Origin of the sequence: Vibrio splendidus 12E03, from assembly GCF_000272105.2 — a bacterium.
Taxonomy (GTDB): domain Bacteria; phylum Pseudomonadota; class Gammaproteobacteria; order Enterobacterales; family Vibrionaceae; genus Vibrio; species Vibrio splendidus_I.
The window spans coordinates 57,672-115,342 of record NZ_AJZD02000183.1; the positions used below are offsets into that span (position 1 = coordinate 57,672).

Annotated in this window: 48 protein-coding genes, 1 tRNA gene and 1 other annotated feature (1 of these 50 only partly in view); of the genes, 25 read left to right on the top strand and 24 right to left on the bottom strand. The window is 44.1% G+C overall.

Annotated features, from left to right (window positions below; translation table 11 throughout):
* From A142_RS12845 to A142_RS12870, 6 genes are all read left to right on the top strand, one after another.
* A protein-coding gene (locus A142_RS12845) for a hybrid sensor histidine kinase/response regulator (protein WP_019821055.1) crosses the window boundary here: on the top strand, positions 1-15 show its final stretch. Its footprint begins 2,439 nt before the window's first position; 15 of the gene's 2,454 nt are visible here — the last part of the coding sequence; its start codon lies off the left edge, out of view; its stop codon occupies positions 13-15.
* Between the two features lie 249 nt (positions 16-264).
* Complete coding sequence (locus A142_RS12850) at positions 265-714, top strand: L-alanine exporter AlaE (RefSeq protein WP_017062062.1); 450 nt, start codon at positions 265-267, stop codon at positions 712-714.
* A 180-nt stretch (positions 715-894) separates the two neighbouring features.
* Positions 895-985, top strand: a tRNA-Ser gene (locus tag A142_RS12855).
* 254 nt (positions 986-1,239) lie between these two features.
* A complete protein-coding gene (gltS, locus tag A142_RS12860) occupies positions 1,240-2,454 on the top strand; it encodes a sodium/glutamate symporter (protein WP_019821058.1) in 1,215 nt (404 codons plus the stop codon).
* 251 nt (positions 2,455-2,705) lie between these two features.
* On the top strand, positions 2,706-3,632 hold the full coding sequence (locus tag A142_RS12865; protein ID WP_019821060.1) for a LysR family transcriptional regulator: 927 nt from the start codon (positions 2,706-2,708) through the stop codon (positions 3,630-3,632).
* Between the two features lie 225 nt (positions 3,633-3,857).
* Positions 3,858-5,111, top strand: coding sequence for a D-amino acid dehydrogenase (locus A142_RS12870; RefSeq protein ID WP_019821062.1), 1,254 nt, complete (start codon positions 3,858-3,860; stop codon positions 5,109-5,111).
* Between the two features lie 117 nt (positions 5,112-5,228).
* Here A142_RS12870 and A142_RS12875 read toward each other — a convergent pair whose 3' ends face one another.
* Positions 5,229-6,008, bottom strand: a complete 780-nt coding sequence (locus A142_RS12875; RefSeq protein ID WP_019821064.1) for a hypothetical protein — start codon at positions 6,006-6,008, stop codon at positions 5,229-5,231.
* A gap of 499 nt (positions 6,009-6,507) precedes the next feature.
* Here A142_RS12875 and A142_RS12880 point away from each other — a divergent pair, with 499 nt between their 5' ends.
* From A142_RS12880 to A142_RS12905, 6 genes are all read left to right on the top strand, one after another.
* A complete protein-coding gene (locus A142_RS12880) occupies positions 6,508-8,142 on the top strand; it encodes an ABC transporter substrate-binding protein (RefSeq protein ID WP_019821066.1) in 1,635 nt (544 codons plus the stop codon).
* A 55-nt stretch (positions 8,143-8,197) separates the two neighbouring features.
* Positions 8,198-9,172, top strand: coding sequence for an ABC transporter permease (locus tag A142_RS12885; RefSeq protein WP_019821068.1), 975 nt, complete (start codon positions 8,198-8,200; stop codon positions 9,170-9,172).
* 20 nt (positions 9,173-9,192) lie between these two features.
* Entirely contained in the window at positions 9,193-10,170 is a 978-nt protein-coding gene (locus tag A142_RS12890; RefSeq protein WP_019821070.1) for an ABC transporter permease, read from the top strand.
* Positions 10,170-11,123, top strand: a complete 954-nt coding sequence (locus tag A142_RS12895) for an ABC transporter ATP-binding protein (RefSeq protein ID WP_019821072.1) — start codon at positions 10,170-10,172, stop codon at positions 11,121-11,123. Before A142_RS12890 ends, A142_RS12895 begins: the two co-directional genes overlap by 1 nt.
* 10 nt (positions 11,124-11,133) lie before the next feature.
* On the top strand, positions 11,134-12,123 hold the full coding sequence (locus tag A142_RS12900) for an ABC transporter ATP-binding protein (RefSeq protein WP_017071889.1): 990 nt from the start codon (positions 11,134-11,136) through the stop codon (positions 12,121-12,123).
* A 73-nt stretch (positions 12,124-12,196) separates the two neighbouring features.
* Positions 12,197-15,640 (top strand): hypothetical protein, encoded by a 3,444-nt coding sequence (locus tag A142_RS12905; RefSeq protein ID WP_019821075.1) that lies wholly within the window; start codon positions 12,197-12,199, stop codon positions 15,638-15,640.
* A gap of 90 nt (positions 15,641-15,730) precedes the next feature.
* Here the strand turns inward: A142_RS12905 and A142_RS12910 are convergent, their stop codons facing one another.
* Positions 15,731-16,726, bottom strand: coding sequence for a LacI family DNA-binding transcriptional regulator (locus A142_RS12910; protein ID WP_019821076.1), 996 nt, complete (start codon positions 16,724-16,726; stop codon positions 15,731-15,733).
* Positions 16,727-17,273: 547 nt separating this feature from the next.
* On the opposite strand from A142_RS12910, the gene A142_RS12915 reads away from it, so the two are divergent.
* On the top strand, positions 17,274-18,872 hold the full coding sequence (locus tag A142_RS12915) for a glycoside hydrolase family 16 protein (RefSeq protein WP_019821077.1): 1,599 nt from the start codon (positions 17,274-17,276) through the stop codon (positions 18,870-18,872).
* Between the two features lie 456 nt (positions 18,873-19,328).
* The gene (locus A142_RS12920; protein WP_019821079.1) at positions 19,329-20,660 is read left to right on the top strand and encodes a carbohydrate porin; all 1,332 of its coding nucleotides are present in this window, start codon (positions 19,329-19,331) and stop codon (positions 20,658-20,660) included.
* A 280-nt stretch (positions 20,661-20,940) separates the two neighbouring features.
* Here the strand turns inward: A142_RS12920 and A142_RS12925 are convergent, their stop codons facing one another.
* Positions 20,941-21,819, bottom strand: a complete 879-nt coding sequence (locus A142_RS12925) for a helix-turn-helix domain-containing protein (protein WP_019821082.1) — start codon at positions 21,817-21,819, stop codon at positions 20,941-20,943.
* 142 nt (positions 21,820-21,961) lie between these two features.
* Here A142_RS12925 and A142_RS12930 point away from each other — a divergent pair, with 142 nt between their 5' ends.
* Positions 21,962-24,775, top strand: a complete 2,814-nt coding sequence (locus tag A142_RS12930; protein WP_019821084.1) for a glycoside hydrolase family 3 protein — start codon at positions 21,962-21,964, stop codon at positions 24,773-24,775.
* Positions 24,776-24,863: 88 nt separating this feature from the next.
* Here A142_RS12930 and A142_RS12935 read toward each other — a convergent pair whose 3' ends face one another.
* From A142_RS12935 to A142_RS12955, 5 genes are all read right to left on the bottom strand, one after another.
* Positions 24,864-25,769 (bottom strand): MalM family protein, encoded by a 906-nt coding sequence (locus tag A142_RS12935; RefSeq protein ID WP_019821089.1) that lies wholly within the window; start codon positions 25,767-25,769, stop codon positions 24,864-24,866.
* Positions 25,770-25,945: 176 nt separating this feature from the next.
* Positions 25,946-26,683 carry a dienelactone hydrolase family protein gene (locus tag A142_RS12940; protein WP_019821090.1) on the bottom strand — a complete coding sequence of 246 codons (738 nt, stop codon included), beginning with the start codon at positions 26,681-26,683 and terminating at the stop codon, positions 25,946-25,948.
* Positions 26,684-26,907: 224 nt separating this feature from the next.
* A complete protein-coding gene (locus A142_RS12945; protein ID WP_029405343.1) occupies positions 26,908-27,843 on the bottom strand; it encodes a pyridoxal-phosphate dependent enzyme in 936 nt (311 codons plus the stop codon).
* A gap of 138 nt (positions 27,844-27,981) precedes the next feature.
* On the bottom strand, positions 27,982-29,268 hold the full coding sequence (locus tag A142_RS12950; RefSeq protein ID WP_019821094.1) for a sensor histidine kinase: 1,287 nt from the start codon (positions 29,266-29,268) through the stop codon (positions 27,982-27,984).
* Positions 29,265-29,942 (bottom strand): response regulator transcription factor, encoded by a 678-nt coding sequence (locus A142_RS12955; RefSeq protein WP_029405344.1) that lies wholly within the window; start codon positions 29,940-29,942, stop codon positions 29,265-29,267. Before A142_RS12955 ends, A142_RS12950 begins: the two co-directional genes overlap by 4 nt.
* A gap of 126 nt (positions 29,943-30,068) precedes the next feature.
* Between A142_RS12955 and A142_RS12960 the strand changes: the two genes are divergently transcribed.
* Genes A142_RS12960 through A142_RS12970 form a run of 3 tightly spaced genes read left to right on the top strand, consistent with a single transcriptional unit; the run spans position 30,069 to position 33,023 of the window.
* On the top strand, positions 30,069-31,088 hold the full coding sequence (locus A142_RS12960; RefSeq protein WP_019821096.1) for a glycosyltransferase family 2 protein: 1,020 nt from the start codon (positions 30,069-30,071) through the stop codon (positions 31,086-31,088).
* Positions 31,085-32,572 (top strand): ArnT family glycosyltransferase, encoded by a 1,488-nt coding sequence (locus A142_RS12965; RefSeq protein WP_019821098.1) that lies wholly within the window; start codon positions 31,085-31,087, stop codon positions 32,570-32,572. Before A142_RS12960 ends, A142_RS12965 begins: the two co-directional genes overlap by 4 nt.
* Positions 32,559-33,023, top strand: a complete 465-nt coding sequence (locus A142_RS12970) for a GtrA family protein (RefSeq protein ID WP_019821100.1) — start codon at positions 32,559-32,561, stop codon at positions 33,021-33,023. The genes A142_RS12965 and A142_RS12970 overlap by 14 nt, the downstream gene beginning before the upstream one ends.
* An 85-nt stretch (positions 33,024-33,108) precedes the next feature.
* Here the strand turns inward: A142_RS12970 and A142_RS12975 are convergent, their stop codons facing one another.
* On the bottom strand, positions 33,109-35,511 hold the full coding sequence (locus A142_RS12975) for a YgiQ family radical SAM protein (protein ID WP_019821101.1): 2,403 nt from the start codon (positions 35,509-35,511) through the stop codon (positions 33,109-33,111).
* A 237-nt stretch (positions 35,512-35,748) separates the two neighbouring features.
* On the opposite strand from A142_RS12975, the gene A142_RS12980 reads away from it, so the two are divergent.
* Together A142_RS12980 and A142_RS12985 are read left to right on the top strand one after the other, a co-directional pair.
* Positions 35,749-36,429 carry a hypothetical protein gene (locus A142_RS12980; RefSeq protein ID WP_017069996.1) on the top strand — a complete coding sequence of 227 codons (681 nt, stop codon included), beginning with the start codon at positions 35,749-35,751 and terminating at the stop codon, positions 36,427-36,429.
* 132 nt (positions 36,430-36,561) lie between these two features.
* Positions 36,562-36,762 carry a DUF4250 domain-containing protein gene (locus tag A142_RS12985; RefSeq protein ID WP_004736508.1) on the top strand — a complete coding sequence of 67 codons (201 nt, stop codon included), beginning with the start codon at positions 36,562-36,564 and terminating at the stop codon, positions 36,760-36,762.
* Positions 36,763-36,901: 139 nt separating this feature from the next.
* Here the strand turns inward: A142_RS12985 and A142_RS12990 are convergent, their stop codons facing one another.
* Complete coding sequence (locus A142_RS12990) at positions 36,902-37,813, bottom strand: LysR substrate-binding domain-containing protein (RefSeq protein ID WP_019821102.1); 912 nt, start codon at positions 37,811-37,813, stop codon at positions 36,902-36,904.
* 280 nt (positions 37,814-38,093) lie between these two features.
* Here A142_RS12990 and metE point away from each other — a divergent pair, with 280 nt between their 5' ends.
* Positions 38,094-40,439, top strand: coding sequence for a 5-methyltetrahydropteroyltriglutamate--homocysteine S-methyltransferase (metE, locus tag A142_RS12995; protein ID WP_019821103.1), 2,346 nt, complete (start codon positions 38,094-38,096; stop codon positions 40,437-40,439).
* 83 nt (positions 40,440-40,522) lie between these two features.
* Here the strand turns inward: metE and A142_RS13000 are convergent, their stop codons facing one another.
* From A142_RS13000 to A142_RS13025, 6 genes are all read right to left on the bottom strand, one after another.
* Complete coding sequence (locus A142_RS13000) at positions 40,523-40,918, bottom strand: GspS/AspS pilotin family protein (RefSeq protein WP_017062026.1); 396 nt, start codon at positions 40,916-40,918, stop codon at positions 40,523-40,525.
* A gap of 1 nt (position 40,919) precedes the next feature.
* Positions 40,920-41,216, bottom strand: coding sequence for a YciI family protein (locus A142_RS13005; RefSeq protein ID WP_004741234.1), 297 nt, complete (start codon positions 41,214-41,216; stop codon positions 40,920-40,922).
* Between the two features lie 195 nt (positions 41,217-41,411).
* Entirely contained in the window at positions 41,412-41,810 is a 399-nt protein-coding gene (yciA, locus tag A142_RS13010) for an acyl-CoA thioester hydrolase YciA (RefSeq protein WP_017061510.1), read from the bottom strand.
* Positions 41,811-41,998: 188 nt separating this feature from the next.
* Complete coding sequence (locus A142_RS13015; protein ID WP_019821107.1) at positions 41,999-42,565, bottom strand: septation protein A; 567 nt, start codon at positions 42,563-42,565, stop codon at positions 41,999-42,001.
* A 133-nt stretch (positions 42,566-42,698) separates the two neighbouring features.
* Positions 42,699-42,947, bottom strand: a complete 249-nt coding sequence (locus A142_RS13020) for a hypothetical protein (protein ID WP_017069991.1) — start codon at positions 42,945-42,947, stop codon at positions 42,699-42,701.
* Between the two features lie 285 nt (positions 42,948-43,232).
* Positions 43,233-44,120, bottom strand: coding sequence for a LysR substrate-binding domain-containing protein (locus A142_RS13025; protein WP_019821110.1), 888 nt, complete (start codon positions 44,118-44,120; stop codon positions 43,233-43,235).
* Between the two features lie 181 nt (positions 44,121-44,301).
* On the opposite strand from A142_RS13025, the gene hisC reads away from it, so the two are divergent.
* On the top strand, positions 44,302-45,444 hold the full coding sequence (hisC, locus tag A142_RS13030) for a histidinol-phosphate transaminase (protein WP_019821112.1): 1,143 nt from the start codon (positions 44,302-44,304) through the stop codon (positions 45,442-45,444).
* Positions 45,445-45,454: 10 nt separating this feature from the next.
* Positions 45,455-46,228 (top strand): ABC transporter substrate-binding protein, encoded by a 774-nt coding sequence (locus A142_RS13035; RefSeq protein ID WP_019821114.1) that lies wholly within the window; start codon positions 45,455-45,457, stop codon positions 46,226-46,228.
* Positions 46,229-46,349: 121 nt separating this feature from the next.
* Here A142_RS13035 and A142_RS13040 read toward each other — a convergent pair whose 3' ends face one another.
* Positions 46,350-47,669, bottom strand: a complete 1,320-nt coding sequence (locus A142_RS13040) for a dicarboxylate/amino acid:cation symporter (protein WP_019821116.1) — start codon at positions 47,667-47,669, stop codon at positions 46,350-46,352.
* A gap of 410 nt (positions 47,670-48,079) precedes the next feature.
* On the opposite strand from A142_RS13040, the gene A142_RS13045 reads away from it, so the two are divergent.
* Together A142_RS13045 and A142_RS13050 are read left to right on the top strand one after the other, a co-directional pair.
* Positions 48,080-49,486, top strand: coding sequence for an NfeD family protein (locus tag A142_RS13045; protein WP_019821118.1), 1,407 nt, complete (start codon positions 48,080-48,082; stop codon positions 49,484-49,486).
* Between the two features lie 69 nt (positions 49,487-49,555).
* The gene (locus tag A142_RS13050; RefSeq protein WP_019821120.1) at positions 49,556-50,353 is read left to right on the top strand and encodes a slipin family protein; all 798 of its coding nucleotides are present in this window, start codon (positions 49,556-49,558) and stop codon (positions 50,351-50,353) included.
* Between the two features lie 97 nt (positions 50,354-50,450).
* Here A142_RS13050 and trpA read toward each other — a convergent pair whose 3' ends face one another.
* The 7 genes from trpA to A142_RS13085 form a co-directional block, all read right to left on the bottom strand.
* A complete protein-coding gene (trpA, locus tag A142_RS13055) occupies positions 50,451-51,257 on the bottom strand; it encodes a tryptophan synthase subunit alpha (RefSeq protein WP_019821121.1) in 807 nt (268 codons plus the stop codon).
* A complete protein-coding gene (trpB, locus tag A142_RS13060) occupies positions 51,257-52,447 on the bottom strand; it encodes a tryptophan synthase subunit beta (protein WP_019821123.1) in 1,191 nt (396 codons plus the stop codon). Before trpB ends, trpA begins: the two co-directional genes overlap by 1 nt.
* A 131-nt stretch (positions 52,448-52,578) precedes the next feature.
* Positions 52,579-54,018 (bottom strand): bifunctional indole-3-glycerol-phosphate synthase TrpC/phosphoribosylanthranilate isomerase TrpF, encoded by a 1,440-nt coding sequence (gene trpCF / locus A142_RS13065; RefSeq protein ID WP_019821124.1) that lies wholly within the window; start codon positions 54,016-54,018, stop codon positions 52,579-52,581.
* A 25-nt stretch (positions 54,019-54,043) separates the two neighbouring features.
* The gene (gene trpD / locus A142_RS13070; protein ID WP_019821125.1) at positions 54,044-55,039 is read right to left on the bottom strand and encodes an anthranilate phosphoribosyltransferase; all 996 of its coding nucleotides are present in this window, start codon (positions 55,037-55,039) and stop codon (positions 54,044-54,046) included.
* 9 nt (positions 55,040-55,048) lie between these two features.
* Complete coding sequence (locus tag A142_RS13075; RefSeq protein ID WP_019821126.1) at positions 55,049-55,657, bottom strand: aminodeoxychorismate/anthranilate synthase component II; 609 nt, start codon at positions 55,655-55,657, stop codon at positions 55,049-55,051.
* A gap of 2 nt (positions 55,658-55,659) precedes the next feature.
* Complete coding sequence (locus A142_RS13080; protein ID WP_029405347.1) at positions 55,660-57,249, bottom strand: anthranilate synthase component 1; 1,590 nt, start codon at positions 57,247-57,249, stop codon at positions 55,660-55,662.
* A 125-nt stretch (positions 57,250-57,374) separates the two neighbouring features.
* Positions 57,375-57,489, bottom strand: a sequence feature (Trp leader region).
* On the bottom strand, positions 57,436-57,561 hold the full coding sequence (locus tag A142_RS13085) for a hypothetical protein (protein ID WP_004741253.1): 126 nt from the start codon (positions 57,559-57,561) through the stop codon (positions 57,436-57,438). (Overlaps the previous feature by 54 nt.)
* Positions 57,562-57,671 lie beyond the last annotated feature (110 nt).

The window sequence follows — 57,671 nt, forward strand, 5'->3', positions numbered from 1 at the left end:
CTACCGATGGCTTAAATGTTGTTTAATTACGGTAAGTAAACAACGAGTTGTCTAATGTTTGACCTTGGTTTGGATTTTTGGTTGAAGTGACTGCTTTTTAAGTGGTTTTTGGTTGTTAATTTACAACTTGATTTTTAATTTGGAATGTATGACTACTTATCTTGTGATTTAATAGTGCCATTATCTGGTTGGGTGTGAAAGTGCCTTGTTTATATGTTGCTAAATCACTAAATAGGTAGTGATATATTTTAGGTTTAACGCTCAATGAAGTCTCGTGGTCCATTTTGTATTCGTAACGCAGCGGCGGATACATTTGCTATGGTAGTTTTCTGTTTTATCTCTGGCATGATCGTAGAAGTGTTTATTTCTGGTATGACGTTCGAGCAATCTCTTGCTTCTCGAACGTTATCTATTCCGGTAAACATTGCTATCGCTTGGCCTTATGGCGTTTTTCGTGATTGGTTCTTGCGCAACGGTGCAAAGCTTTCAGAAAGCTCATTGATGAAAAACTTGTCTGATTTGATGGCATACGTGTTATTCCAATCTCCTGTGTATGCCGGGATTTTGTTGGCAGTGGGTGCTTCAGGCGACCAGATCGTGACGGCTGTAACCAGTAATGCCGTTATCTCGTGCGGTATGGGTGTACTTTACGGCTACTTCCTAGATATGTGCCGAAAATGGTTTCGAGTCCCGGGCTACTATCAACAAGCTTAAGAAAAGCAACAAGCGTAAGTGCAGCGAAAGAATGAAATTTGGTTTGTTTTTGATCTAATGAGTTAATTTGTAATCGAACAAACCGAAAAAGGCACTTTTTTTGAGAATGCCCCTTGACCAAAGCAAGCAGAATCAATAAAGTAGCGCCTCGTTGAGTGACATGCTCAACACACAATTTGTGGAAGGATGGCTGAGTGGCTTAAGGCGCTCGCCTGGAAAGCGAGTATACGTTTATAGCGTATCTGGGGTTCAAATCCCCATCCTTCCACCACTATTCAAAACCCTAGCAGAAATGCTGGGGTTTTCTCGTTTTAGAGCTCCTATATTCACGTAATCTGCCTCCTTCCATGACGTCGCCTTTTCAAATCCTTTTTGTGATGGCCTTTGCTCTGTTTATGTTGAAACACATTGATCCAGATTAGCGATTGATATCACCGATAAACGCTTGATTTCTTGGTCTGGATCTACAAGATTAAGAGTAAGCAACATTTTGAATAATCTTAACTCTTAGGAATCTATAGCATCATGACAGAAACCCTCGTTTCTCCAATGCTCTCCTTTACTATTGCGATCTCATTACTGTTTATTGGTAAAGGTTTAATCGAGCGCTCTGAAGTATTAAGGAAGTACTCTTTACCAGAGCCAGTTATTGGTGGTTTTGTTTGTGCCGCTACCGTGGCTGCGCTTTATTATCTGTTTGAAATCCAGATCACTTTTAGCCTAGATGTCAGAGACTTTTTGCTACTTTACTTTTTTGCTGGTATTGGGCTTCAAGCGGATATTAAAACACTGATTAAAGGCGGGCGACCGTTGTTCATTCTATTGTTTCTTGCTGCCGTCTTTATCGTTCTGCAAAACGTGGTAGGGATGGCTGTAGCTTCTGGCTTTGGAATGGATCCTAAAGCGGGTTTGTTATCGGGCTCTGTTAGCTTAATCGGTGGCGTAGGTACAACGTTAGCGTGGGCGCCAATGTTTGTGGAAGAGTTTGGTATCGCTAACGCGCTAGAGCTAGGTGTGGCGTCAAATACGGTTGGTTTAATTGCTGCGTGTGTGATTGGTGGCCCGATTGCCAACTATCTACTCAATAAACACAAAGTGAGCCCTTCTAATGAAGAAGAGGTCACGGTTGGTTCATTCCAAGAAAGTGAAACAAAGACAGAGCTAAGCCACTACGGCGTTCTGTGGGCGTGGTTAATCCTAAACTTAACACTGATGCTGGGTTACAGCTTGAGTGAGGTTATCGACTCAATGGGCCTAAAACTGCCGTTATTCGTTAGCTGTTTGATCGCAGGTATCCTAATCGGAAACGTCGGTCGAGCACTGTTTAAGAAGCGTCGTACACAAGAGAAAATCGCTCAAGGCCGCAAAGGTTTAGCGATGATCTCTGACATCTGCTTAGGCATGTTCTTAACTATGGCATTGATGGGGTTGCGTATCTGGGATCTCGATGGACTGTTTGGCTATATCTCTGTTGTCATGAGTATCCAGATCTTGCTTTCGCTGTTGTTTACTGTGTTTGTCGTTTATTACTTGATGGGAAGAAACTACGACTCTGTGGTGATATGTTCAGGCTTCGGTGGTATCACTCTAGGCTCGACCGCAACAGCAATTGTGAACATGACGGCAGTAACTCATCGCTATGGCGCAAGCCCACAAGCATTCATTGTGGTGCCATTAGTGTGTGGTTTCTTTGTTGATTTGATCAACGCGCTAGTGATCAGTTTCTTTGTTGGTCTGTAGTGAAGTGACCGGTTATTAACTGCTTGAGGTTTACATCGGGATAATGATCACAAAGGCGATGACGAAAGTTGTCGCCTTTGTTTTATCGACAGCAAGCTAAAACACGTATATCAGCCTTTGATGTGATGTTTTGAAGTGACTCGGTGCACAAGTTAGTAAGCACAATTCCGATCTCGATAAATTGGGATACGTGTTCGCAGCAAATTTGTGAGACGCTTGATTAAGTGTCAGTTGAATCACAAGGAAGTTGAATGCACCACTTTAATCTCCGTGCGCTTGAGTATCTGAATGCGTTATCAAAATATGGGTCACTGCGTAAGGCATCTAAGATGATGAATGTTGACCCTGCGGCAATGAGTAGAATGCTGACGCAGCTTGAAGCACAAGCAGAAATGAAGGTGTGGGAACGCAACAATCGTCAATCACTGCTGACTGAGGCGGGCAACGAACTGTTGAATTACTACCGCTCCATTGTTCGCAGTGAAACGGCGGTGCTGGCTCGTCTAACTAAGTTGAAAAACCTAAAGGGCGGTAACGTTAGCATTGCGATTGGGGAAGGGTTTATTACTAACTTGGTCTCTAAACCGATGCAAACCTTCATGGCTCGATACCCTGATATCAATTTATCGATTGAGATAGCTGGTGCTTTAGATGCTGTGAAAATGTTGGAAGATCAACAGATCGATTTCGCGATCACCTATGCATCTGCACCGCACCCTAAACTCCATTCACACGTCGAGCGTAGTCACCCTCTAGAGCTTATTGCGCCAAAAGGGCACGTACTGACGACCCAAGAAGTACCAGTGACACTGCAAGATATTAAAGGTGCTTCTCTTGCCTTGATCGATAACTCGACCGGTATGGGGAGGCTCGTAAAGCAGGCCGAACAAATCTCCCACCTTACCTTGCAGCCAAAGCTTCAAACCAATTCGGTGACCGCACTGACTAACTTTGTTTTAGCTGGATTAGGCGTAACTTTTATGCCTAAGCTCACTGTGATCGATGAGATCAAGTCAGGACAGATTGAAGTGGTTGCGACCGAGTTGGAGATGCTATCGAAGGCGACGGTGAAAGTTCAATCTTTGAAAGGTCGCGCCCTCACGCTACAGGCCGAAACCTTGTTAGATTTCTTACTTGAAAATGCTACTTTCTTGAGTCATGACGCTTACAATATCTAGGCTTCATCGATTTATTTAGCGACGCCTCCCAAGTTCCCAAATACCGCCAATATCACAGTTTCAAACTGCCGAATTAGTTTTTAAGTAGAATTGACATTTTATCAACATCATCTCTATTGTTAAGTCAACATGTGCGGAATAAGTTACAAATCATTAACGAAACGAGTTTTAGACTGACAGCTGTGTTCGGCAGATTTTGGCCTTGTCGGACATTAGGGGAAGAGAATGGAAGTAATTGTGATTGGCAGCGGTGTTATTGGCTTGACCAGTGCTTGGTATCTGGCGAAAGAGGGCCACTCGGTGACGGTTATTGATCGTCAAGATAGTAGTGGCAAGGAAACCAGCTTTGCGAATGCTGGGCAGATTTCTTACGGTTATTCTTCACCATGGGCGGCGCCTGGGATTCCGTTGAAAGCAATGAAATGGCTTACCCAAGAGCACGCTCCCTTAAAGGTGACCCCGTCACTTTCTCCGGAATTAGTGGCTTGGGCGACTAAGATGTTGGCCAACTGTAACGAAGCCAAGTACGCCGTGAATAAGTCACGCATGTTAAGAGTGGCGAACTTCAGTCGAGAGTGTCTCACTCATCTAAGAATCAGTGAAGATTTGGCTTATGAGGGCAGGCAGAAAGGCACCTTGCAAGTATTCCGAAGCGAGAAGCAACTCGATGCGATTCAGCAGGATATGAAGCTATTAACAGAGAGTGGAATCAAACACTCGCTGTTTGATGTTGAGCAGTGTCTGTCAGTGGAGTCGGGTTTAGCGGACGTTAAAGACAAGCTGGTGGGCGGCTTATATTTACCTCATGATGAAACCGGTGATTGTCATCAGTTCTGTTTAGCGCTGACTGAGAAGGCCAAGCAACTTGGTGTTAGGTTCGTGTTTGATACTGAAGTGGTAAGTTTGAATCATCAGAATCAAAACATCGAGAGTATTACAACGTCTCAAGGTGTATTCAAAGCGGACGCTTACGTAGTTGCATCAGGCAGTTATTCTCGAGATCTGTTGAGACAAGTCGACTTATCTATCCCGGTTTATCCAGTCAAAGGTTATTCACTAACACTACCGATCGTGAATGTAGATAAGTCACCAACCTCGACTGTTATGGATGAAACCTACAAGGTCGCGATGACGCGATTTGATGATCGTATTCGCATTGCTGGTACGGCAGAGCTTGCTGGCTTCAATTATCTTATTCCTGAAAAACGTAAAGCCACGATTGATATGGTGATAAAAGATCTTTTCCCACTGGCGGGGGATTTCTCTAAGGCAGAATACTGGACTGGATTAAGGCCAATGACGCCGGATGGTACGCCTATAATCGGCGAGACGCCTATCAAGAATCTATTTACCAATACAGGCCATGGAACTCTAGGTTGGACAATGGCGTGTGGCTCAGGAAAGATCTTGGCAAGCGTGGTCAGTGGCTCAGCTAGTGATATTAAAACTGATGACTTGAGTATCCACCGATATATGTAAAAGCAAGCCGTTAGTTATCTTGCCTATGGCTTGATGATACCGACATTAGGAGCATAAAGCGGATGCTCCTAATGTTGTAAATCTAGGTGCATGGTTTTAAGTTTCTTCTATTTATAATCACGAGATGAATTGAGACTTAAATGACCTTAGCTCTGGCGGTAGCTTCTTATTTACGAGGTTAATAGCTTTACGATGTTCTAATCCAATGGATCTCACTACGTCCCCAAAATGTTGGTTAAAAAATAGCTCGAACTGACCAGTGAGTTTGTAGTCTTGCAGTTTGTCATCCAGTAATTGAGCTAGTTGTGTTTTGTCTGGGTGGACATAGAAGACCAGTGGGAGAGGGTAATAAAGCACAATACTTTTTTCTATGACTAACCCATCCAGGGAATAGGTATGTTCTTGGTATATGCTTTTAACTTCATTAGCTCCTAGTGACACATAATCACATTTTTTATCTGAGAGAAGTTTAAGAATCTCTAGTAACGTTCCTTGCTCTAGTACCCGGTATCCATTTGCTCTAAACAGCTCAGCATCAGCCCATGTCGCAGGAATTCCAGCGATAAGTGATTTCAGTTTATTGCTGTTGATATTATGGAATGTGGGTTGATCTTGCTCCCTAATTATTAGGATACGGTGTCCTAATAAGCCTTTACAAATTGGAGAGTTGAGTTTGATTGCAGGCTTATCAGCAAATTTACGGTTTCCCGCCACCGTGACGAGTACATCATAATTCTTGCGGAATATATTTCCTTCATCCTCAGCTCTTGGAAAGTCTGTATTATCGCTGTGAACGACAATAGGTTCGTTCGGATCCCAATTCAACAAGCTATGAATTAGCTCCAACTCATAGTGCTGTCTTTTACCTGATTTATTGCCATTCCAAAAGTTAAACATAGTTGTCCTAAAGGGGAACTTACATTTTATGGCTGGTATGCTGACATAGGTTTAGTGATCAAGAAAGCGCTTTCTTTTGTTTTTGAGGGAATCATACATAGATACAGTCTATGTATGTTGAGAATCGCGACGGAAAGGCTATTTTAAAGAAAGCACATAAGTTCATTGATGGGTGAGAGGTTCGACGATTAGGAAAGACGATGGGGGCACTATTAGTGAGTTTTAACTTATTGTTTTTAAATTATTTTTCGTGTTAGCGAACAATTAATGTGACGAATGGCACTGTTGTGTATTTCTATTCTCAATCTATTCTAAATTTGTGATCTATGGTTCGTTTCACCGAAATGTAAGTTGAAGAATCACTCTATCGGCTTATTATCCATCTAAAGAAAGCGGTTTCTTGATGCGAGTAACCGATAGTGAATCGAAAACACCCCCTTTTTTTAAAGTTAAAAGAAAGCGCTTTCTTTCTGGTTATTATCATTAAAAGGACAACGTGATGCACAAAAAGACATTGATTGCTTCGCTCGCCATTGGAGCTTTATTCGGAGCCTCTGTACAAGCAGATGAAGTTAAGCAGGGTGGTACACTAACGGTGCCAATTATCAATACTGGCTTTGTTGAAAACTTTAACCCTTATACAACTAAAGACTTACTGCATGGGGTAATGTTTGAGCCATTGGTCGTATTCAACAACATGACAGGTGATGTTGATTATCGCCTGGCTGAGTCGGTTGAGTATTCAACTGACCTGAAAACATTGACGCTTAAGTTACGAGAGAATTTGAAGTGGTCTGATGGTTCAAAGTTAACAGCAGACGACGTTGTTTTTAGCTTTATGTTGACTAAAGAGGCACCAGCTTTTGACCAGAAAGGTATTTGGTCTTCAGGTAATTTAAAAGAAATCAAATCTATTGACGCGCGAACCGTCGTGTTTGAGCTGACGGAAGCGGATTCTACATTTGCTTGGAACTTAGAGCGTTACCATATTGTACCAAAGCATGTTTGGTCGAAAGTTGAAGAGCTGACAACGTTTACCAACCTTAACCCGGTAGGTAGTGGTCCAATGACGACGGTTAAATACATTAAACCGCAACAGATGGAGCTGTGCCGAAACCCAAATTACTATTTAGAAAATAGACCTTATTTAGATTGCATCAACTTCCGTTCTTACAATGACAACTCTCAGATCCAACCTGCCTTAATCAAAGGTGAGATTGATTGGGGTTCAAATTTTATTGCTGACGTTGAGTCAACATTTGTCGATATGGATAAAGAAAATAACCATTTTTGGTATCCAGCAAATGATGCGATCCACCTTTACGTAAATACCAAAGAAGCGCCATTTGATGACTTAAGAGTACGCCAAGCACTTTCTATGGCACTTGATCGTGAAACCATCGTTGATATTGCTGCCTACGGTTATCCGACCGCAAACTTCAATGTTGGTGGCATCGGTGAGCTATACGAAACGCACATTGATAAAAATGTATCTAAGAAATATGGCTATCTAACTAATTACGATGTTGAAAGAGCAAACGCTTTACTTGATGAAGCGGGTTTAGTTGACAAAAACGGTGATGGATTCCGCGACAAAGCAAACGGGGAAACGGTTGAGTTTGATATTGAGGTGGTAAACGGTTGGACCGACTGGATCCAAGTGGTTCAGATGGTATCTGAATACTTTGAAGAAGTGGGTGTGAAAGCAAACGTTAAGACCGTGGATTGGGCGGTATATGACAGCAATTTGAAAGAAAGCAAATATACCATGTCAATTAACTGGTCAATGGTAGCGACAAACCCAATCTTGGCGTACCAAGAGTACTTCTCAACGTCTCGAATCGGGAAAACTTGGCATGCTGGTCACGGTGTTAATTCACCAGAAATCGACGCATTGATCGACAGCTTCGGCAAAATTGGTGATGCAGAGCAGCAAGAGAAAGTGTTGAGTGAACTTCAGGAGTTTACCGCTGAAAACCTTCCCTTTATCCCTCTATTTTCTAACCCAACTTGGTTCCAATACAGTACTAAACATATTGTTGGTTGGCCAAGTGAAAAAGACCCATACGTACAGCCAGTATGGTACGACGGTGGTAAGAGAGTAATTATTCTCAACAATCTACACCTTAAGTAAGTTATTTTTGAGAGGGCTACAGCTTAGGTTGTAGCCCCTAGGTTAAAAGATTTTTATGTCGTTTTTAATGCGCCGATTTGGCTTCTATTTTACCGCTTTCTTAATCGCTATATCGTTTAATTTCATGTTGCCTCGCCTAATGCCAGGTGACCCTGTTGATGCTCTTTTCGCTGCAGCTCAAGGTCGAATGGATCCTGCTCAAATGGATGCTGTTCGAGAAATGTACGGTTTTGTTGATGGCAATGTTTTCGAACAGTACTTCGCTTATATGAAAAGCGTATTTACTCTGGATTTGGGGCCATCAGTACTTATGTTTCCTGTAAGTGTCTCAGATGTCCTTGCTATGGCACTGCCGTGGACTATGTTTCTCGCGCTTGGTTCGCTGATTGTCGCTCTCATCATTGGTGTCAGTATTGGTACGTATGCATCGTATCGACGTGAAGGGCTATTTGGACAAATTGTTCCGCCAGTTTTGGCATTTATTAGTAATTTCCCGTACATCGTGACCGCGTTACTGTTGTTCTATTTCTTCGGTTTAAAACTTGAACTATTGCCTTTGGCATACACCTATGACCCATCGTTAGAGCCAGGTTTTACATGGGAGTTTATTTCCAGTGTAGCCAAACACGCTGTGTTGCCTATGGGCTCAATGGTCTTGGTTGGTATCGCAACATGGGTCTTCAATATGCGTAATGCGATGATCAACGTGTTGGGTGAGGATTACGTAACGATGGCAGAGGCCAAAGGCTTGAGTAGTTATCGTGTTATGTATCGCTATGCTGGTCGAAATGCCATCCTTCCTGTTGCGACCGCTATTGCAATGGCAATCGGATTCTCATTCGCAGGTTCAATCATGACCGAAGTGGTTTTTAACTACCAAGGCTTGGGGAACATCCTTCTTAAAGGCATCGTTGCTCGTGATTACCCACTTATCCAAGCCATTCTTCTTATCTTGGTGACAGCGGTACTAACCGCTAACTTTATTGCCGACCTCCTATATGTCTGGCTTGACCCTAGAATCTCGAATTGAGGCGCATGATGGATAATTTAATGGACACTCAAAAAACCGCTAACCAGCCGAATATGCCAGTACGTGAGCCAAAATGGTCGTGGAAAAACGTAAAGAAAACTCTCGGTAAAGCTTACGCATTTTTCTACGGTAACCCCCCGGCCATTATAGGTACTTTTTTACTTACGATTGTCTTAGCCGGGGCGTTATTTGCACCTGTATTATCGACTCATAACCCAGAAAAGCGCGTAGCACGTCCACATGTTGCACCAAGCTCTGAGCATATTATGGGCACGACTCGTAGCGGACGTGATGTATATAGCCAGGTTCTATTTGGAGCAAGAAAGTCGCTTACTGTTGCGATCTCTGCGGGCGTAATAGCCATGACAATAGCAGTGCTAGTTGGGGTTTCATCTGGTTACTTTGGTGGAAAAGTCGATGAACGCTTGAACTTCATTACTAACGTATTTCTTGTGTTTCCACAATTACCCTTGCTGATTGTTCTCGCCGCATTCTTAGGGCAGGTCGGTTCGCTGGTTATTACCGTGTTGTTAGGGATAACCTCCTGGCCTTGGGGGGCTAGGGTGATTCGTGCACAGACCATGGCAATTAGAAGCAAAGAGTTCATCATTTCTGCAGAGGTGATGGGGGAATCAAAAATCCGCATTATTTTAGTCGAGATCTTACCAAACTTAGTTTCGATTGTTTTTGGTGGCTTCCTAGGCACGGTTATCTACGCAATGGGCTCCGAAGCTGGTCTAGGTATTTTAGGTTTAGGTGATGCAACAGAGGTGAGTTGGGGCTCTATGTTGTATTGGGCACAGACCTCTTCATCGTTATATACCGGTGCATGGTGGGAAATGCTGGTGCCTGCACTAGCGTTAGCGATTACTGGTGGTGGACTCGCATTGATTAACATGTCTATTGACCAAGTGAGCAACCCTAAATTACGTACGGGCCCACACATCAAACTGTGGCACAAACTTAAAAAAGAAGCAGATAAACGCCGAGGCCTATAATGAGCAATCTATTAGAAATTAATAACCTGTGTGTTGATTACGTTTCTCCTAATGGCGTAGCAAGAGCCGTTAATGACGTTAGTATTTCCATTGCGCCCGGTGAAACGCTCGGTATTGCCGGTGAATCTGGTTGCGGTAAAAGTACATTGGCTTTTGCTATATCACGCTTACATAAAGCACCAGCGCTTATCTCTGAGGGTGAAATACTCTACAAAGGGCAGGATGTTTTAAAGATGAATAACAAGCAGCTACGTGACTTCCGTTGGAATGACGTTTCTATTGTTTTTCAAAGCGCAATGAATTCACTTAATCCCGTTATTACCATCGGTGAGCAGCTAACGGACGTTATTCTAGCGCACAAAAAAATACCTTATAAACAGGCTCACGATCGTGCGGTCGAGCTGTTAGGAACTGTTGGGATTCATGGCGATAGAATGTCGAGCTTTCCTCATCAACTGAGTGGAGGGATGCGTCAGCGAGTTGTTATTGCTATTGCTTTGGCGCTGGAACCTAAATTGATCATCATGGATGAGCCAACAACGGCACTTGATGTGGTGGTCGAACGTGAAATCTTGAATGAACTGTATGAGCTGAAGAGTAAGTTTGGATTCTCTATTCTGTTTATTAGTCACGACTTAAGCCTAATGGGCGAAATTGCTGATCGAATTGGCGTGATGTATGCGGGTAACCTTATCGAATTAGGTGATGCGAAAACGGTATTTAGTGAACCTAAGCATCCTTATACAAAAGGGCTTATCTCTTCATTTCCGACTATTCATGGGCCAAAAGAACGTCTCTACGGGATCCCTGGGAATCCTGTCAACCTTTTGGATACACCTCAAGGATGTAACTTCCAAGAGCGATGTGGCGAATGCATTTCAATGTGCATTAAAAGTGAGCCTCGTTTGGGCGCTATTGCGACCGGGCATCACGTATCTTGTCACCTAGTTTGAGCGAAAGATTATGAATACTTTAAAGAACGTTGATAAAAGCGAAGTTATCTTATCAGTTAAGAATTTGGTAAAAGATTTCCCACTTGGCCAGTCAGTCAAAAGCAATATGATGCGAGCCGTAAATGATGTTTCATTTGATCTACGTAAAGGAGAAGCATTAGCGATTGTTGGTGAATCTGGCTCAGGGAAAAGCACAGGAGCTCGAATTCTTACCCGAATTTACGATAAGACGGCTGGAGATATCGAATTCAAAGGTGAGCCTCTGTCTGACTATATTGAAAAATATGGTGAGCTTGAATATGCACGCCAAGTGCAAATGATTTTTCAAGACCCGTTTGGCTCGCTGAATCCTGTACACACGATTTACCACCATATTGCGCGACCTTTACTTATCCATAAACGAGCAGAAAAAGAAGCGATTCCGAATCTTGTTTATGAATTGCTTGAAATGGTTGGGCTAACACCAGTTAAAGAGACCGCAGAGAAGTACCCGCATGAACTAAGTGGTGGACAACGACAGCGTGTCGCAATTGCACGTGCAATTGCTGTTAGCCCGGAAGTTATCCTAGCTGATGAACCTATCTCTATGCTTGATGTGTCTGTGCGATTAGGAATCCTAAACCTAATGGCTGACTTGAAAGATAAGCATGGTATTTCGTTCATGTACATCACTCATGACATTGCGACGGCGCGTTATTTTGCTGAGAAAACGGCGGTGATGTATGTAGGACATATGGTCGAATGGGGCAATAGCGACAACGTCACTCAGAACCCGCAACATCCGTATTCTCAGTTGTTGTTGTCAGCTGTGCCAGAAGTCGGTAAATCGGGCAAGCGTGACATGAACGTGAAAAAAGGCGATATCCCTTCTTGGAAGCCAAGTAGCGTAGGTTGCCCGTTCGCAAGCCGTTGTATGAAAGCTGACAAACTTTGCACGCAATCAATACCAGAACCGACTCAAATTGCAGAAGAGCATTTTGCTCGTTGTCATCATTTGTAAACTTTAAATCCTTTTTGAAATGCAAAAGAAAGCGCTTTCAAAACTTAAGTGTAAGAATTTTTGGAATTTTGATATGAAACAAGACTACAACTTAACACCAGAGGTCGATGGCAAGTTCGTTGATTTAGATGGTGAGCGTTACTACCAAATCTCTAATGTTGACCAAATGACGCCATTCTTTATTAGCGTTGTATCGTCGAGCGATCACTGGTTATTTATTTCATCAACAGGCAGCCTTTCAGCTGGACGCATTCGTCCGGAAAATGCGCTTTTTCCTTACAAGTCTGTTGACCATATTCATGAAAATGCGGAAAACACCGGCTCAAAATCCATCTTCCGTATTGAACATGGCGACAAGGTTGTACTTTGGGAACCGTTTAATACATTCCATGATGGTATTTTTGATGTTGAACGCAATCTTTATAAAAATACGATTGGAGACAAAATCGTATTTGAAGAGATAAACCATACTTTGCAACTACAGTTCCAATACAGCTGGAATACGAGTGAAAAATACGGATTTATTCGTCGTTCAAAACTGACCAATCTAGCGAGCTTCGAGCGTAAAGTCGAAGCACTAGATGGCTTACAAAATATACTTCCTTCAGGTGCTCCGTTATCAGCTCTTCAAACAAGAAGTGCATTAGTTGATGCGTACAAGTGGAATGAACAAGTTGATGGTAGTTCATTGGCTCTGTTCAGCATGTACGCGAAATTGAGTGATAGAGCCGACCCTGCTGAATCTTTGCTAGCGACGACAGTCTTCAGCTTAGAAACGGAAAGCAGCCAAATTTTATTGACGAGTGCTCAAGTTAATGCGTTCAGAAAAGGTCGAGCGGTTAAAAGTGAACCTTTAACGAAAGGGATTAGAGGAAGTTATTTAGTTCATAAGTCTCTGACGCTGCGAGCACATCAAACCAAAGTTTGGTCGATTGTCGCTGATATAGACAAGACTCATTCCGATATCTGTCAGCTTCAATCTGAGCTCTCTGTTCCTGCTAACCTAGCACTAGCTTTAGAAAAGAGCATTGCAGATAATCAAAATGAATTAATCACATTAATGTCTGGTGCGGATGCGTGGCAAATAACAGCCGAAGAAAATACCAGCGTTCACCATTATGCCAATGTGTTGTTCAATAACATGCGTGGTGGCGTGTTTGAAAACGGCTATATGTTAGAAAAGGCTGACGTAGTTAAAACTATGGAAAAGGCCAACTCTCAGGTAGCAGGCCGCCATCAAGACTTTTTTGATCAGTTAGGGGATGTTTTCAGCCATTCCGAATTAGTTTCGCGCGCTAAAGCGACAGGAGATTCTCAATTAGTTCGATTGAGCTACGAGTATCTACCGCTTACTTTTGGACGTCGTCATGGTGACCCTAGTCGCCCTTGGAACCACTATGAGATTAAGCTCAAAGATGAAAATGGCGAACGCTTACTTTCTTATCAAGGCAACTGGCGTGATATTTTCCAAAACTGGGAAGCGATGGCTCTTAGTTATCCAGGGTTCATCAAATCATTCATCTCTAAGTTTGTTAATGCTTCAACGGTAGATGGCTACAATCCGTATCGAATTACTAAAGATGGTGTAGATTGGGAGCTGTTAGAGGCGGATGATCCTTGGAGTAACATTGGTTACTGGGGCGATCATCAAATCATTTATCTATTAAAATTCCTTGAGTTGGCAGACAAATTTGAGCAAAGCGATCTTATCGAATTACTAGAAAGTGACATTTTTAGTTATGCCAACGTGCCTTACGAGCTTTGTGGAGTTCAAGGTCTCTTTGATAACCCTAAAGATACCGTAGAGTTCAACCAAGACTTGCAGGAATTGACAGAGCAACGTGTAAAGAGTTTAGGCAGTGACGGTCGTTTGTTGATGACGGGTGACCAAGAAGTTTATATGGTCAACTTAATGGAGAAGATACTCGTCCCTTTATTGGCGAAATTGAGTAACTTAGTGCTTGATGGTGGTATTTGGCTCAATACGCAACGTCCAGAATGGAATGATGCAAACAACGCTATCGTTGGTAACGGTCTGTCAATGGTAACCTTGTACTACATGCGTCGCTATGTTGCCTTTATGCAGCGCCTGTTAGAGAAGTCACCATCTTCATACAGTATTTCCAAAGAAGTGTTTGAGTGGATGTCTTCTGTTACACAGATCGTTTCAGAGGCAAATACAGAGATTCGTCAAGATACGGTCACTCGTCAAACTCGTAAAGCAATGCTGACTAAGCTGGCTAAATCCGCTGCTAATTATCGTGAGCGCGTGTACCGAGTAAATGGATTCTCAGGGAAAACGAAAGTTGAGAAAGAAGCGATTGTTCAATTGATGGGCGCGAGCTTAAAAGTCCTAGATTCTACGATTGCAAACAACTTGCGTGAAGACGGTTTATACAATGCGTATAACATCTTGAGTTGTTCTGGTGAGAGCTTGATGGTTGAAGAGCTTTACCCGATGCTAGAAGGGCAAGTTGCAGTATTAAGTTCGGGTCTATTATCACCTAAACAAGCGGTTGAGTTGTTGGATAAATTGTTTGCCAGTGACATGTATCGTGCTGATCAAAACAGCTTCATGCTTTACCCTGACCGTGAGCTGGCTTCATTTATGGACAAAAACTGTTTAGACGCTAAAGACATTGATCAGAGCAAGTTGTTAAGCATGATGGTTGTTGCCAAAGATAACCGATTAGTAAACCAAGACAGCAAAGGTTCTTACCACTTCAATTCAAGTTTTGAGAACAAAGGTTTCCTTCAGACTGCGATTGATGAAATTAAAGCCGATTACCCGTCAATTAGTGATGATGAATTTTGTCATGTATCTAGTTTGTATGAGCGTGTATTCAACCATAAAGCCTTTACTGGACGTTCGGGAACCATGTTTGGTTATGAAGGTTTAGGTTGTATCTATTGGCATATGGTTTCTAAGTTGCTGCTAGCTGTGCAAGAAAACTATCAGCATGCTTGGAGTATGGATTCTAATAGCCAGGAAACTCTTAAATTAGCGGATTACTATTACAAAGTGAGAGCTGGTATTGGTTTCAACAAAACGCCGGAAAACTACGGTGCGTTTCCGACGGATCCGTATTCTCATACGCCAAAGCACTCTGGAGCACAGCAGCCAGGGATGACAGGGCAAGTTAAGGAAGAAGTGATTACCCGTTTTGGCGAGCTAGGTCTAGAGGTCGTTGATGGAACAATTGTAATTAACCCTTCACTTCTTAGTCCTAAAGAGTTCTTACAAAAAGCGGCGACTTTTGACTGCCAAAATATTGAAGGACAAATGCAGAGCTTTATTGTTCAGGCTGGGCAACTGGCTTTTACTTACTGTCAGGTACCATTTATTTACCAACTCAATGATGAGCCAACACAGGGTATTGAAGTTCAGTTTAAAGACGGAACAAGTGAGGCATTTGCATCGTTAACGCTAAATCATGAAATGGCTTCACAGCTCTTTTCTCGTAGTGGTCTCATTGAGAAAGTCGTTGTCGTGTTCTCAAAGCACCAGTTACTCTAATTCTAATTTGAAGTGAAATAAAAAGGCTCTAAGTGAATACTTAGAGCCTTTCTTTTAAGTGTAAAAAATAGGGTGTTTGATATACAAAAATCAAAGCTTGGCCACGGACTCTCTTACAATCAATGTCGGGGTTAATTTGTGCTTCAATGGGTAGTCGCGTTTATTAATTAACGATAAAACACCTTTTGCAGCTTCTTCTCCCATTTCATGGACAGGAAAATCGACCGTCGATAAGCGAGGACGAATATGCTGGCTGTGAGTATCGTTATCGAAGCCTACGACCGAAAGGTCTCGCCCAATAATGAGGTTTCTCTCTGCTGCTACGTCATATACAGCAAGCGCTATGTTGTCATTTTGACAGAAAATCGCGGTGATCTCAGGGTCTCGGTCTAACAAGCGTCGCGCAGCTTCATGGTTACCTTGATGATCAAAGCGCCCCTCTACAAACAGCCCTGCGTCGTATTCGATACCGAACTCTAGCAAGGCATTTCGATACCCTTGAAAGCGATCTCTACTATCAACTTTACTCAACTGGCCTGTGATACAAGCGACTTTTTTATGGCCGTTCTCAAGTAAGTGCTTCGTTGCAAGGTAGCCACCAAGCTCATTATCAATGTAAATACAGCGATCAGAAATCTCAGGAATAAAACGGTTGAGAACAATCATTGTTTCACTGTCTTTCGCTATTTTGATCAGTTCGTCATCACTGAGCTTGTCTGAGTGAACAATGAGGCCATCCACAAGTTTAGATTGCAAAAACTGGATAGAATCGAGCTCTTTGGTTCGTGATTCCTGGCCACTTGTAACGATTAAGTGAATATTATTTTGGCGAACGGTATCTTCAGCTGTATGCATTAATGGTCCATAGAAAGGCCCATCAAGCGAACCAACTAGCATGCCAATGCTATTTGAACGACTGGAGGCTAGAGCTTGTGCAAACGCATTAGGCTTGTAGCCCAGTTGCTCAATAGCTTTAAATACTTTTTCGCGATTGGCTTCCTTTACCGTAGGGTGACCATTTAATGCTCGTGAGACGGTTGATTGAGAAACTTGAGCAAGTTCAGATACTTCTTTAATGGTGATCAATGGTAGTGGCCTTATCTCTACAAGGAGTGAACTAAGCTATATTACCTTCGTGATCAATAAGAGCCTAGTAATCCAATGATTAATATTTAAAAACTCTGAACTGCTTAACGCTAAATTTGAAGGTTAAGCATGCAAAGTAAGGTCACGAATATTTCCATATACTCGACTAAATATCAAGCAAGCGCTTTCTTTGTGTTGTGGTGAAAGTTAATCTGTTTTTCTGAACTTCGTTGTAAGCTATAAAAAATAGAAGCCTGAGAACAAAGGGGTTCTAGGGTGTTATGCAGATAATCAGGTCATAAAAGCTCTTGGGAATCTACGCAAATCACAACGAATTTTAGCAAAATGTGAAACTCAACAAGAAAGCGCTTTCCTAAGGTGAGCATTGTCTCTTTTTTGAACTATGCACTTTTATATACTCATTTTGAAACGGTCGTGCATGGCATATTGGGTCCATGCTCGCGGAGTTATTCATTTATCGACTTTCTGTTATGGGCTCCGATATTACGTGTCGCCTGCTTAGAAAGTCGTGATACAAGGAGTTGTAATGCAAGATCTAACCAATCAGGTAAAGATATTAACGTCTTTTATTTCTGCCGCTTTGATGTCTGGCTGCACGGCGATAGAGCTGCCGGTATCTGAAAGTGCTGACTTAGCTCAAACTGAAAAACCGATCGTGCTATCCCATGCTCCAGTTACTTTAAGTCCAGACTGGCAATTGGTGTGGGAAGACCAGTTTAAAGGCGAGCAAATAAATAAACGTAATTGGTCATTAGAAGTGAACTGTTGGGGAGGAGGGAACAATGAACAACAGTGCTACACGGATGATCCTAATAACGCATTTGTTAAAGATGGCTTTTTACACATTGTCGCGCTGAAGCAAAGTCATACTGGGCCTGACAATGCCGAAGGTACGATTGGCGGAGCAACTAAAACACTCCCTTATACTTCTGCGAGACTAAGTACAAAAGACAAGCGTGACACCAAATATGGCCGTTATGAAATCAGAGCAAAGTTACCTGGTGGACAAGGTTCATGGCCCGCAATTTGGATGCTGCCAACCGACAATAAATACGGCACATGGGCAGCTTCTGGCGAAATCGATATTATGGAAGCGGTTAACCTAAACACACTTTCAGATGCGGCGGGAGCGAAAAATGATGATCTAGAGAGCCGAGTCTATGGGACGTTACATTACGGACGAAATTGGCCAGACAATGTTTATAAAGGGCAGGCCGCGATATTGCCAAATGGTGTGAACCCAACTGATGGCTTCCATACATACGCGATTGAGTGGGAAGAAGGTGAAATTCGTTGGTATGTAGACAATATTCATTACGCGACTCAAACTCAAGAGGGCTGGTACAGCCAATATGAAGCGGAAGAAGGGAAACTCATTAATGCGAGTGGAGCAGCTCCGTTTGATGAAAAATTTCATTTGTTATTGAACTTGGCTGTCGGTGGGGCGTGGTCAGCGAACGCAAATGATAAAGGCATCGACGAAGGTTTGTTTCCGAAAACAATGCTAGTTGATTCAGTAAAGGTATACCGTTGTAAGGTTGATCGTTGGAAAGGAAAAGGGTGTGCAAGTCGCTCTGAACATGCAATACAAGTGATAGGGCACGAAGCTCCGGAGATCTTAGCAACCGATGATAGTTATGCTGATGGACCAACGTTGGAGATTTTTACCGAAACTCTTAACGCAAGCTTGGCTTATGCAAGTTATGACCCATTGGATATTGTTGACTATCAAGAAGTGACCGAACCAAATCGTGGAACAGTGCTACAAGTGAATAAGAAAGAAGGTTCAGGAAATATCTATTTTCGTTCTCCTGTAACAGATGTGACACATTGGCAAGAAACGGGTGAACTGGTCTTTGATTTGAAAGTTGAGAGTATGGCCGACGGGGTTGAACTATTGGTTAAGATGGACAGTGGCTGGCCGAAAACAAGTGACTATACCGTGCCGCTATCAGCAATGAATGAATGGAAGACGGTACGTATTCCAATCGCTGACATTTTAAAGAGAGACAACCGTTTTGCTGGTGGGAATCAAGCTGATCCAACAATGATCACTAACCTTTTAGTGTTTGAGCCTCAAGGGGAAATGAGTTTTAAACTAGATAATATTCGATTTGAAAAGTAAGCCTGTTAACAAAAGGGCTTGAATAAAAGTCTGAATATAAAGGGAACATACAATGTATGTTCCCTTTTTTATTTCGACGATTATTTGAGGAAGACAACCGACGGTGTATTTCGAAACTGGTTCTGAGTGATTGAACGGAGCAATTCGTTTTTAATATGTAAACAGTGACATTTTACTTGGTTCCATGATTGTTCAAACAAAATACTTAACATCTCTATTTTTGTGACTCACGTATAAGAAAGCGCTTTCTTTGGTGGGGTTGATCACGGTTTATATTCACGAGATCGATTTATACTCTTTCCATACCAACTGAGCGGTTAAAGCCAATAAGGTTAAGAGTGCATAGTGAATGTGGGCTTAGATTTGATCTTCTTTAAATCTGTTCGATTGGTTTTTTTAAGAAAAATAAAGAAAGCGCTTTCTTTGTGAAAGTATAATTTGGAACATGGAGTTATTATGAAACTTTCTAAGCTTACCCTTGCTTGTTTAGTCGCTACAGCTGGCTTGTCTACTGCACCTGCTGTACATGCCGAAAAATCGGATGGATTTGAATTTCACGGTTATTTCCGTGCTGGTGTTCTATTCAGTGAAAATGATGATTTTAAACGAGCAAAGTTCCCAGCATCTAAAGAGCGTTTAGGTCGATTGGGTGTTGAGTCGGATAGCCACTTTGAAGTTGCACTGCAGAAAAATTTTGAGAATGACGGTGGTCAGAAAATTCGAATCAAAACACGAGCAGCAGCCAACAATGCGGAATATGCAACCAACCAACTTGGTGCCAATGCCGATGCAACCAACAGCGAAATTGGTATGGCAGAAACTTTTGTCGAGTTTGAAGGTGTATCTGAAACCGGTGTTGTATGGGGTGGTAAGCGCTTTTATGGTAAAGACAATTACATATTTATGACCGACTTTTTCTACACGGATATGTCAGGTACTGGTGTTGGTATTGAAGGTGTTGAGCTAGGTGGTAATAAGTGGGACTTTGCTTATATTGCAAGCGATGACTCTGGCGATACAAGTTTCTGGGGCGACAGCAACAACATCATGCATGCACTTCATGCTGGCGTGAACTTTGGCAGTGTTGAGCTTCACGCTATGGCTAAGTATATGCCAGACAATATGGTCGATTTAGGTTTTGGTAATGGCCCAGAAGCATTCGCTGAGAATGGCTATGAAATGACGGCAATTGTTCACACTGAGTCTGTCTTTGGGTTGTCAGATAAAGGCTTTACAAAATACATCGCGCAGGCTGGTAAAGGCTTAGGTTCGGGTAACCTTTTAGGCGGTACTCTTACGACTTACAACACGTATAAGCCTGGTAGCGACTATCAAAGTTGGTTAACGACAGGCACGGGCTGTGGTACGTCTTGTTTGAAGGCTGTTGATGAAAACGATGTATCACTACGTGCTTTAGCATGGGGTGGGTACTTTTTTGAAAATGGTGTGAATATTTTCCACTCTCTTCAAACCCAGTACAACGATTTTGACAATGGCGACACAGACGGCTGGGTATCAGCAATGGTGCGACCAACGTTCCCAATTTCAGAAAACTTCTTTATCGCTACCGAAGCTGGTTACATGTACAACTACGAAGACCGTAATGGTGAGTCAAAGAATTCTTATGATTACAAACTAACAGTAGCACCGACTCTTGTTGTGCACTCTGGCTTCGGTCCATCTCCAGAAATTCGCTTCATGGCATCTTACCTTGATGGTGAAATGCAAGACGGCACGGGTAAAGAGGGTGACTTTGTTGTAGGTATTCAAGCTGACATGTGGTGGTAGAATTATTTACCTTCGGGTCTTAAGTGATATCGAGCATACCGGGGGAGTGGTATGACGGCCTTGCCTTTAGGGCGGGCAAGGCTCTCGATATCCCTATTTATTGCAATAGTTGAGCTCTTTCCTAGCAGCGTATAGGGGTTCATTTATATTGCTATGAGTCTTCCATATTTGAGTTTCATTTCAAATGTGTTCTTGCCAAAGATACTCATCGACCGCTTCGAAAGAAGCGGTTTTTTTATGTGTGGTATATCTAATCTTTTAAGGCTTAAGGGGGAAAGGGTTATGAGTTATGGGAAGCATGTTGCTTTCTAAATTCGCGAGGGCTGCATCCATTTTGGGTCTTAAAACATTTGGAGAAATAGTTGCTGTCAGAAAAGCCGCAAGACTCAGCAATGTGTTGGATGCTTTTGTTGTCGTTTAATAATAAGGTTGCCGAGTGTCGAATTTGAAGGTCTTTGACGTATTGGTTTGGGGATGTATTTAAAAACTGCCTGAATAACCTTTCTAGTTGCCGCTTGCTGATATACGCCGCTTGCGCAATGGTTTCTGTATCTAATCCTACTTCTTTGTAATGATGGTCAATATGTGCGAGAGCACGGCTCAATGCCAGGGTTGTTTTTGGTAAGCTATGGGTCTGTTCTTGATATCGCCGAGAAAGTTCTATCGCAAGTTGCTGCATTGTGCTCGTCAATATGATTTCAAACCCCTGTTCTGCGTTGTCGTATTCCGATTTGATTTGTTGTAGAAGTCCATTGATTCGTTTCAACTGAGAAAGTGATAACGTAAGCTTTGCTTGATATTCAGATGCTTGTCGAGCAATTGGTTCTACCTTGAAAAGTGCTTGATAACCTGGCATTTGACGCATTGAAGGGACCTCAAAAAAAGGCAATGCCGTATCAAACATCAAGTTTACAATCTTCAGTTTATTTACTTCACAAAATCCATGTTCAATATCCCCATTAATAACAAATACATCTCCTGTACTTAAAGGGTAAGTGTGGCTAGCTACCGTATGCTTCCCACTACCACTCACAACTAAGAAAAGTTCAGAAAAGTCATGGCTATGTACGTCAAAGTCGAAATCGTGATGACCATCGACATAGGCAAATTTTATCTGAGGATATCTCTGATGACTTTGGAGTCTAAACTTGGTTTTCATGTCGCTATTTTACCTATTTTTGTCGCTTATTTGGTAGTTACACGCCGTAGTTAAGATTACTATTTTTTGAACAAAGACAATATTAACTTTTAGAGCGAGAGGTCAAATTTTTGCTCTAAGTAAAAAAATAGTAGGACTTAAAATGAATACTGTGGAAATTCTCGAAGCACAGAAGCAGCTTGCACCCATAAGTCGACAAGCGGCTACTGAGGGCATTGTGCTACTAAAAAATAGTGATTCAATATTGCCATTGCAGGCTAGTGATACGGTGTCTCTTTTTGGTCGCTGTCAGATTGATACCTACCGAAGTGGCACTGGATCTGGTGGAGCGGTGAATGTCCCTTATTCCGTTAATGCATTACAGGGCTTGTATGAGAATCCAAACATCAATCTTAATCTCAGTTTGGTGGAGGTATACCAACGCTGGGTCAAGGACAACCCGTTCAATGACGGCGGTGGTGGTTGGGCAGCTGAACCTTGGTTTCAAGATGAAATGCCTCTTTCAGCTTCTGTTGTGATGGATGCCGCCGCCAAATCTAACAAAGCCATTATTTTTATCGGTCGAACAGCGGGTGAGGATCAAGATAATGCACAGCAGCAAGGTAGTTACAATTTAACCGTGCTCGAAATGCAGATGTTGGAGAAAGTGACGGAACATTTTGATGACGTCATTGTGATACTGAACGTGACTAATATTATTGATATGTCATGGGTAAGCTCACTCAAAGATGCAAGGTCGATCAAGGCGATTTTGTATAGCTGGGCTGCAGGGATGGAAGGGGGGCATGCTTTAGCTGATGTTTTATCAGGTGATGTTAGCCCGAGTGGACGTTTGACCGACACTATTGCGCACTCTTTATCTGATTACCCTTCCAGCGTTAGCTTCGGAAATAAAGAGCGTAATCTGTACCAAGAAGATATTTATGTCGGGTATCGGTATTTTGAAACTTTCAATCCTAAAGCTGTTCAATTTGAGTTTGGTTTTGGGCTGTCCTACACCCGCTTTTCCAATCAATTAAATGCGCTAACGATTCTTGGTTCTGACTCTGAACAAGAGTTGGTATTTGATATTGAAGTTAAAAACATAGGTGAGAAATACAGTGGCAAGGATGTTGTTCAATTATATGTTGAAGCGCCTCAAGGCCAATTGGGGAAGCCATCTAGAGCACTTACAGGGTTTGCAAAAACACCCACATTGGCTCCAAATGAAACAGCACGTGTTAAGGTTTCATTTCTTCTATCTTCGTTAGCGTCATTTGATGATATTGGTAAGACGGGCCACCCTAATAGCTATGTACTTGAAGCAGGGGAATATCAGTTCTATTTGGGAGGCAGCGTTCGACAAGCAAGGCTGGTTGACGAAAGCATAAAAGTTGATGAACTAATAGTTGTTGAGCAACTAACGGAAGCTCTGGCACCCGTCACCGCTTTTAAAAGGCTCGTTCCAAAAGAGATAGGGCAAAATGGGGTTTACAGTTGCGACTATGAATCTGTGCCACTACGAAGCGTCGATTTGAGCGAGCGTATTCTAACTGAACTCCCAACTTCGATTCCTTTTAGTGAAGATAAGGGAATCAAGTTGCTTGATGTGAAACAGGGACAGGCGGATATCGAGGCGTTTGTATCGCAAATGACAGTACAACAGCTGGCGACAATTGTTCGTGGTGAAGGCATGTGCAGCCCCAAGGTAACCCCTGGTACTGCTGCGGCTTTTGGTGGTGTATCACCAAGCTTGTTTGATTTAGGTATCCCTATTGTTGCGGCTGCTGATGGCCCATCGGGTATCCGAATGGATAGTGGACACAAAGCATCACAAGTCCCGATTGGCACGCTATTGGGCTGCACATGGAATACAGAACTGAATGAACAACTGTTTCATTTAGTAGGGAAAGAGATGCAAGCCAATCATATTGATACGTTGCTTGGCCCTGGGATTAACATCCACCGTCACCCTTTGAATGGTCGAAATTTTGAGTATTTCTCAGAAGATCCATTTCTCTCAGGGGTAATGGCTGCATCTCAAACTCTTGGTCTTAGATCTGCAGGCGTGTCCGGCACTATCAAACATTTGGTTGCGAACGACCAAGAAACTGGACGATTTAATGTTGATAGCGTGGTTTCTCAGCGAGCGCTCCGTGAGATTCATCTAAGGCCTTTTGAAATAGCGGTAAAACAAGGAGGAGCCTCGAGTGTTATGACCTCCTACAATCCTATTAATGGTCACTGGGCTGCATCCAATTACGACCTCAATACTACGATTCTTCGTGGGGAGTGGGGTTATAAAGGGATAGTGATGACGGATTGGTGGGCAAAAATGAATGACCCAATCAAAGGTGGTTCTGAAAGTCGAAGTTACACATCCTTTATGCTTCGCTCTCAAAATGATCTGTATATGGTTGTTGAGCATGATGGTGCGGAAAATAACGTGTCGAATGACGATACGTTACAGGCGCTTGAAAACGGAACGTTGAGCTTAGGGGAGTTGCAACGAAGCGCGATGAATATTTGTCGTTTTATTATGGACTCTCCAGCAATGGGCCGCCCATTAGCCGCTTTTGATCCAGTTAAGAGCTTTGAGGCGACTCAAAATATTGATAAACAACAGAGTAAAACTGATGGAGACTTTTGCTCTCTGACGGCAGAGCAACATGCAATAGTATTACCACTTAATATCAGAGAAAACCGTAGCATTGTTTTGGAAGTTAAACAGGCTGGTGTGTATCGATGTGCAGGTATTGTTAACTACGATAGCGGCACCTTGGCTCAATCTGCGTGTAGTTTGAGTCTCAATAACATGTATGCGATGTCTCTATCAGTGAATGGTACTAATGGCGAGACAGTTTCAGTTGAAGGGCTCTCCGTTAAGCTTGATAAAGGCTTTTATTCTTTGGATATTGAATTCATCAAATTAGGCTTAGAATTGGAGCAATTAGAATTTTCGTTTATGCCTGAATAGGACTGGGGGATAACAGTCGTTTATTTAACTCTCATTGCTCAAAAAAGAGGTAAAGTGAGAGAAAATAAACGACTACTTAGAGGCTGAGTTATTGTGCTTTTTGATATTGCTTCATCGCGTCAACAAAGGAGTTTCGCATCCCTTCGATTCCTAATCGCTCAGATTCTTCAACGTAAGTCAGTGCTGCACTAAAATCTCCAGATGAAACCGAGTTTTCTATAAGAGTTTGATAAACCTCTTTCTTATTCAGTGTGTTTTCCGTTAATAAATCTGATTGGGCTACGGTTGATTCTGGAATAATTTGTTGAACTCGTTTTTGACGGTTTTGTTCTTCAACAACGGTGGTTACCGCTGTGAATTTAAAATCAAAGGAGACTTTCCCGATTGCAGAATGGGGGATGGCGTAATCCGTGTTATGAGCGATGTTTGCCTGAATATCGCCAGAACGTATCGCCATATCACTTGGTTTTTCGACAGGAGTTGTTTCTGCGAGTGCTTCGCTGGTTGTGAATACGACCAAGTAAGCAGGAGTCTCGCCGTTTAAGTAACGTTCTTGCAGTTCTATTTGTGCGCAATATCGAGCACCATCAAGCAGGCTAAGTGGCTGGTACTTAATACTTTCATTGCCAATGACATCTAGCGGCTGATAATTTTTGTCTAAGACCAAAAGTGACGGAACGAATGCTGAATAATTAGCATTTGAAGTCATTGAAAAACGAATAGCATCTAGTGTTGTAGGAAGCTTTAGCCCTCCAGCAAAGGATCGGCCAGATTTGAACTCGATTTTAGGGCTTGCTGTGGTGATCGAAACCGATATTTCTTCTGGGTTTGTAATGCTTTGATATTGAATGTTACTCAGGGTTTCGCAGCAGTTTTCGTTGTTTTGTAGCGACTCTAGCCCCGGAGAAGTTTTGTGATAGCTAACCGGTGACTCTGTCACTGTTGAGCAGGCGCTTAGTGCGAATACCGCTGGTAGTATTGCTAAATATTTCATAATTTACTCACAGTAAAAAAGCATATCTGATTCAGAGTACTTAATTGATAATAGTGACACACTACAAGAAAGCGCTTTCTTTTTGAGTGACGGACAACAAATTTAGAGAAATACTTGCCAATAATTGATACGAATTAGGTAACAGGTTGTCGTTGAACTGTTACCTAGATTGAAAGCTAACGAGAAACCGAACTTAATAATTGAGCAAAGCGATCCCAGGATTTTTGGTCAGCTTCTTGTTGATAGTTGTTTGAGCCGAAGACGGTAAAGGCATGCGGCGCACCACTGTAGGTGATCATTTCATGCGGAACTTTGGTTGTTTCAAGCTGAGCGGCGAGGCTGCCAAAGTCTTCCATTGAGATCATGGCGTCAGCTGTGCCATGGAACACGACAACAGGAGCTTTTGTCTCAGAGTAGTCTTGTCCTTTCGGTGTTGATAAACCGCCATGGAAGGTGACATAAGCTTTGGATGGGATACCCGCACGTGCGGCTTCTAAAACGGCTGCGCCACCAAAACAGTAACCCATCATCACGTTATTATCTAAGTTACCACCAAGCCTTTTCGCTTCCATTGCTCCCGCGCTAAGTAGCGCACGCATTTTTTCTCTGTCTTTATACAGCTCGCCGGTGTGTTGCTTTTTATCTTTCACTTCGGTCGGGCGAATGCCTTTACCAAATAGGTCGATGGCGAACACGTTGTAACCTAGCTTGTTGAGCATCTCAGAACGTTTCTTTTCGTAATCGGTTAAGCCATCCCAGTCGTGTATTAGCAGCACCAAAGGCGCTTGGTCACTGGCTTCACTCCAATAACCTTCGTAATCCATCCCATCGACTTGGTAAGTGACGTTTTCTCCTGATATCGCAGAGAAGGGCAGTAAAACTGAAAATAGGCCGAGCGTAGTGAGTGTTCGCATGCGTAATTCCTTTCGATGACAATTGACGTTCCAATCGAAAGTATAGATAACGCGATGATTCTCGCCAGATTTCTGTCTCTAACTTGAAATGTAAGGCAGGGATAACAGGTGGCTATTGCTGACAAACAGCCATCGATAGGGAGCGCGATGGCTGTTCATGATGCGCTGAGAAACTCTCAGTTCGCAGAAACGCGGGGGGTATTAGAGGAGAAAAGAACGGATTACTACCAAGTAGCGTTATCAGCGGTGTGACTACTTCGAAGTTCTGGGTACTTACGTTGATAGCGCGGCAACATCGACTCATTACCTAAGATGCCGCCTTGATGGATATAGATAATGGTTTTGGTTGGGTTGTTATCTTGCCATCGTTCTAAACATTGCCACATCAATGGGTCGTAGAGCAGGTCGAATTCAATATCCGTTTGTTCTTGTAGATCCAACCAGGTTTGATAGTCCTGTTGATACAGCTTACCAAAGTGATGTTTGGTTTCGAGTGGCAGTATTTGTGGATGATCGGATTCGCCAAGCTCATTAAATTGTTGTGTTAGGTAGCTATTACCGCCAACACACGCACAGGTTAACACCGGGATGTTGTGCACTTTTAAATGCTTATGTAGATACAGAGCCGTACTGCCGGTGCCTGCTGGTAGTGCCACCACGAAATCGTGTTTGTTTTCGAAACGCGTCCAGCTAAGTATTTCCATCGCCAGTTGCTTCACGCCGTATTCAGAAAGCTGAGAGCGTCCACCTTCAGGCAATACAATACACTGAGAATCTGGCTGTCTTATTTGCTCAATATACTCCTGTGGATGAAGCTCAGAGCCTGTCTCTTTGACTGAAATTACCTTCGCACCAAGGTCTACTGCACCACGGTAATTACCTATTGGGCGTTCTAGTAGCCACTGGGGAAGGTGGTCGACGTAGAACTCAAGCGTCCAACCTTTGATCTTTGCCAGTGCCGCGAGTGAGAACAGAGAGTTAGCCTGCGCAGAACCATAGCTGATCAATGTTGTAGTTTCTGGGTGATCGTCTTCCAGCAGCTTCATGAATTTGCGGGCTTTATTGCCGCAAAAGTGGGAGTGCAGCTGATCGTCACGCTTTAAGAAAAAGGTGTGATCGTTAAATTGATGTTGAGTTACAGGGCTATTATTTAGTTTCATCGCACTTAGACAAAATGCTGACTCAAGAGCCAGCATTTATAGTTCAAATAGGATAACGAGTATCTAGTAGCTAGGGACCGCTGTAAACCAACTAAATCAAGTTTTCGTTCGATATTGAGCTTCGAACTATGAACTCATTTACTCTGGGGTGGATGCGGATAGATCGGTTTGAAAGGTGATCTTAGCGGTACATCCACCACAGCTGCGATTGACCAATTCAAAGCCCCATTGGAAGCGTTGACACAAGTCCTCGACAATCAATAAACCTAACCCATGCCCATTTGGATTGTACTGTTCTTGGAGGCCTTCTCCTTGATCTTCAATCACAACACTCTCTTGGGACAGAGTGACCGTTACGGTGCCACTATTGGTCGCTGCAATGGCATTTCTCAACAAGTTTCCGACTAACATATTCATTATCGCGCTGGTGGCTTGAATGGTGGGTTCGGATTGAACATGCATGGAAATTTCGACGTCTTTCTCATCTGCCTGTGCTGAGTTTTTTGAGACGATAGTCTCTAACTCTTGTTGGCTAAACAGTCGCAGTGGCGCATCGTCACTGTTTCTTTCGTAACGCACGAGGCCGAGTAGGGCATCGACCATTTCTGACATCTGGATAATGGCTTCATCAATGCGCTCAACCTGACGAGATTGAAATTCCGTTGTTTCGCTTCTTAATAGCAATTTATTCGCACCACGAGCGACCGTTAGTGGGGTTCTCAACTCATGACTTGAATAACGAGCAAAGGCTTGTTCTCGTTTGAGTAATGAATTGATTTCTCTTCGGTACTGATTGAGTTGATCGGTGAGCTGACGAAACTCAACCGCGGCGTCGTCATTGACACTAAATTCTTCATTGAGGTTAAGCTTATTGGATTCCAGTTGTTCGGAAATAGAGTTAAAGGGTTCAATTAACCGTTTAGATAACCGATAGAGCAGAGCACCAAAGCTAAAAATTAGAATAGAGAGTAACGTTAGTACAAAGGTGGTCGCATAAACCAGTTCGTAAATATCAAACTCGACGCGGTCGATCTCGGAAAGCAGAACGATTGGGTGGGTTTGACCTTTATCTGAATACTCACCAACATACACCATGCGAGAGTTAGGCTCTTCACCCACCTCGCCAACAAAGCTTTCTTTGTCTTTAATGTACTTGAGGTATTCTGCAGGTATCAATGAAGGGTCGTTGTAAGCAATCGTCAGGTCATCAATTCTTAACTCACCGCTTTCGCCTGCTTGGAATAAACCAACCGCATAGTTACGGTCGATCAGGATGCGTCTTTCACCGACGCGATCTTCTGACATGTAGAGTGCAGCAACAAAAACTAAATAGACAAAGGCCGATACAATCACGGCCATTGCCCCAAAGAAAACCGCTAGGCGGCCAGTTAGAGTTTTAGTGCTAGTGAGAACGTTCAAAATCAATTTGAAGACTCCAAACGGAATCCTACTTTAGGGACAGTAATCAACATTTGGGTGTCAAAAGGCTTGTCGAGTTGATTACGCAGCTGATAGATATGGCTACGTAACACATCGTTGTTGGGTTCGTCTTCCTGCCAAAGCTTGTAGGAAATATCTTCACGAGTCACTACTTCAGGTGCTTTTTGGCACAGCATCTCAAGGATGGTGTAAGTGGTTGGGTTAAGTGCGAGCAGTTTGTCTTTACGGTAGGCTTTACGGGTTTTTTGATCAATGGTGAGTTCATCAAACTGAAGCTTAGAAGAAGCCACTTTTCCTCGGTAACGACGAACAAGCGCTTTCATTCGGGCTTCCAAAATATCCAAATCAAAAGGTTTGGTTAGATAGTCATCGGCACCATGCTCAAACCCTTTCAACATGTCATCTCGGCTATCTAACGCGGTAAGCATTAGAATAGGCGTTGCGTTGCCTTGGTCTCGCAGTTTATTACAAACTGTGAGGCCGTCCATTCTTGGCAACATCAGATCCAATATGATGATATCAAATGAGTTTTCCAACGCGAGTTGCAGGCCGAGTTCGCCGTTGTCCGCATAATCGAGTTCCATGCCAATACACTCAAAATAATCAAACAAGACACCTGCGATTTCACGGTTATCTTCGACTAACAGAACTCGTTTCATTTTGATTCTCATACAGAAATAGACGGTAACATTATCCTGAGTGAGCGTGAAAAATATGTCAATAACATAACTTTCACTTATGGGAGGGTAGATTGGATTCAGATTAAAAAAATAGAAGAACGTATTATGTCTGAACTTCATATAAGCCGCCCTAAAGTCTCCACATCGCAGATCAACCCTGCGGTTTCTCTGTCTATCATTGTGCCTTTTTATGATGAACAAGAGGTATTGGAAGAGTTCCACTCTCGCCTTACCAAGGTGCTTGATAGCTTACCCATCAAGAGTGAAATCGTTTATGTCGACGACGGTAGCAAAGACAGCAGCTTGGAGTTGGTGAGCTCATTCACTTCAATCAATAGCTCAATTTCTGTTATCGGTTTAAGCCGTAATTTCGGCAAAGAATCAGCGATGAGCGCAGGCCTTGAGCACTGTCGGGGACAAGCGGTGATTTTGCTAGACGCTGACTTACAAGATCCACCTGAGCTTATCCCGCAAATGATTGCTAAGTGGCGCGAAGGTTATGACGTCGTCAATATGCAGCGTAGCCAGCGCGACGGTGAAACGTGGTTTAAGAAGTTTTCAGCGGCGAGCTTTTATAAAGTCATGAACGTGGCTGCGAAAATCGATGTTCCAGAAAATGTAGGTGATTTCCGATTGTTAAGCCGAGAGGTTGTCGACCATATCAACCAACTGCCTGAACGTAATCGCTACATGAAAGGCATTTTCTCATGGCCGGGTTTCAGACAAGCGACGATCCAATTTAAACGTGATGCTCGCTTCTGTGGCGAGACCAAGTGGAACTACCTCAAGTTAATCGGTTTGGCGATGGATGGCATCACCTCATTCTCTATCCGCCCGCTGCGTATTGCGACGGCCGTTGGTGGTTTAGTCGCGCTTACTGCTTTTGTGTATGGCGTCTTCATCGTGTTTAAAACCTTGATGTTTGGTGAGCCGATCACGGGTTACCCATCAATGATGGTCGTTCAACTTGCCCTTGGCGGCATTCAACTTTTGAGTATTGGTTTAATGGGGGAATACATAGGTCGTATTTTCATTGAAACCAAGAACCGTCCTTTGTATTTGATCCAATCCGTGGTTGATACCCCTGCATTAAAAACACACTTTAAATTAGAGGAGTCAGCATGAGCCTGAACCGAACGCACCTATGGTATTTGTTGGCTTTTGCATTGGTTCTAAGGCTTCTATCTCTGGCGACTTATCCGTTAATGGATACTACGGAAGCACGCTACGGTGAAATGGCTCGCTTGATGGTAGAAACCGGCAATTGGTTAACCCCTCAATTTGATTACGGCATCCCTTTTTGGGGTAAACCACCGTTGTTCACATGGATGAGCGCAGCGGGGATTGAGCTGTTTGGTTTGAGTGAGTTTGCTGTGCGTGCGCCACACTGGCTAGCCGGTTTCGCGACGATTCTGTTGGTTGCGTACATGGCCAAGCGTACCGGACAAAGTGCCTTGGTGGCGGCTGTGGTATTGGCGACATGTGGGATTTTCTCTATTGCGGCGGGTGCTGTGATGACCGACATGGCGTTAACGTTAGCGATGACCATTGCCATGTTAGGTTTCTATCTATGTTGGTTAGGAGGAGAGGGTTCGAAGGGAGAAGTTAATGCGAAGACTAATCGATCTTGGGGCTATGTTGGTTTCATTGGTTTAGCACTAGGCTTGCTGGCAAAAGGGCCAGTAGCGATTGTCATCATGGGTATCGCAGTTTTCCCTTGGTTGGTATTACAACACGGCTTCTTTGGTGCTTTCAAAGCGCTTTGGCAACGTTTCCCATTTTTGTCTGGTTTAGGTGTGATGTTAGCGATTGCTCTACCTTGGTACATCATGGCTGAAATGGCAACGCCGGGCTTCATCGACTACTTTATTGTTGGCGAACACTTTAAGCGTTTTGTTGTGAGTGGCTGGGAAGGTGATCTGTACGGTTCTGCTCACGACCAAGCACGAGGTATGATCTGGGTGTTCTGGATTCAAGCCGCTGCGCCTTGGTCAATTGTTTTGCCTATATTAGCGTTTGTCCGCCGTAAGAAAATTGCAGAAATTAATACTGAGAATAGTGGGCTGTTTTCATTTCTTGTCTGTTGGTTGATTTCACCTCTGATTCTTTTCACTATGGCGGGCAATATTCTCCCAGCTTACGTCCTACCAGGTATTCCGGCTCTTGGCTTGTTGATTGCTATACTCGTAGTGGAAAAAGATAAGAAGTGGTTCTCGAGCGTGGCTTTGGTTCTGCCTGTGTTGCTAATGATTGCGATGGTCTACCTGAATCTCGGCAAGGCGAACGAGAAAAGTGACCGTATTATTTTCGAACAGATTACGGATTCTTCGCCAAGCTTTTACGTGGGTAAACGACCATTCTCTGGGCAATTTTACAGTCATGGTCAAGCGAAAAGACTTCTCGATATCGAGCAGATAGAGGGCATTGATAAGTTCTATCTGATTGGTAAAAGATCTGAAGTGGAAACCAAGATTAAAGACAACGCGTTAACTTGTATTTTGGAACCAACGGTGAAAATAAAGCGTGCTTTGTTCAGCTGTCATAGCCAAAACATCAAACCAAATTTGTCGTTGAGCCACATTCGAAGTGAAAGTGATGTTCAGCATTAACTTAGGGCTGCAAATGTTCAATAATAAGCTTCAGGCACACAGTCAAAAGCTCCAATCCCATCACAGGGTGGTTCGATTTGCTGTGGTTGGTGCTGGTGGATTTGTTGTTGATTGTGCGGTATTTGGCTTTCTGCATTACATTGCTGGTTTGCCTTTAATGACGGCGAGAATAGGTTCGTTCATTGCTGCTGCAACGACAACGTGGTTTGGTAATCGCGTGCTGACTTTTGGATTCAAAGGTCAGGGGAGTTGGTCCGAAAAGTTGATCCAGTGGCAGAAATTCATGTTTTCCGCATCGATATCGGCGATTCCTAATTTGTTGTGCTTTAAGCTGATGACGGAATTGCTGCCTGCATTTACTGGGGCTGTGTTTATCGCAATGGCCGTTGGTATTTTGGTGGGAATGGTCACTAACTATTTGTTTAGTCAGTATTGGGTCTTCACCCGTTAAGCTCCCTAGTAGCAGACACAAAAAAGCGCAGCTAAATAGCTGCGCTTTGTATTTTTATGATAACCAAGTAAATGGGGTCGCTATATTAACGCTGTGTTGCGCGCTGGCGATTCTTTCCGTTACCTGCAGGTTTACCACCTTGACCATTACCGGCTTTGTTGCGGTTTCCGCCACCATTGCCTTGTGATTGACCACCAGGGCCTTTTTTAATGAAGCCAGTTGCTGGTTTACGAGCGTTGCCATTACCGCCACCGTTTTGCTTTCCGCTACCTTGGTTAGCATTGCCTTGGCTACCGTTGCCGTTACCATTCGGTTTTTTACCACCAGGCTTATTGCTACCGGATTTGGAATGGTTACGTGGTTTCTCGCCGCCTAAACCCGGTTGAGATTTGCTGTGCTTCGTTGCAAAACGCTGTGAACCGTGACGACCAGACTTACGACGTTGTGCCGGCGTTTGCGCATCAAAATCTTCTGCTGGTACTAGGCAGTTTGCTTTGTCACCAATTAGGTGCTGTTTACCCATGCTGATTAGTGCTTCACGGATGATTTTCCAGTTTTCAGGATCGTGGTAACGAAGCAGTGCTTTATGCAGACGACGTTGACGATCACCTTTCGGTACAGGAACATCTTCACGCTTCTTATATTTCACGCGTTTCAGAGGGTTGGTCTCTGAGTAGTACATCGACGTTGCGTTACACATTGGTGATGGGTAGAAGTTCTGTACTTGGTCACACTCGTAGTTGTGCTTTTTCAGCCACATTGCAAGGTTAAGCATGTCTTCATCTTCTGTGCCCGGGTGAGCAGAGATGAAGTAAGGAATTAGATACTGTTTCTTACCGGCTTCAGCGCTGTACTTCTCGAACATCTCTTTGAAACGATCGTAAGTGCCCATGCCCGGCTTCATCATCAGGTCCAGTGGGCCTTTTTCAGTATGCTCTGGAGCAATCTTCAAGTAACCACCAACGTGGTGAGTCACAAGCTCACGAACGTATTCTGGAGATTCAATCGCTAAGTCGTAACGTACACCAGAAGCGATCATGATCTTCTTAACGCCCGGTACTTTTCTCGCAGAGCGGTACAGGTCAATGGTGTGTTGATGGTCTGTGTTTAGCTTTTCACAGATTTTCGGGAACACACATGATGGACGACGACAGTTAATTTCAGCTTTTGGATCTGAACAACCTAAACGGTACATGTTCGCCGTTGGGCCGCCCAAGTCAGAAATAGTACCTGTGAAGCCTGGTACTTTATCTTTAATGTCTTCGATCTCATCCAAGATAGATTCTTTCGAACGGTTCTGAATGATACGACCTTCATGCTCTGTGATTGAACAGAAAGAACAACCACCAAAACAACCACGCATGATGTTAACCGAGGTTTTGATCATGTCGTATGCTGGGATTTTCGCTTTGCCGTACATCGGGTGCGGAACACGCTTGTAAGCAAGGCCAAACACGTAGTCCATCTCTTCTGTAGTCAATGGAATTGGCGCTTGGTTAACCCAAAGTTCGCGATCGCCGTGACGTTGGATCAGAGCTCGACCTGAGTACGGGTTTGTCTCAAGGTGCAGAATACGGCTAGCGTGAGCGTAAAGAATACGGTCATTGTTTAGCTTTTCGTAACCTGGGATACGAACCGCTGTAGTTTTTGCATCGTGACGAGAAGGACGAATAGTAATAGGTTGCGCTTTTACTTCTTCTTTTTCGTCTTTCTTGGTATCACACTGGGTTTCAACTTCGTACGGGTTCACCGGAACGTACGCTTTGTTCGGCTTTTCGATACGAGAAGAGTCAATGATCTTGAAGCCTTCAGGGGCCGCAGGAAGATTGATAGCAGTACCGCGAATATTGGTCAGCGTAGACATGTCTTCGCCGTCGGCGATGCGGTGTGCCACTTCAACCAGTGCACGCTCAGCGTTACCAAAAAGAAGAATGTCAGCTTTTGCATCAAATAATACAGAGCGACGAACTTTATCTGACCAGTAGTCGTAGTGAGCCACACGACGTAAGCTCGCTTCAATACCACCAAGCACGATTGGCGTGCCTTTGTAAGCTTCACGACAGCGTTGAGAGTAAACCAGAGTTGCACGGTCAGGACGCTTGCCACCTTCATTGTTCGGTGTGTAAGCATCATCGTGACGTAATTTGCGATCAGAGGTGTAGCGGTTGATCATGGAGTCCATGTTACCCGCTGTGATGCCGAAGAATAAGTTAGGTTTACCTAGCTTCATGAAGGCATCTTTATTGTCCCACTTTGGTTGAGCAATAATGCCCACGCGGAAACCTTGAGCTTCAAGCAGACGGCCGATGATAGCCATACCAAAGCTCGGGTGATCGACATACGCGTCACCAGTTACAATAATAATGTCACAGCTATCCCATCCAAGAGCATCCATCTCCTTTCTACTGGTAGGCAAAAAGGGTGCAGTTCCGTAGCACTCGGCCCAGTATTTTTTGTGTTCGTGAATAGGAGTGATATCGCTGTACATATTTCAACCTCTGATTTTTGAGGCGGGAATTATAGCGGCATGAGCCTAGACTAGCCAGTAGAACATGCCCCTGTTAGTTCTGGTGTCTTTCGTCTTTTTACGGTAAATGGCGACAAAAGAGCCATACAACAGCATAGTTGAAGCCTTGAATAACGTCGCTAATTTGTGATTTTGATTAGTGTTCGCAGCAGTTTTTGATATTATTCGCGAAAATAAGTCTGAAGAAGTAGATCCACAATGGTCGAAACGTTATTAGTACAATTTGCTCCGATGCTTTTAGGAGCCCAACTGATCTTAACCCTCATCTTGGTGAAAGGGGATATTTGTCCGGGGCAGCGTGGTCGTATCCACAAGATGTTACCTGCGATTGGCGTGCTGTGGCTTGCCGTCGCTTCAGTAAAAATTGAAGCCTTTCTGGTCGTGTTTGCGATCTTTTACTTCTATTCTCAAGTCCAAACCAAGAAGACACGCGATTCTGGCCCTATTTGGGTGATGTACTTAGCTTGTGGTTTGGCATTGTCTTACGTGGCTATTCAAGCGACGGAACAAGCAACTACTGTTGGCATTATCACTACTGTATTGCTAGTGGCACTGTTAGGCTCAGCGTTTGGCCATTTATTGCTGACGATTGCAAGAACACGCTTACAGGCATTTCACCGAGTTCTGCCCGTTGTTGGTGTGCTGACGGGTATGTTAGTGGTTTTGGCGACAGTCGTGAGTGTTTATTCTCTTTCTGAAGCTCAATTAGAGCCTGTGATTTCAACGCTACTGTTCAGCTTTGCTTTGTTAATCTCCGCTATCGTGGTTTGGTGTTGGCATTTATTGTTCGTTAAAACCCCGGAAAAACTGCAACTGACAATTTCGTTACTGATGTTATTGGCGGCAGCTGTGGGTTTAACGCCAGTGTGGGCACTTTAATCGCGCACTTTCATTAATTACGTACGCTCATTAATCACGTATTCTCTTTAAGAAGTGTGATCAGTTTTTTAGCATGGCGTTGGTAAGCGTTCTAAACTTAATTCTAGTCGGTGTGTTCGTAAGGAGTACGAGATGGATTTAAGCAACGTCAAAGGTTTCGATAGCATTATCTTGCTGGGAATCGTGAATGAAAAACTTCGCCTAGAGTGCGATAGCTTTGAAGAGCTGATCAGTATGTATGAAATGGATATAGAAAGTGTCGTGGGTAAGCTGGATATGCTTGGCTATCAATACGACCCATTGACTAACCAGTTTAAGTCTTATCCAAGATAGTCTATTTTCGCGAATTAACAGATATCGAAAATCATCGGTACTGAAACTAAAAAGTCACAGATTATCTGTGACTTTTTTTGTTTCTGGCGTTTGCCTATCCGATTTAATACAGGCTTAAGCTAGTCCAATAATGAACCTCTTAAACGACCTCTATACCATCTAAGTGACTCTTACTCTGCTGTCTTGCTGTGCTAAAGAAAGCCTGTAGGTAACGTTTGTCTTTTTCTGAGTTTCTTACTGCGGCAAACAGTCTTCTTGAAAGCCCTTTACCTAACGGCTTGCTGGCTATCAAACCTTGTCTTGAGAACTCACTGATCGCCCAGTTTGGCAATGCCGCCACACCTAAACCCGCTGATACCATTTGCACCAACATCAAGGTGTTGTCTGCTTGTTTCCATTTCTTTGGTTCCACACCTGCTGGTTGCAAAAAGTGTTTCACGACGTCTAAACGCTGTTTTTGAACTGGATATGAGAGCATGGTGAGATCGCTAAGATCTTGCGGATCAATGCTCGCTTTATCGGCCAAAGGCGAGTTGATCGCGGTGATAAGGCGCATCTCAAAATCGAACAGCGGTTCGTAGTGAACTTCAGAACGAGGCTGTATATCTGAGGTGATCACCAAGTCCAATTCACCAGCCATTAATGCCGGTAGCGGTTCAAAACCAAAACCTGACGAGAAATCTAGGGTCACGCTTGGCCATGCAACTTGATATTCCTTCAAAGCGGGCATTAGCCATTGGAAGCATGAGTGACACTCAATCGCCATGTGCAATCGACCATTCACATCCTCTTTCAGGCTCGCCAACTCATTCTCTGCTTTAGCGATTCTTGGCTGTATCTCATCTGCGAGCTTAAGCAAGATCTCACCCTCAGAGGTGAATTTCACTGGCCTAGTTTTACGCAGGAAAAGCTGACCACCAATACGTGCCTCTAGGTCTTTCAATTGGTGTGAAAGTGCCGACTGAGTCAGGTGAAGAGAGGTTGCAGTCGCTGTCAGTGAGCCGTTGTCTCTTAAGGTAGTCAATGTTCGAAGGTGTTTAAGCTCTATCATGAGTATTCCTCATATTCCCTAAGCCAATTCAATATTTCTTAATAATCACCCTACGGGGTTTTTTATCATTTGTAAACGTCTAGATGTCCAGATGGATTTGGTTTGTTCATCTTCGGTCTGTTCAATATGAATATTTGTAATAAACAAGATGAATATTTGGACGTTGTTCATCGTTCAGATTAGGTGGATAGTTTAGCCATCCAGACGCCTTTTTGTAAAAGTAAAAACCATGACAGGCAGTCTGACCGGAAATTAAAATTATCGAATAAGGAACAGACTCATGACGACAACAACGCATATTCTTGGCTACCCACGTATCGGCGAAAAACGCGAACTTAAATTCACACTAGAGAAGTACTGGCGCGGCGAGATTGGTCAATCTGAGCTCAAGCAGCTCGGCAGCGAATTGAGAAATCGTAACTGGAATGTACAAGCCGACGCGAATCTAAGCTTTGCAACTGCGGGTGACTTCGCATGGTACGACCATGTTCTAACAACGACGTTACTTCTAGGCCATGTACCTAAGCGTCACGCTGGTGGATCAGAAGATGAAAAAGCCTTCCCAGATTTAGATACCTTGTTCCGCGTTGGTCGCGGGCAATCTCAAAAGCAGCCAACCTGTTGTGGCGGGAAACATGGTCCAGAAAGTGCCAAAGATGGTACCGCAGCATCTGACATGACCAAGTGGTTCAATACAAACTATCACTACATTGTTCCTGAGTTCAGTAAAGATGATTCGTTTGAAGTGAGCTGGCCGCAACTGTTTGACGAAGTGAGTGAAGCGATTAAAGCGGGGCATAAAGTGAAGCCAGTTCTTCTCGGCCCGCTGTCTTACTTATATCTCGGCAAAGAAGTGGAAGAGGGCTTTGACCGTTTAACCTTGCTCCCACGTTTGCTTACCGCTTACCAAGCAATTCTGGCAAAACTGGCCAAGTTGGGTGTTGAGTGGGTTCAAATCGATGAACCTATCCTTTCTCTGGAACTTGAAACTAAGTGGGCAGATTCATTCAAATTGGCTTATCAGGTGATTCAAGGTGATGTGAAGCTACTCCTTACCACGTACTTTGATTCTGTGACTGATACGTTAGACAAAATTGTAGAACTGCCCGTCAACGGCTTACACATCGACTTAGCTGCTGCGCCGCAGCAACTCGATGAAGTGGTGAATAAGCTACCTGAAGATTGGGTGCTTTCTGCGGGTGCAATCAATGGACGCAATGTTTGGCGAGCCGACTTAGCCGCGCAGCTTGAGTTGCTGCAACCTGTGAAAGACAAGCTAGGCGATAAACTATGGGTCGCAAGTTCATGTTCACTGCTGCATAGCCCGGTTGACCTTGAGTTAGAAGAGACGCTTAGTGAAGAAGTGAAGAGTTGGTTTGCCTTTGCAAAACAGAAAGTGACAGAGGTGAGCTTATTGGGTGCGGCGTTAGACGGCGACCAAAATGCCATTTTAGCGTGTGAGACTTACAGCCAACCGATTGTTGCACGCAAGAGCGCGACTCATGTGAACAAGCCGCAAGTTCAAGCTCGTCTTAGCACGATTACTAAAGCGCTAGCAGAGCGCACTGCTCCATACGCAGAACGTGCCGCGCACCAGTCTGAGGTGTTGGGTTTACCGTTACTGCCAACTACAACCATTGGTTCGTTCCCACAGACAGGCGAGATCCGTGTTCAACGTAGCGCTTACCGCACTGGCAAACTCAGTGAAGCGGAATATAACACTGCATTGAAAGGCCATATTGCGGATGCCGTTAAACGTCAAGAAGCACTGGATTTGGATGTGCTTGTTCATGGCGAAGCTGAACGTAACGACATGGTGGAGTACTTCGCAGAAAACCTAGCAGGCTTTCAAACCACTAAGTTTGGTTGGGTACAAAGCTATGGCTCACGCTGCGTGAAGCCGGCGATTGTGGTCGCGGATATTGAACGAGAAAAACCAATGACGGTGGAATGGTCGACCTATGCCCAATCTCTGACCTCGAAGCAGATGAAAGGGATGCTGACAGGCCCAGTCACTATCTTATGTTGGACATTCCCACGTGAAGACATCTCACGTAAAGAGATCACTAATCAACTGGCGTTTGCTCTGCGAGATGAAGTGTCTGATTTGCAAGACGCGGGCATCAACATTATCCAAATCGATGAACCAGCGATTCGTGAAGGTTTGCCACTGAAAAAGCGCGACCACGCAGAATACCTAGAGTGGGCGGTTGATGCCTTTAAGATCTCAGCGGCGAGTGCGAAACCTGAAACTCAAATCCATACCCATATGTGTTACAGCGAGTTCAACGAGATCATTGATTCAGTAGCCGCGCTAGATGCCGATGTGATTACTATTGAGACTTCTCGCTCGAACATGGAACTGCTGAAAGCATTTGAAGAGTTCAACTACCCGAATGCGATTGGACCTGGTGTTTACGATATTCACTCACCAAACATTCCTTCAGAAGAGTGGATTGTTGATTTACTTAAGAAAGCGGCAGAGAAAATTCCAGCAGAACGTTTGTGGGCAAACCCTGATTGCGGGCTGAAGACGCGTAATTGGGCAGAGACGGAAGCGGCGCTGACTAATTTAGTTTCGGCGACTAAGGCACTGCGCAAAGAGTGGGAATCAACCGAGGCATAATTCAGTCTAGGATTTAGATTGCTTCATAAAACAAAGGCCTCGCAAATGCGAGGCCTTCTGGTTTTATACTTGCTCGGTCGAATCTAGCTGCTGCTCTGACACGTCTCTTTGCTGATCAACTTCTCAACCATCAGTTGTCCGCGAGTGTTGCGAATCTTGATGTTGTAAGCCAAGCCCATATCGAGGTTTGCTCTCACTTCAGAGTTGGTGCAGTAGCTATTCACACTCATGTCTACAACTTGGTTTAAAGGCTTAGCACCTTTTGCATCTTGGTTGTAGATCATCATGATTTCGATAACCGTGTTTTTTGCTAGCACGCGCATGACCGACAGTGGGCCATACTCAATCGGCAGGCCTGCAGATAAAACGCCAGCTCGGTGCTGCGCCATCATCTCTAGCTGTCTTTGTTCGTCTTGCTCACTTGAAGCACAGCCTGCAAGCAGAGCTAAAGCCAGTGAGCCAATAATCCATTTTTTCACGTTAAAATACTTTTTTGAATGGTTTTACAATCACATTTTGGTAAACGCCAGCATCAATGTACGGGTCAGCGTCTGCCCATGCTTGTGCATCTTCCAAAGAGTTAAATTCAGCAATCACAGTTGAACCTGTAAAGCCCGCTTCGCCAGGGTTATCTGAGTCAATAGCTGGCATTGGACCCGCTGTTAACAGTCGGCCTTCATCGTGAAGTGTTTGTAGGCGTTCTAGATGTTGTGGGCGAACACTTAGGCGTTTTTCTAATGAATTTTCGACGTCTTGAGAAAAAATCACGTACCACATATTGAGATATCCTTATTTTACTTCACTAAATTTGGGGCGTTTAAATTCGCTATCTTGCTAATTTACGCGAACTAATTGGTATTGGAAGGGCTAATGATAAGAAATTGTGAATTGGTGCGAGAGAGTTGTATGGTCTTTAGCAATTTCATTTATAAAAACTAAAGACCATCGATGCCACACGCTTAATATATGGTGTTATTTGTTGATTGGGCGAGGCTTCCCACTTTCATCAACCGCAACGTAGTTGAATGTCGCGCCACATACCTTGTAGCGGTCACCAATACCGTGGTCAAGTACAGGCTTAACCCATACCTCTAGGTCGATATTCATCGAGCTGCGACCAATCTTAGTGCAGTCACCATAAACGCACACAACATCACCCACAGAAACCGGCTGTTTGAACTCGATACTCGATACTGAAACCGTGACTATCTTGCCGTTAGAGATCTCTTTTGCCAGTATGCCGCCAGCAAGGTCAAGCTGAGACATTATCCAACCACCGAAAATCTGGCCCGCTGCATTTGTATCAGAAGGCATCGCTAATGTGCGAAGAAGTAAAGAACCAATCGGGTTCAAAGTTGATTGAATAGTCATTGTCGTACTCTTAATGGTATTGATTGTTTTATATAAAAATAGATGTGTTTACGAGACTCGCGGTGGTCGAATTTTTAACGTCTTCACCGAACACAAATAATCAGTGGCCAATGATCGCGAGTATCATTGGCCAATCGCATATTGATAATAATTGTATCAAATAGGGTATGAGGACTCATCCCTAAGGGCTATTTCTCGTCGGTATTATTATCCGTTAACTCTTTTTGCTGGTCTTTTGGTAGATGCTTATAGATGTATACACCCGTAAGTAAAGTGAAGAGCAAGGTAGCGATGAGCAAACCAAACACTTTGAAGTTAACCCAAACATCCAACGGTAGGCTGAAAGCAACGTAAACGTTGAGAACGGCACATAGAGTAAAGAATAGAGTCCATGCCCAGTTGATCTTGCCCCATACCGAATCAGGCAGTGTGATCTCTTTGCCTAACATACCTTTAATCGCTGATTTGCCCATGATGTGACTGACCGTCAGACCAATAGCAAACAGTGCGTAAACGATGGTGACTTTCCATTTAATGAAGTTGTCATCGTGCAAGAAGATGGTCATGCCACCAAATACGGCAACCATTAGAAAGGTGATGACCTGCATTTTTTCGACTTTCTTGTAGATGAAGTACGTCATAATAATTTGAACTGCAGAGGCAACGATCAAAGCACCGGTCGCGGTATAGATGTCGTACATCTTATAAAGCGCAAAGAAAATAATGAGAGGAATGAAATCAAGAATTTGTTTCATGAGACACTGACTATCCAGTTAGTTGAGTTGATGACAGTCTAACGAAAACTGTCTCGATGCTAAATAGCCCGAGACAATTGGGTGCCAATTAATTCAATCTAACCGCTCATCGTGTTTTACGAGTTTTAACAGTTTATCGCATTGACGAGGTTTGGTAGCGAGGTATCAGCTTCTTGATGTCTTCAAGGTAACCTTCGCTTTTCAAGCTGTCTAAGGTGTTTTCGAGTTCTTGTTCGCTCATGGCAAAACACGTCGATTTACCGGTCGTTAAGTCGAGATACTCGTGATATTCACGTTCTGTGAAGTGGCCAATTCTGTCCATTAATAATGTTTTAATTCCATGGTGAATCAAGCCGTAATACGTATGTCTTTGTAAGGTCATAGCCTATCCTCCGTGACAAGCTGCAGTGAAACTGTTGCAACCTGCTGTATATTGGTTGGGTTATCTATGACAAAGCAATTCGAATGCCATTTTCTCCAACTGAACAGAATAAATACCCGACTAAATAGAATTGAACTTCTTTTCAAATAGTTAAAGGAAGGTACGTTCTATTCTCTGACAATCAATACGAAACAGACCTCAAATAGTTTCATTTTGAGAACGGTAAAATTCTCATTATGACGCTCTACTACCGCTTATAGTGTGAGCCTTTCAACGGTGATGCCGCTAATCGACCAGCCAATCAACCAGCGTAGATAAGGATGTATTTTGTCGATTCTTGGGTTGCAGCAAGAAGTAACCATTTCCAGAGAAGACACTGCCTTCGCTCACTTTCACCAATCTACCCAAATCAATATCTTGCTTGGCCAGCGTGATGTCGCCAATGGCAATACCAAACCCTTGAATGGCGGCGTTCATCGCTTGATCGAGTGTCGCGAATTGTTGGTTGTTCTTGCTTGAAAGGTCGTGGCTGCCTATGTGTTCTAACCAAAGTCGCCAATCACTTTGCTCGTTGTTGGCGTGTAGCCAAGTGTATTGGGCAAGCTTGTGTGGCTTGATGATGGTCGACGCGTCGTTGACAAGATGGTTCTGCGTAATGCTTTGTGCTTGGCAAACGGGCGCTAGCTGCTCGTTAAACAATAATTGGCTGACAATCGATTGTTGGTTTGGCTTCTTACCATAGGTAATTACGGCGTCAAACGGATCAAAGCTTGGTTCGAAGACGTGCTTGATGGTCGACGTGAGTTCGACATCAATTTCGGGATAGGCTTGCTGAAAAGACATCAACTTAGGTAGTAACCAAGAGGTAATACAGCTCGGTGCGTTGAGTTTGATCTTAGAGGGAGAACTTGCGACTTGATTGAGAGCCGATTGCAGTTGATGAATCGTTCCTTGTATCAGGGGAACCAGTTCTTCTCCTTTCGGCGTTAAAGACAATCCTCGAGCATGGCGATAGAAGAGATCACAGCCAAGGCTTTCTTCAAACGACAATATCTGACGACTTACTGCACCTTGCGTAACATTGAGCTCATGTGCCGCTCGCGTAAAGTTGAGATGCCTTGCCGTCGACAAGAACGCGAGCAAGGTTTTAGTTGAAGGAAGTGTGCGATTCATATCTTTACCTATGACTTTTTATCATGGCTATTATGTGATTATTTCGATTCATTTATCAATAGTGTTCTGTTTGAATGTAAATACTTAATCATCATTTGTGATTCAATATGTGTATAAGTCACATTTTTTGAATATGAAGGCAGTGGTGAAGACATTGTGATTTTGTGAAAGGGATAGCTTCTTGACATCTTTTATCGATAGTTTAGTACCTCAGGCTGTAAAAAAATTAATACCTTATCAATCAGCAAGAAGAATTGGCGGTGATGGACGTGTCTGGCTAAACGCCAATGAATTGGAAAGCTCGCTGTTTCAAGGAGAAGTAAGTCACAACCGATACCCAGACTTCTTACCACAAGATATTGCTAAGGCTTACCAAGATTACTGTGGCACTGATGCTGCGACTGTTGCCGTTCGTGGCGCCGATGAAGCGATTGATTTGCTGATCAGAACATTCTGTAAACCGGCAAGCGACAACATACTTATCTGTTCACCCACGTATGCGATGTATGAGTTTTGCGCCGATGCATTGGCGATTAATACCTTGGACTCTCCATTGCAGCAAGATTTCAGCCTGAACGTCGCTGATATCGTGAATAAGGCAGAGCTGGCGAATATCGTGTTTCTTTGCTCACCAAACAACCCAACGGGTAATGTGATTCCTAAATCGGATTTGATTCAGGTACTGGAAGGCACGATTGGAAAATCTCTAGTGGTAGTCGATGAAGCGTATATCGAGTTTGAACCACAAACGTCAGCGGTGAGCCTTATTGAGCGTTATCCGCATTTGGTAGTAATTCGCACCTTGTCTAAGGCGTTTGGACTGGCTGCGGTTCGTTGTGGTTTTATCTTAGCGAGTCAAAATGTGATGCAGTATGTTGCGAAGCTGATTCCACCTTATCCGATGCCGGATTGCTCATCGCAAATCGTGTTAGACGCTTTGTCTGATGAACGAGTCTCAGTGATGCAAGACGCCACACAAAAGCTGGTCGAACTACGTAACTGGTTTGCTTGTGAGTTAACGCAGTTTGATTTCATCGAGTCTGTTTACCCTTCATCGACGAACTTTATTTTGCTGCGTCAAAAACCTGGGCATCAAGTGTTCAGTGTATTGGCGAAGGATGGCATTGTGACAAGGAATCAAAACCACGAACCTGCTTTGCGTAACTGTGTACGAATCAGTATTGGTAGCCAAGAGAGCATGCTCGAAGTGATAACGTCATTTACACGTTACCAAACCGAATTAGAAAAGAATCAACAAAGTAAACAAGTTCAACAATCTCAACATAAAGAAACTCAATCTCAACTCGATAAAAATCATATCTAGGATGGCAATGATGAAAAAGATAATACTAGGACTCGCTTGTGCGGCCGCTTTACTTGGTACAACGGTACAGGCGAAAGAAATCCGTTTGGCGTCAGACTTTACCTATCCGCCATTCAACTACAAAAACAGTGATGGTGTGCCTGTCGGGTTTGACATTGAGATAGCTGATGCCTTGTGTGAGCAAGCCAAACTCGATTGTACTTGGGTTTCACAAAGTTGGGACTCGCTAATTCCAAGTTTGCTGGCAAGAAAGTCAGATGTGATCATGGCTTCAATGCGTATTACCGAAGAGCGTAAGCGCAAGATTTTGTTCACCGATAAGTATTACCAAACACCAGCCGTATTTGTTGCTGCCAAAAGTGCAAAGTTTGATATTGATAAGCAAGGCCTCGATGGTAAAACTATTGGAGTACAGCAAGGAACGATTCACGATCGCTACGTAACAGACAAGTTTGGGGATGTCGCAAATATTAAGCGTTATACCGGCCAAGATGAGGTGTATCTGGATCTGCAAAACGGTCGTCTAGATCTAACCTTCGGCAACTCAGATCAGCTGTCATTGGCTTTCTTAGACAAGAAAGAAGGTGAGGGTTTTGAATTCAAAGGCAAAGCAGTGACCGACAAAGCCTACATTGGCGAAGGCACGGCACTAGCGTTAAGAAAGCAGGATTCAAAACTGGCGAAACAATTCAATGCCGCGATTGAAGAGATCAGAGCGAACGGTACTTACGACAAGATCGCCGCTAAGTACTTCACGTTTGATATCTACGGGGCTGATTTGTAATTCGTCTAACGCCTAAAAATTAGAACACCAAAAACAAAAATCCGAGGGCTGTAAGGCTCTCGGATTTTCTAGTTTATGCTGGTGGTGTCAATTCAAGTCACCACCAACTTAGCGCTTAATATTACGCTTGCTGTTTTTGTAGCTCAGCTTCTTTCGCTTCGTCTTCGATTAGAGAATCAACGATGACTGCACATGCTGCATCACCAGTGATGTTCAGAGCAGTACGGATCATGTCGAAGATACGGTCTAGAGCAAACAACAGAGGTAGACCTTCAATAGGTATACCAGCTGCTAGAAGAACCGCAACCACTAGGAAAGAAGGACCTGGAACACCTGCTTGACCAACTGCGCCTAGCGTCGACGTTACGATGATAGCAACGTAAGCACCCATAGACAGGTCGATGTTGAACAGCTGTGCGAAGAAGATAGCAACTAGGCCGTAGTAAATTGCATTACCAGACATGTTGATCGTCGCACCAAGTGGCAGAACGAATGAAGCCGTAGAGTTGCGAACGCCAAGTTCTTTCTCTACCGTTTCCATTGTTACTGGCAGTGTCGCCATTGAAGAGGCTGTTGATAGTGCAACCGCTTGAGGCTTCTTCATTGCCACTAGGAACTTCTTAGCTGAAGTCTTAGTGAAGATCTGAATCATCAGTGGGTAAGCAACAAAACCGAAGATCAGGATCGCAGCGATGTAAACAACGAACAGTTTGAACACAACCATAAGTGCGCCAAAACCGAATGTACCAACTGCTTCTGCCATTAGGCCGAATACGCCAAGTGGTGCAATGATCATAACCTTGTTGATCATCCAAACCATAGCGTCAACAATCGCGTTTACGCCATTGATGATAGGATCACGTTTTTCTTTCGCTTGTTTAGAAATCGCAATACCGAAGAATAAGCAGAAAACGAGAATTTGCAGAATGTTTGCTTCATTCAATGATTGGAAAACGTTGGTAGGGATCATGCCAGTGATGGTTGCCCAGAACGTTGGAAGTTCGCCTTTCGCAGCGTATTCAGAAGAGAACATGCCTTCTACGCCAGAAACATCGATACCACGACCCGGTTCGAATACTTCACCCATTACTAGCGCTAGCGCTACAGCAAGTGCAGACGTTAGTGCAAAGTAACCCAATGTAGTTACGCCGACTTTACCTGCAGATGAACTGTTGCCTAAACCAGCAGCACCTGAAATCAGTGCAACTGCGACTAGAGGGATAACCAACATCTTGATCAAGTTGATGAAGATAGCACCCAGTGGAGCGAACATAGTTGCGCTGTCACCCATCATCGCACCAACTACAGTACCGACGATCATTGCAATAACGACTTGAACGCCGATGTTGCTTAGTAAACTCTTTTCTTTTAACACTTCCATAACCTCTGTGCTACTAAATATAAAAATCCCAGAACTACTCACCAATGTACGATGTACCATTGGATTAATATTTCGCGACGAGTTTTACACGTATCCTTTACATTTATCAATATGAGCAGAGGTGAAAGTCTCTGAAAAACAGGTGGTCTAATGTCATTTGTTGATTTTGCACAACAATGCAATCGTTTGCCTTGGTTTTTTATAGCGATGTTATTTGTTGAATTTATAAAAGCTTTTTCGCTGGAGGTTTTGTGAATGATTTACAATCGTTGGTGTTGAAAACGTCCCATTAACATTTTGATTTCATTTGCGAGTGTTTTTTGAGCGTTTGTGTTGGGGTAAATCCACAGGTACGTGTTGTGTGAAATTTAGCCTGAACTATGCTTAAGGTATCTATTTATTACCAAGATGTTACCTCTGCGCTTTAAATAAAACGTCTATCTAGCATCTCAGTTGTAAGGAGAGGGGCTATGACTTTTATATTAAAGTACTTGTTTGCGTTTCTTCTGTTGCTCAGCTCAGTGTTTGCTCAGGCCGATGATGTCTGGGTGATTGAGGTGAACGGAGGGATAGGTCCGGCGACCAGTGATTACCTCACTAGAGAAATAGAACAAGCTCACGATGAGCAAGCAAAGCTCATTATTTTGAAAATGAACACGCCTGGCGGGTTAGATTCGTCGATGCGTGACATTATTCGATCCATCACCACGTCACCGATTCCAGTAGCTACTTGGGTTGGGCCTGCGGGCTCACGAGCAGCGAGCGCCGGAACCTATATTTTACTTGCTAGCCATATCGCCTCTATGGCGCCCGGAACCAATTTGGGGTCCGCCACGCCTGTCTCTCTTGGCGGTGGTAAAGCACCGACTAATCCGCTATCTCCTCAAGACGATGCCAATAAAGATGACAATACGTTAGCAAGTGAGCAAGACGAAACAAAACAAGAGAATTCAGACCAAGTAAAAGCTACCACTGCGATGGAGAAGAAAGTCATCAACGATGCTGCAGCCTACATTGTTAGTTTGGCTAAGCTACACAATCGCAATGAAGAGTGGGCTGAAAAGGCGGTAAGAGAAGCGGCGAGTTTGGACTCAGAGAACGCGCTCACACTTAACGTGATCGATTTTATTGCTAGCGACCTTCAGCAATTGGTTGAGCTGAGCAACGGACGCACCATCACCATCAACGGTATCAATCAGGAAGTTCAACTTAGTGATGTGGCGTTTGTTGAGCGTGAACAAGACTGGCGCTTTAGTTTACTTTCGGTGATTACTAATCCAAACGTCGCTTACATCCTCATGCTCATTGGCATCTATGGCTTGTTGCTGGAGTTCTATAACCCAGGGGTCGGCTTACCGGGTGTATTGGGCGGTATCTGTTTGTTATTAGCGATGTACTCCTTACAAATGCTGCCGGTGAGTTATGCCGGCCTTGCCTTAATCCTGTTGGGAATAGCCTTAATGGTCGCAGAGGCCTTTAGCCCGAGTTTTGGTATTTTTGGTTTGGGCGGAGTTGCTGCGTTTACGCTCGGTTCAATCATGCTGATGGATACCGAAGTGCCGGGTTATCAAATCGCATTGCCGTTAATTATCGGGATCAGTTTGTTCTCTGTTGCCTTTATTGTCGTAACTATCTCTATGTTAGTCCGAGTGAGAAACAAGCCTGTGACTACAGGGATGGAAGCGGTGGTTGGTGAGACAGGTAAAGTTGTCAGCGGTTTCCCAGGTGCTGGCCGAGTGCTAGTTGAAGGTGAAATTTGGCAAGCTCAATGCGCCAGTGAACTGCAAGCGGGGCAGCTTATCAGAGTGACCAAACTGACTGGGTTGCTGTTGGATGTTGAGGCGTTGCCCGATGAGATACCACCGAGCCCCAGTTAGCGCGGAATACAGGGATACACTTGATTGACTTAATTATTGCTTAAGCATCGTTACCATTAGGGGGCGGTTATGTTTATACACACTATAGGTATTGTCATCGTGCTCGTTATCTTGTTGATAGCCAGCATGTTCAGAGTTCTGCGCGAGTACGAGCGGGCAGTGGTGTTCTTCCTTGGGCGCTTTTATGGCGTTAAAGGGCCGGGGTTGATTATCATCATTCCTTTCATTCAACAAATTGTGCGAGTGGATCTACGAACTATCGTTTTGGATGTTCCAACACAAGATTTGATCACCAGAGATAATGTGTCTGTGAAGGTTAATGCTGTGGTCTATTTTCGAGTGCTCGATCCGAAAATGGCGATCAACAACGTTGAGAACTATCTTGAGGCCACCAGCCAACTTTCACAAACAACGTTACGTTCTGTTCTAGGTCAACATGAGTTGGATGAGCTGTTGTCTGAGCGAGAAGAGCTCAATAGAGATTTGCAATCGATACTGGATCAACACACCGATAACTGGGGGATTAAGATTGCTAATGTTGAGATTAAGCATGTCGACCTTGATGACAGTATGGTACGAGCGCTTGCTAAACAAGCAGAGGCAGAGCGTTCTCGTCGAGCTAAGGTGATACATGCAACAGGTGAGCTAGAGGCATCCACTAAGCTAAGAGAAGCCGCAGAAGTGCTGAACAAAGCGCCTAACGCCATTCAATTGCGATATATGCAAACGCTAACCGAGGTAGCGAACGAAAGAACCTCCACCATCATCTTCCCAATGCCAATCGATCTAGTGGAGAAGATAACCGACCCGATCAAAGCGACACTCAATGAGGCTGCAATCAAGAAAGCGATGAAAGCCGATGAGTGATTGGCTCAAATGAAAAGCAATAAAAAAGGCTCCACAGTTGTGGAGCCTTCTAATATGTGAATCATTGGTTCGAATTAACGACCAATGATTCTAACTGTTACTTCTGCGTTGCCGCTTTCATTGGCGTAACAAACTCAGCAAGAGCTTTAAGCATTGCTTCTGGTTGTTCAACGTTATTTTCAATGATTTTCACAACCGCTGAGCCAGAGATAGCACCAGCAGCGCCAGCTACAATCGCTTCTTTCACTTGTTCAGGAGCAGAGATACCGAAACCAAGTAGTGCTGGTGGCGCATCAAACTTGTTCAAACGATCAAGTAGGGCAGTCACAGGCATGTTTGCCTTGGTTTCTGCACCCGTTACGCCTGAGCGAGAAAGTAGGTATGTGTAACCGCCACCTAGCTCAGAAACTGATTGAAGTGTTTCATCGCTTGCTGTTGGTGGAGCAATAAAGATTGGGTGAACACCAAACTTCTTAGTTGCAGCAACAAACTCGCCACTCTCGTTGGTTGGTACATCAGCAATCAATACTGAATCGATGCCTGCTTTTGCGCAGCGTTCGTAAAAATTTTCTATACCACGTGCGTAAACCAAGTTTGCGTACATCAGTAGGCCGATTGGTAGCTCTGGGTATTTAGCGCGAATTTGACCAATAAGATCAAAACACACATCTGGCGTTACTTTAGAATCTAAAGCACGAATGTTTGCGCCTTGGATTGTTGGGCCATCTGCAAGCGGATCTGAGAATGGGATACCAAGCTCAAGTGCATCTGCACCCGCTTCAATCAAAGTTTCCATGATCTTAAGAGACTGTTCAGGGTTAGGATCGCCAACCGTTACGAATGGTACAAATGCGCCCTGATTCTTTTCAGCTAAGCGAGTGAAGAGTGATTGATAGCGATCCATTATAATGCTCCTTTCTCTTTAAGAATGTCGTGTACAGAGAAAATGTCTTTGTCACCACGACCAGATAAGTTAACGACTAATAGCTGTTCTTTCTCTGGGTCGTCATGAGCCATTTTAACAGCATGAGCCAAAGCATGAGATGACTCTAGCGCTGCGATAATACCTTCTTTACGTGCAATCAATTGGAACGCTTCTAGCGCTTCGTCATCGGTCACGTTGTCGTATTCAGCACGGCCAATGGCATTTAGGTGCGCGTGTTGAGGACCAACTGATGGGAAATCTAGACCTGCAGAAACAGAGTAAGACTCTTCTACTTGGCCGTTCTCATCTTGCATCAGTGGTGCTTTCATACCGAAGAAGATACCCGTTTTACCGTGCTTAAGTGGCGCGCCGTGTTGGTCGGTATCAATACCTTTACCAGCAGGCTCTACACCGATTAGGCGTACAGACTCTTCTTCAATGAAATCTGCGAACATACCGATAGCGTTTGAACCACCGCCGACACAAGCGATAACCGCATCAGGAAGGCGACCTTCACGAGCTAGAATTTGGTTCTTAGTTTCTTCACCAATCATGCGTTGGAAATCACGAACAATCGTTGGGAATGGGTGAGGACCTGCTGCAGTACCCAATAGGTAGTGAGCGTCTTCATAAGTTGCAGACCAGTCACGTAGTGCTTCGTTACACGCATCTTTTAGCGTTGAAGAGCCAGAATGAACAGGGATAACCTCTGCGCCCATTAGCTTCATACGGAACACGTTCGGGCTTTGACGTTCAACGTCTTTTGCACCCATGTAAACACGACACTTAAGACCTAATAGAGCACAAGCTAGAGCTGTTGCCACACCGTGTTGGCCTGCGCCAGTTTCAGCGATGACTTCCTGCTTGCCCATACGTTTTGCTAGCAATGCTTGACCAAGTACTTGGTTTGTCTTGTGAGCACCGCCGTGAAGGAGATCTTCACGCTTTAGGTACAGTTTGGTTTTCGTACCTTTTGTCAGGTTGCGTGCGAGCGTTAGCGCCGTTGGACGACCAGCGTACTCTTGAAGAAGCGTCATGAATTCGCTGCGGAACTCAGGATCGGCTTGTGCATCGATAAATGCTTGTTCAAGTTGGTCTAGTGCTGGCACTAGGATCTGCGGTACGTATTGACCACCGTATTCACCAAAGTAGGCATCGAGTTTAGCCATTGTGTTATTCCTTCAATTCTACTGATGTGTATTCACACCAAGTCATTTAATCTTGTTTGAGCTTCGCAAAAGGCAAAGCTCACAAATATGTTTTTAGTTTCTGCTTTCTAATTTCTAGCGCCGAGTTTGGACTAGTAATTGCGAATCGCAGCAAAAGCAAGCTGCAGCTTGTCTGCGTCTTTTTTGCCTGGAGCGGATTCAACGCCAGAGTTTAGGTCCAATCCTAAGCAGCCCAGCTTAGCCGCTTGGTTGGCATTTTCTGGGTTTAGGCCACCCGCCAACATGATTGCGCTTTGGTTGTTGATTAGGCTCCAATCGAACACTTGGCCTGTGCCACCTGTTTGAGAACCCACTTTAGTATCTAGCAGGTGACGAGTCACGTTGCTTTCCAGTAATTCTGGTAGCGAGCTCTCAGCATCGGGAGCAACACCATAAGCTTTCCAAATCTCAACGCTTTCAGGCAGTGACTGTTTTAACTCATCGACAAACGCTTGAGATTCATCACCGTGCAGTTGCACCGCAAATAAACCTAGCTCAGAAACCGTTTTCGCAACGTCTGCTACGCTGTGGTTTTGGAACACACCCACGTAGTTCAAAGGTGCGCCACTCATAGTTAAACGAGCCGCTTCGATATCCACATGACGCTTCGATGCTTCAACGAAAATCAGACCACCGAATACCGCACCAGCTTGATACGCTTTCGCTGCATCATCAGAGTGAGTTAAACCACACACCTTGTTTTCGCCCAGCGTTACTTTACGCACCGCAAGCTCAAGGTTCTTCTCTGCCATTAGAGAGCTACCGATTAGGAAGCCATCTGCAAACGTTGAAAGGTCACGTACTTGTTGATGTGTGTAGATGCCAGACTCTGAAATCAAGACTGCGTTTGGAGCCAGTTCGCGAATCAATGGTGCCAACTCTTTAGTACGGTTCAAATCAGTCGAAAGGTCACGTAAGTTACGGTTGTTAATACCGATTACTTTCGCGTTTAGAGCGACTGCGCGGTGAAGTTCTTCTTCGTTACTGACTTCGGTTAGTACACCCATGTTGAGCGAGTGAGCAACTTCAGCAAGTGCTTGGTACTCTTCGTCATCTAATACCGATAGCATCAACAAGATAGCATCTGCAGAGTAGTGACGAGCTAAGTAAACTTGGTAGGTATCAACCATGAAGTCTTTACACAGGATAGGCTGCTTAGCAATGCTGCGAACCTTAGGTAAAAACTCAAAGTCACCTTGGAAGTACTTCTCGTCTGTCAGCACAGAAATCGCGTTTGCGTGGTTGTTGTAAACCGACGCAATGTAGTCGAGGTCAAACTCGTCACGGATTAGACCTTTTGACGGAGATGCCTTTTTACATTCAGTGATGAAAACTGTTTGCTCTCCGCTCAGAGCATCATAAAAGCTGCGGTCTGTTGCAGTTAGTGACGCTTTAAACTCATCCAATGGTTGAGTCTGCTTACGTGCATCAACCCATTGGTATTTATCACGAACGATTTTTGCTAATACTTCCGCCATTTCAGCTTCTTTGACTGAAACGTGGGTCGACAGTTTATCGGTAGTCTGTGTCATGTTCTTTGTCTCAATTCGTCGTTCGTTAGGCGTGTGCAGCAAGCTTTTGTACAAGCTCGTAAGCTTTGCCTGAGTTCATTGCGTCAATCGCTTGCTGTGCGTTGGCTTTTAGGTCTTCGTGACCAAACAGACGCATCAGTAGAGCAACGTTGACTGCCACTGCGCCAACTTGAGCATCAGTACCTTTACCCGTCAGGATATCTGTTGTGATAGCTTTGTTTTCTTCTGGCTCGCCGCCCTTGATTGCTTCAAGCGGGTGAGTGTTCAAACCAAAGTCTGCCGGTGTCACTGTGTACTCGTGAATTGCTCCATCTTTGATCTCCGCAACGATCGTTTCGCCGTGAATGGCGACTTCATCAAGTCCGCTACCGTGAACAACTGCTGCGCGCTTCATACCCATTTGTAGCATGGTTTCTGCGATAGGGCGTACAAGCTCTTTGCTGTAAACACCCATTAGCTCGATGTTAGGGCGAGCAGGGTTAATCAGTGGGCCAAGGATATTGAAGATAGTACGTGTTTTCATCGTTTGACGAACTGGCATCGCGTGACGCACGCCACCGTGGTATTGCGGAGCAAATAGGAATGCTACGCCAAGCTCATCGACAGCCGTACGCGTGTCTTCCGCCGTCATCGCTAGGTTGATGCCAAACGAATCCAGTAGGTCAGAAGAGCCTGATTTGCTCGATACACTGCGGTTACCGTGTTTCGCAACTTTCAAACCACATGCAGCGGCTACAAATGCTGAAGTCGTTGAAATATTAATGGTGTTGTGACCGTCGCCGCCTGTACCTACGATATCTGCAAAATCGTAATCTGGGCGTGGGAACGGGTTTGCATTAGCAAGCAGTGCTTTCGCCGCACCGGCGATTTCGTCCGGTGTCTCGCCTTTGATTTTCAGTGCAGTCAGAGCAGAAGCCATCAGGATTGGGTCTAGTTCACCCTTGATGATAACGTCGAATAACTGTTGGCTTTCTTCTTGAGTAAGAGACTGCTGTTCGTAAAGTTTATTAATCTGTTCCATGATCGTTTCCTAGTTAGCCTTTTTATCAAGAGTGTCGTTCTTCTCAAGAGCCCATTCGATAGCGTTCGCTAGAAGCGTTGCACCGTAGGTTGTCATAATTGATTCTGGGTGGAATTGGAATCCACATACTTTGTCTTGTTCTTGAACCACAGACATGACCAAACCATCGACTTCAGCGGTTACCGTTAGACTATCTGATACATGGGTAGCAACCAGAGAGTGGTAGCGAGCAATAGCCAGTGGAGAAGGTAAGCCTTGGTAAGTCGCATGATTTTGGTGCTCCATCATCGACACCTTACCATGAATGATTTCGCCTGCGCCTGCAACGGTACCGCCATAAGCTTCAACGATCGCTTGGTGGCCTAAGCAGATACCAATCATTGGCACCTTGCCTTTTAGCAGCTGAATTAACTCAGGCATGCAGCCCGCGTCTGCTGGAGCGCCAGGACCTGGTGAAAGTAGAGCAACAGGGTTGTCTAGTTCGTTGATTGCCGCTTCCACTACCTTTGCAGAGATGTTGTTACGGTATATTTTTACGTTGTGACCCAATGAACGGAATTGGTCTACAAGGTTGTAAGTGAATGAGTCGAAGTTATCGATGAATACAATATCAGCCATGATTACGACTCCTTCTTGTTAGAGATGTTTTTAGTGTGAGCAGCTTGAATCGCTGAGATGACCGCTTGTGCTTTGCCGCGAGTTTCATCGGCTTCTGCTTGTGGATCTGAGTCGAAAACTACACCAGCACCAGCTTGCACTTGTGCAATTCCATCTTCAACGTAAGCAGAGCGAATCACGATACAGGTATCTAACGTGCCTTCACCTGTTAGGTAACCTACCGCACCGCCATAGCTACCACGACGCGTTTTTTCTACATCACGGATAAGCTGCATTGCACGGATTTTTGGCGCGCCTGTTAGGGTGCCCATATTCATACAAGCTTGGTAAGCGTGTAGGGCATCTAAATCTTCACGTAGCTGACCAACAACACGAGAAACCAAGTGCATGACATGGCTGTAGCGGTCTACTTTTAGCAGGTCTGCCACGTGGCGAGTGCCGGCTTCGGCAATACGTGCCACATCGTTACGTGCTAGGTCGACAAGCATCATGTGCTCAGCGTTTTCTTTCTTGTCGGTGCGCAGTTCAAGCTCGATACGGCTGTCTAGGTCGAAATCGATTTGACCATCAGGACGCTTACCGCGACGACGAGTCCCCGCAATTGGGTAGATCTCAATTTGGTTGGTTTCAGTTTCGTATTTCAGCGCGCTTTCTGGAGAAGCACCAAACAGCGTAAATAGCTCATCTTGCATGTAGAACATGTAAGGGCTTGGGTTGCTTTGCTTAAGCTCTTTGTAAGCGGCTAGTGGAGCAGGGCAAGGCAGCGTGAAGCGGCGTGATGGTACGACTTGGAACACATCGCCTTTTACTACGTATTCTTTTAGGTCACGAACCGTTTGACAGAAATCTTCATCAGAAACGCTTGGTACCGCTTCCACGTTGTCTAGTGGCGTCACTTCCGTGATGGCTTTGAGTGACTGACATTGTGTTTGAATGTCGGCTAAACGCTCAGTTAGTTGTGCTTTGATGCTGTCGTCTTGAGCGAACAAGCTTGCGTGAAGCAGACCTTGGTTCTCTTGGTGGTCGAAACGAAGCAGGGTTTCAGCCACGTAGAATACAAAGTCAGGGCAGTTGTTGGTTGCTTCAGCATCGCCTAGCGGTTCAAAGTTCGCCACGATGTCGTAAGCGAATAGGCCAGCCATGAATAACGCGTGCTTATTATCAGCGTCTTGCTCAAAGCTGTGCTGAACCAAACGTAGTGCATCGAAAGAAGAAGCTTCTCTTAAGCGTGAGTCTTCGTCTAATTCGTTGCTCGGCTCAACAAAAGTCAGCGTCAGTAAGTTATCCGTCAAATCAGATTTAATCTCTGCTTTCACGTTTTGAGTTAGGTGTTCGATAAGCGCTTGACCGTTTTTAGTCAGGGCTTGAAAGGTTACTTCATGTTCGCGGCATACAATGCGAACAGCAGAGTCGATAAGGAGTAGGCTTGTCAGGTTCTGTTTAGATTCAATCTCAGCAGATTCCAACAGCAAACTGTCTGTTTTGTTTTCACACAAGGTATGGAAAACACTGGTTGGATCTTGCGAGTAAGGAACTGAAGAATTGATGACCTCAATGGTTCCCAGCTTTTTGATTTCAATGGCCTTGTTCACAAGACCTCCTTTATGATTCTTTAAATTTCCTGCCGTACATAGTCGCATAAAGATACCTTTCACCCAATCTAGAATATGGTCAATTCGATGATTTGTTAGTCAGTTGAATGTGAGATGTTCGACAAATTAAAAAGCCCGCTATGGAAGCGGGCTTAGTGATAACTTTTTTATAAACAAACTGTTTAATTAGAAGTATACGTTAGCCCACCAAGAACTTGTCCAAGTGCGCCACCAATTAAGCTCTGAACTTGCTTCTACTGAAGAAAGTTCTAAAACTTTATCTTTATGGTCTTGGTTAAATTCTTGTAACATGGTGAACCTATCAAATGTGATACTTCGTATTTGTGTACTAGTTAACTAGTTTTCTGCTTGCGGGTCAAGTGTGTTGACACAAATATAACGATAAAAATTGAAAACAATGA

Coding starts and splice junctions, on each gene's coding strand:
- A142_RS12955 (WP_029405344.1), bottom strand. CDS start 29,942: ATGAAACGAGTTCTGTTAGTCGAAGATAACCGTGAAATCGCAGGTGTC.
- A142_RS13025 (WP_019821110.1), bottom strand. CDS start 44,120: ATGAATCGCACACTTCCTTCAACTAAAACCTTGCTCGCGTTCTTGTCG.
- A142_RS13005 (WP_004741234.1), bottom strand. CDS start 41,216: ATGTGGTACGTGATTTTTTCTCAAGACGTCGAAAATTCATTAGAAAAA.
- A142_RS12920 (WP_019821079.1), top strand. CDS start 19,329: ATGAAACTTTCTAAGCTTACCCTTGCTTGTTTAGTCGCTACAGCTGGC.
- A142_RS12915 (WP_019821077.1), top strand. CDS start 17,274: ATGCAAGATCTAACCAATCAGGTAAAGATATTAACGTCTTTTATTTCT.
- gltS (WP_019821058.1), top strand. CDS start 1,240: ATGACAGAAACCCTCGTTTCTCCAATGCTCTCCTTTACTATTGCGATC.
- A142_RS13050 (WP_019821120.1), top strand. CDS start 49,556: ATGTTTATACACACTATAGGTATTGTCATCGTGCTCGTTATCTTGTTG.
- A142_RS12935 (WP_019821089.1), bottom strand. CDS start 25,769: ATGAAATATTTAGCAATACTACCAGCGGTATTCGCACTAAGCGCCTGC.
- A142_RS12980 (WP_017069996.1), top strand. CDS start 35,749: ATGGTCGAAACGTTATTAGTACAATTTGCTCCGATGCTTTTAGGAGCC.
- metE (WP_019821103.1), top strand. CDS start 38,094: ATGACGACAACAACGCATATTCTTGGCTACCCACGTATCGGCGAAAAA.
- A142_RS12940 (WP_019821090.1), bottom strand. CDS start 26,683: ATGCGAACACTCACTACGCTCGGCCTATTTTCAGTTTTACTGCCCTTC.
- A142_RS13015 (WP_019821107.1), bottom strand. CDS start 42,565: ATGAAACAAATTCTTGATTTCATTCCTCTCATTATTTTCTTTGCGCTT.
- A142_RS12970 (WP_019821100.1), top strand. CDS start 32,559: ATGTTCAGCATTAACTTAGGGCTGCAAATGTTCAATAATAAGCTTCAG.
- trpA (WP_019821121.1), bottom strand. CDS start 51,257: ATGGATCGCTATCAATCACTCTTCACTCGCTTAGCTGAAAAGAATCAG.
- A142_RS12870 (WP_019821062.1), top strand. CDS start 3,858: ATGGAAGTAATTGTGATTGGCAGCGGTGTTATTGGCTTGACCAGTGCT.
- A142_RS13040 (WP_019821116.1), bottom strand. CDS start 47,669: ATGGTACATCGTACATTGGTGAGTAGTTCTGGGATTTTTATATTTAGT.
- A142_RS12965 (WP_019821098.1), top strand. CDS start 31,085: ATGAGCCTGAACCGAACGCACCTATGGTATTTGTTGGCTTTTGCATTG.
- trpCF (WP_019821124.1), bottom strand. CDS start 54,018: ATGACACAGACTACCGATAAACTGTCGACCCACGTTTCAGTCAAAGAA.
- A142_RS12930 (WP_019821084.1), top strand. CDS start 21,962: ATGAATACTGTGGAAATTCTCGAAGCACAGAAGCAGCTTGCACCCATA.
- trpD (WP_019821125.1), bottom strand. CDS start 55,039: ATGGAACAGATTAATAAACTTTACGAACAGCAGTCTCTTACTCAAGAA.
- A142_RS13035 (WP_019821114.1), top strand. CDS start 45,455: ATGAAAAAGATAATACTAGGACTCGCTTGTGCGGCCGCTTTACTTGGT.
- A142_RS12990 (WP_019821102.1), bottom strand. CDS start 37,813: ATGATAGAGCTTAAACACCTTCGAACATTGACTACCTTAAGAGACAAC.
- A142_RS13085 (WP_004741253.1), bottom strand. CDS start 57,561: ATGTTACAAGAATTTAACCAAGACCATAAAGATAAAGTTTTAGAACTT.
- A142_RS12865 (WP_019821060.1), top strand. CDS start 2,706: ATGCACCACTTTAATCTCCGTGCGCTTGAGTATCTGAATGCGTTATCA.
- A142_RS12960 (WP_019821096.1), top strand. CDS start 30,069: ATGTCTGAACTTCATATAAGCCGCCCTAAAGTCTCCACATCGCAGATC.
- A142_RS12985 (WP_004736508.1), top strand. CDS start 36,562: ATGGATTTAAGCAACGTCAAAGGTTTCGATAGCATTATCTTGCTGGGA.
- A142_RS12975 (WP_019821101.1), bottom strand. CDS start 35,511: ATGTACAGCGATATCACTCCTATTCACGAACACAAAAAATACTGGGCC.
- A142_RS12885 (WP_019821068.1), top strand. CDS start 8,198: ATGTCGTTTTTAATGCGCCGATTTGGCTTCTATTTTACCGCTTTCTTA.
- A142_RS12890 (WP_019821070.1), top strand. CDS start 9,193: ATGGACACTCAAAAAACCGCTAACCAGCCGAATATGCCAGTACGTGAG.
- A142_RS12945 (WP_029405343.1), bottom strand. CDS start 27,843: ATGAAACTAAATAATAGCCCTGTAACTCAACATCAATTTAACGATCAC.
- A142_RS12895 (WP_019821072.1), top strand. CDS start 10,170: ATGAGCAATCTATTAGAAATTAATAACCTGTGTGTTGATTACGTTTCT.
- A142_RS12905 (WP_019821075.1), top strand. CDS start 12,197: ATGAAACAAGACTACAACTTAACACCAGAGGTCGATGGCAAGTTCGTT.
- A142_RS12875 (WP_019821064.1), bottom strand. CDS start 6,008: ATGTTTAACTTTTGGAATGGCAATAAATCAGGTAAAAGACAGCACTAT.
- A142_RS12880 (WP_019821066.1), top strand. CDS start 6,508: ATGCACAAAAAGACATTGATTGCTTCGCTCGCCATTGGAGCTTTATTC.
- A142_RS12900 (WP_017071889.1), top strand. CDS start 11,134: ATGAATACTTTAAAGAACGTTGATAAAAGCGAAGTTATCTTATCAGTT.
- yciA (WP_017061510.1), bottom strand. CDS start 41,810: ATGACTATTCAATCAACTTTGAACCCGATTGGTTCTTTACTTCTTCGC.
- A142_RS12925 (WP_019821082.1), bottom strand. CDS start 21,819: ATGAAAACCAAGTTTAGACTCCAAAGTCATCAGAGATATCCTCAGATA.
- A142_RS13075 (WP_019821126.1), bottom strand. CDS start 55,657: ATGGCTGATATTGTATTCATCGATAACTTCGACTCATTCACTTACAAC.
- A142_RS13045 (WP_019821118.1), top strand. CDS start 48,080: ATGACTTTTATATTAAAGTACTTGTTTGCGTTTCTTCTGTTGCTCAGC.
- A142_RS13020 (WP_017069991.1), bottom strand. CDS start 42,947: ATGACCTTACAAAGACATACGTATTACGGCTTGATTCACCATGGAATT.
- trpB (WP_019821123.1), bottom strand. CDS start 52,447: ATGGCTAAACTCGATGCCTACTTTGGTGAATACGGTGGTCAATACGTA.
- A142_RS12850 (WP_017062062.1), top strand. CDS start 265: ATGAAGTCTCGTGGTCCATTTTGTATTCGTAACGCAGCGGCGGATACA.